Genomic DNA, 57,671 nt, shown 5'->3' with positions numbered 1-57,671 from the left:
AAAACACTACCCTACCTTCCTATACTAAAAAAATATGGCAAACTAAGTTTATGCCTATAGCAAAATCTTTTATAGAATTTGATGCAGAACGTAGGAAACATTTTAAGTATATTTATCCTGAATGTAGGGGAGAAATTGATCTCACTATTGGAGATAAAAAATTAAAGATTATGGCTGTAGCTGATAGGATAGAAGTAAACGAGCAACGACGTGCAGTGATTATCGATTATAAGACTGGCACTTTACCAAGTAAAAAAGATGTAGAATCAGGTTTATCTCCTCAATTAATTATTGAAGCCTTAATCTTGCTGGAAGGAGGGTTTGGTATATACTCACATGATCCCCAGAATTGGAACGTAAAACAAGGGGTGGGTGCGCGTAGTAGAGATATACTACATGAGCACGCGAATACCCTGAAGTTTTGCGGAGCCAATTCTGGGGAGCAAAAGAGTATACAAGTTGTGGAGGTACAGCAAATTATATATGTAAAATTCTCTAGCTCTCCGCCATATATTCAAACTGTAGAAATTGATATAAGTAACGAAGCATTAGCGGCGCATCATCATGGTATGCGGCATTTACTAGAATATTATGTAATTAATAAACACTTTTCTTTAGGGATTGATTTATTAACCTATAACGATTATACGCATCTTGCTAGAACAATAAAGAAGTTATAATGTTCTAACTTTTGTGTGCTTTAATTAACGATAGCCAATTTTCCTTAATCTTTAGTTAATAAATAGTTGATTAATTAATCATTATTAACTATAATGTTTTTTCTATAATTAATAATAAATGGAGATTTAAGAATGACAACAACAAAAGGTTTAAGAATGATAACAGAGGAGACGGTTGCTAGCAACGAATGGCTCTATGATGAGATGATATGCCTAACATCGGCACAACAAGAATATAAAGAGACACATACTACATTACTTTTCCACGAGTGGTTATTACAATCTATAGAGCAATATCCTAGTGATATTAGAGGACTTGTTTGTACAAATGATACAACTCTAACAGTGTTATCAACATTGTTACAGTCTTCTAAAATGAGGAATTTAGAAACAGTATTTTTTTCGCTAGGGAGATTAATTGACGATAACCCGGATTTTATAGACCAACTACCAATACTTTCAAGTTTTACACATCTCAAAACACTTAAAATAAATAAAACCACAAATCTAAATATTCCCCTGCTTAATAAAATGCTACCCTATTTAAATAAATTAGAAGATCTCAACTTATTTGACAATAACATAGATTCTCAAGATTTAGTTAGTATAATAGAGACAATAGGAAAAACTAATTGTCCAGACTTAAAATCCTTCACTATAATAGGTAATGAATTAGGGAAAGAAGGAGTAATAGCGTTAGTAGAAAATTTTGCTGATCGAAATCTTCTATTACGTTTACCGCCAATAGCCCTTGAGAATCTTAAGCTTCTTAACGAATGCAAAGATGGTATCACTACTTTAATAATGTATAATATTCCATCAGTAGAGGATATACAAAATGCTCTACCCAGCCATCACCAGCATCCTTGGTTTTAATATACAACACTCTAAAATACATTGCTTGCAATATGCTCCAAAGGATCTTACTAATCCACAGGCTCCTCCTAAGATTTTAGATGTATTTCATCCTGGTATCCAAATTGATAGCACGCAAATAGTAGGAGAAGTACATCACTTCAAGGCAGATGAGGAGCATGTTAGCTACGATTACTAACAAATTGCATTTATTCTTTAAGTTTTGCATTATATAATTTGTTATCCAAAAAGAAAAAACTTGTATGAAAATACTAATCGCTCAACTTAAACCTAAAATTGGAAATTTGGAATATAATATCAAGCTAATAACCAAATATTATAATATAGCGCTTAGTCAAAATTTGGATGTAGTATTGCTACCTGAATTAATTACTACGGGCTATTTATGTGAGGATTTATTTTTACATCCTGCCTTTATTGACGATCTACAAACTTATGTAACTAATCTAATTAAAATTACTGGCAAGACTGTACTTTTACTTCCTACCTTAATTTATAAAGACGCACGCTTGCACAATGGAGTATTGGCCTTGCAACATGCTACTTGTATTGGTACTACTACCAAAAAATGTTTACCCAATTATGGAGTATTTGATGAGAAAAGATATTTTGCAGAAGGAAAGCCCGAAATAATAGAAATTAACGGCATAAAAGTAGGTATAGTAATTTGTGAGGATTTTTGGTTTCCGGAGGGGGCTAAAGAGCTTAAGGCTAAGGGGGCTAAAATAATATTAGTGCCAAATGCTTCTCCTTATGAAAAAGATAAATTAAATATTAGAATTCAAAAAGCTGAGCAATGTTTTAAAGATAATAATTTACCAATTATATATTGTAATCAAATAGGGGGGTATGATGGCCTAATCTTTGATGGTAATAGTTTTATTTATCAGGATGGGGTTCAACATGTGCTAGGTTCTTTTATTGAAGATAGTTGTATTGTGAATGTAAATTTCCCTCTTGACTTAGCTCCAACCATCAAGCTAAGCTCCTTAGAAGATAGCAGTCATACTAAACCCAAGATTATTCCAAAAACCGCCTGGTCTTCTTCTTTATCTGAAGCAGAACAGGTTTATAGTGCCATAATTTTAGGATTTAGAGAATATGTGATCAATAATGGCTTTAATTCAGTATTATTAGGAATATCTGGCGGGATAGATTCAGCTTTGGTAAGTGTGATTACAGCGGATAGTTTAGGTGCAAGTCAGGTAACATTGGTAATGTTACCTTCTGAATTTACTAGTAAGGAGAGTATAGAAGATGCTGAGCAAATAGCTAAGAACTTAAAGACAGGATATCAATCTATTTCAATAATAGATATGCTAAAATCAGCTCACGATACTATTGGGGATATTTCACCTATAGCTTATGAAAATTTGCAAGCTAGAATTAGAGGGATGGTTTTGATGACTCTTGCTAATTCGACTAATAGCTTGCTGATAGCGACTAGTAATAAAAGTGAGAGTGCCACTGGATATGCCACATTATATGGTGATATGTGTGGCGGGTTTAATCCAATTAAAGACCTATACAAAACTGAACTTTATAAAATTGCAAGGTTCCGCAACAAAAATATTCCCACACTCATTGATATTAAGAATCGCATGATTGATATGATACCCTTGCGAATATTTACTAAGCCTCCATCAGCAGAATTAGCTTATAATCAAAAAGATAGTGATTCGTTACCTGGATATGAATTACTTGATCAAATTTTAAATTTACATATAGAACAAAATTTAGGGGTGAATGAGATCGTAAAATTAGGGTTTGATCGTAATATAGTGCAAAAAATAGTGTTATTAGTAAAAAATTCTGAATTTAAGAGAAGACAATCGGCAATAGGAATTAAATTATCTAGCTGTAGTTTTGAGAAGGAACGGCGCTACCCAGTGACCAATGATTATGGGAAAGCACCCTTAGGTTGTATTGACAAAATTTTTATAGCTTGATTTATGCGTATTTTATCTGCCAACTAGCGGAAATTTTATTATAACCATTATTTCGCTATAGACATGAAATTACCATCTTCTAGCCATAATATTTTACAAGTTACTTCCTTACCTGGGTATAATGCCTCAATTAGATGTCGGTAAAAATTTAACTGATCAATATAAGTTTCATTAATTAAATTAGCTGTTTTTGGAGGATGAGTATCAGTTTTATAATCTATAATAGTTATTTTATCATCATGAATAGCTAATAAGTCAATTCTGCCTATTTTAATCTCATTATTGACGGTTATTCCAATTGTTACTTCCGTTTTTAGTTCTTGAACCATAAGAGATGTAAACTCTGGATTATTAAGTAGCTTATCAATATTATGGTGGATTTTTACTTGCAGCAGCAAGGGTAAATTATTAATATAAGGATGTTTATTGGCGTAAGAAAAATGTTTCATTTTTACGGCATCTTCAAGAATTTTATGAAATATTTTACCGTATTCTAAATAATCTATAGGAAGAAGAGGAGGTTTAACTGGATAATTTTGTTTGGTAGGTTTGAATAGTTTATTTAGTAGGTGAGGTTTAAAAAAGGAGTCTGCTTGCAGCCTGCTTTCTAACAGGCATCTTTCGAGACTTGCTTCAGGTAGGAATTTTGAAGGAAACTCAGAACTACGACCCATAGCATACTTAGATGTAATACCATTTCCGGGAACTAAATTAGCACTAGGAGTACGAGTGTCAAGCACCGCTTCTTTGTCGACATTACCCTCAGCAGTAGAGTTTCGCAAGGGATCTAATGCTGGAGTGGAGAGCAACATTGTTTGATTAGTAAGACTAATATTAGGATTATACTGATCCTCTATTTCTATTGCCTGGCCGTAAACGATGATATTCTCTTCATATAATTTTCCTTGAACCTTCATTGCTCTTAATACTAATTCATACCAACAATTTTCAGGTAATTTATTGCCTGTCTGGTAGCCGCAAATAATTAAATGATCTTCAGCTCTAGTCATTGCCACGTAAAGTAGCCTGATATATTCCTGCATATCTTTAAGTTGCTGTTGTTCCTTAAGGCGTTTAAAAAATTCTGGGCTATTAGCAGTTTGAGTAGTAGCATATAATTCATCATTATCATCCCAAAGAAATTTATTATTTGTAATAGGTAATGAAGTAGTATCACACAAAATAACAATAGGGGCTTGTAATCCTTTAGAAGCATGTACAGTCATGATTCTTATTTTGTTAGAAGATTCTAAATTTCTTTTAATTTCTATTATGTTATTTTCAAACCAATATACAAAGCTCTGCAATGAGCTATTTACATTATTAGCATAATTAACACTTAAATATATTAACTCGTTAATTAAGTCATTACTGTCAAAGCCATTATTGTCTACTAAGGTTTGTCTAAAATTACAGCAATCAACAATAAAAGAAAAAAAATTTCCACAATGAGTAGCTTTGTATATTTGTAGGAAGTAGCATAATTTATCATATACATTGATATATATTGGTAGAGTAGGTATATATTCCCAAATAGAGTTAGCCCCTCTTTCTATTGTTAACTTTTGCAGCTCTTCCTCATTCATCCCAATAATAGGGGATTTTAGTACACTAGCTAAATTTAAATCATCTTGTGGAAGTAGTACGAATTTTGCTATGGCCATTAAATCGAGTACAGATAAATTGTGATTTAAAGTAACTCTATCAATGTCTTCAACCTGTATGTTACATTTCTTAAGGGCATTAATTATTTCAGAAACTAACTCATCTCTTTTACGTACTAATATCATAAAATCAGCTTCCTTAACTACATTTTTAGTAGTAGCTAAGATTCTTTTACTTAATAGTTGTCGCTTTATAAAACTAGCTATTTTCTCTGCAAGTAACGTTTTAGTAGTTACTTCTTTATTCTCGGCTGTTGGTAGTGGCCAAAATAATCTACTCTGTTGGCCGCCTGTCACTACCGGCCAAATTTCTACTGTCCCTTTATGATCCTTACGGAACGGGAACATTTTAGGATTGTCAGAAGGAAATAGATATGGGGTAGAATTTTTAATTTGGTCTAAAATTGTGTAAACTATATTGATGATTTCGGGGGTTGATCTATATGACCATTCCAAGGTAATATTTTTAAAACTTCTATTGGCTCTACAAAAATTTTGTTGCAAGCGTTTGTTAACAGACTCAAAAAAATTAAGATTTGCTCCTTGGAAACTGAAAATAGATTGTTTTTGGTCTCCTACTACAAACACGCTATTATTATGTTTAGTATTGATACAAAAGTCTGCTATAATAGTAGTGATAATATGCCATTGTTCTTTACTAGTATCTTGTGCTTCATCAACAAGCAAGTGAGAGATCCATCCATCAAGTTTGTATAATATCCAAGGCCTTATGTTTTTATTATTTAGTAATAACTGGGTATGATAAATTAAATCATCATAATCCAATAAATTATTTTGGGTTTTATAATCATCATATTTATCTAGAAAAATTTTAGCTAGGAGAGCTAAAGAGTTGGAATAATTTTCCATTTCCTGCATTTTTCTTTGTTGATCTATTTTAAAGACTTCTTCTTGAATATACTCAACCTCTCTTAATAAATCTGGGTATTTATAAGCTATAGCTTTAGGCAGAATATTTTTTCGTTTAACAAAATCTTTAGTAAGAAAAAATTGTATAATATTTTGATTAGCTGCGGTGTTTATTGAATAGTTGATAAATAATGCGTGTATTTTATCAGCAAGCTCTGGTGGAAGATCATTATTACCAGTCATGTCCCTCCCAGAACCTCCTTGGTATTCTTTGATATTGTAAGTTCTTTTAGTAAATAAATTGTTGAACTTCATTTTGTGTTGAATTATCTCTAGGACAATATCATTAATGGTTGTTTCATGAAAATTAGTGAGAAAGAAATTAATTAACGGATTATATTCGGGGTCTACATAGATTTGATTTTTTATTCTTTGTACAATGCCGGCGGCAGTAATATTGTCAAGGATCTCAAATTCTGGGTTAATATCTACTTCGAAAGAAAATAGTTTTAGCAACTTTTGACAAAAAGCATGAATAGTATAAATATTGATACCGTAATTAGAATTGAGTAGTTGTTGATATAAGCTTTTAGCAGACTGTATTTCACTCTCAACGGGCTCTTTATTAAGAAGTAGCGTAAGTTCTTTAATTAAGTCTGTCGTGACAATTGACGCAAAATGTAACAGCTTACTTCTAATTCTGCTCTGCATTTCAAAAGCAGCAGCATTAGTAAAAGTTAAGCATAATATCTGTTCAAAAGAAGCACCATTAATTAATAATCTCAAGACTCTATCTATTAAAATTTTCGTTTTACCTGTGCCTGCGGAAGCTGATACCCACACCGAATGCTCAGGATTTGCTGCTTGTTGTTGTAGATCATTCATTATGGTATAATTGATCAATTATTACTCTTAATTATCATCGCAAATTCCTTAAGTACCGCTTTATAAAGCTTACGTTTAAAGGGGATAATAATGGATAATAGCTCATCCACCCTAGTCCAGCGCCATTCTTCAAATTCTGGAACACTAGTATTAATATTGATATCTTCGTTAGTGCCAGTAAATCTAATGAGGAACCATTTTTGTTTTTGTCCACGGAAATTTCCATTCCATAATTTGGGTATTAAAATTTTAGGTAAATCGTAGCTGTACCAATATTTGCTTTCTGCAATAATATGGCCTTTATTACATCCTAATTCCTCTGCCATTTCTCGCAGTGCAGCATTGCTTGGAGTTTCTCCTAAATGAATACCACCTTGTGGCATTTGCCAAGCAGATATTTTAGTATCAATTCTTTTTCCAACAAATATTCTATTATTTTGGTCTATTATCATCATCCCAACGCTGGATCTGTAAGGTAAGTCACGATAATTTTTATAAAGGGGGTCTTTTTTCATGATTTTAGTTTTTGGTTGCAAAGTATTATCATCCGGGTTATCTTAAGTTCTTCAAGATCTTTTTAATATAATAAATGAACAAGATTTAAGATGATATGACCTTGTTTATAAATCTGATATTTATTCGTTATTATGTATAATAAAATTACAAGTTCTACTTTCAAAAACTTCTTATAGCGGCAGGAAAATATACTACCAAAGACCCTAAAAAATTTTGTCAACAGAACCTAACATATTTCTCGTACTAAATATAAGTAAATTTTTTAAAATAAAAGAGCTATCTTCACAAAACTTGCCTATATTTTAGCTCTAAATCTACCCTATCAGTCTACCTAAACAGTTTGATAATAGACGCTGTTAACGACAGAGGAAGCCAATTTGATGTAAAATAGATACAATTTTATTCAAATTAAATCATAAAATAAATATATTCAAAATTTCTAAGGAAGTCTAGGTTGCAGTGAGGCGAGTGTTTGCTATAATGTAAAGAATTAGGATTAATAGGTCTTGAGCATTTTTTTATGCTACTATTGCTTAATAATGCCTAAAATGTTAATAATTTATTTAGAGAGTCGATATTATGGATAAAGGAAAATCAGCAAACAAAAGCGAATTTCTAAGCGAAATGATCGAGGGAACTGATCGGACAAAAGCTGCCGCTGAAAAAGCCTTGAATTGGGTTTTGGATACCATGGTAAAATTAGCTAAGCAGGGTAAAGGATTTCATATAATTGGGTATTGCGCTTTAGAAATACAAGACCGATCTGCACGGGAAGGGCGTAATCCAAAAACTGGAGAAAAAATGCGCATTGCTGCTTATAAGCAAGCGGTATTTAGAGCAGGTAAAAAATTTAAAGAAGCTTGTAACGAATAATCATTATATATAGCTAATTACTTTTTTTATATATTTACTAGCTAAATAATATTAGGAAATAATTAAAGCTTATACTATAAGACATAGTTCCATAAATAATTATAAAATGATACAAGAACATCTTAAATTTAGGCTGAAACAAGGTAGATTTTATAATAGCTGGTTAATTGATACCCCAGATATAGCCGCAACTTTAGAAGATTTGCATATATTTATAGTATCTGAGTTATTCTTAAATAACATGCAATTAAACAATCATCCTGATTACCGATTAATAGCACGAGAAGAAGGTAGCAATGCTGCCAGTATTTCTATTGAACAAATTAGAGATTTACATAAATTTTTTTATAGGACTCCTTCTATTTCTAAATATAGAGTCGCTATTATTTATCAAGCAGATTTGATGACTTTAAACGCAGCTAATTCTTGTTTAAAACTTTTAGAGGATACACCTAAAAATAGTATTATTTTTCTCATAACTTCAAGAACTGCGGCTATAATCTCTACTTTAAGGTCTAGATGTTTTAAGTTTAATGTAAAATTACCAAATTATTTTGATGATAATAATACATATATTAAAGTTATTACCTCCCTCGCGGATTATCCTAGCACCTCTATAAGATTAGCGTTGGTAGAAGAAGTAACTAGTAAGAATAAAGAATTATGGGGAGATTTTGCTTATAGTATATTATATTTAGTAAATAAAATTACTAAAAAATCTCTTAACTACAATATTATTTTAAATCACTTAGAAAACAAGATTTTTACTAAGATGGCTTTTAATTCTAGTTATTGCTTAATAAAAAAATTTACTAACCTAAAAACAATAATCAATAATACTGTAGACTATGACTTAAATTTAAAAGCAAGTACTATCAATTTAATAGAAGAATTATTTTGCCTTAGCAACTAGGTTCTGTGAACATTTCTATGTAACGAATAGATTTATAGGCATTTTCGCTCGCAGAATTGTAGCGCACCAGGGTGCATATAAGGATTCGAGAATGAAAATAACGACATCGGCCAGTAAATAGAAATGTTCACAGAGCCTAGTAGGCTTTCTGAATATAGTTCAAAAAAGCACTCGGAGTTTTTAGGAAAACGAGGCTGCGCCGAGCAGCCGTAACATAGGCGATTGTTATGGAGCAGAAAGTCACGTTTTGACGACAAAATCACTAGCTAGAGATTTATAGGTAGGAAGTTTAATATAGAAGCATAGCTAAAGCCTTAATAACATGCAAAAACAATTCTTGAAAGTAACTGATATCAAGTTGCTTTCAAGACAGTAGTAGGAGTATGAGTGGTGAGGCGCGCGGAACCTAGTAGATCTAGGTGAGCACAACGAATCCCGAAATACGACGACCTAATGTGAAGAAAGCAATTTGGTATGAGTAACTACTAACTAACAAAGCAAAACTATATGTTCATTGACAAAATTAAAGGTAAAACTGACGATAATAATATCAACGTTATTATAGAAATCCCTATGAAGAGTGATCCAGTAAAATATGAAATGGATAAAGAATCAGGGGCAATATTTGTTGATAGATTTGTCCAAACTGCAATGTTTTATCCTTGTAATTACGGTTTTATCCCTCATACATTGGCAAATGATGGAGATCCGATAGATGTACTAGTCCTTTCCCATTACCCCGTAATGCCTGGCTGTATTATTCTATCAAGGCCTGTAGGAGTTTTAATGATGGAAGATGAATCGGGATTAGATGAAAAAATTATTGCAGTGCCAATTTCAAAATTGGACACTAGCTTTGATTCGGTCAAGGACTTAGATGATATTTGTCCTCTATTAAAACAACGTATCAAGCATTTTTTTGAGCATTACAAAAACTTAGAGAAAGGAAAATGGGTTAAGATTCAGGGATGGGATTATGCTCAAAAAGCTCGAGAGTTAATAGAGGAAGGGGTAGCAAGAATAAAAACAAAATGAATATAGTGCCTTGGGTTAACTAACCTGTATTTCGATCTAAGAATAGACTTTTTGCATAAATCAAACTATAAAAATTTTGTCAACACAAGCTAGCATAAGTTAATTATGCAAGAAGTCTAATAAATATTATGCTCTACCTTAAATCCACTTAAGGAGTATATTCTTGCTCTAAGTTGCTCTCTAACCACAAAGCTTTAATAGTGTTAGGCTTAATTGAGTGATACATTTTATCAGAGAAATTAGCAGTAAGCTTTATTTTATTACCAAAAACAGTTTGTTGTACTTGCCGGTTATCATCTAACCATCTGAATTCTGTTAATTCTTCACTCACAATTACTTTGTGAATGGGAGAGAAAAATTGGTATAATTTCTTTAATTTGTTGCTATATTTATTGATATCTAGCAAATCTAGGGACCAAATAGATGGTACTCCATATAATAACTCTAATAATGCTCTATTTTGTACTGCATTGGCGAACTTCATATGAGGAATCTCCCACCGGTCAGTGGTAATAATAGCTTGATGAAAGACCGCTTGAAATAAAGGTATTCGATATTTTGGGTTATATCTAGCTTTAATGTAAGGAGCAGGGGCATTGATTGATTTAAAAAAAAACTCTGGTCTAGCAGGAGGCCAGTACTTCCCGTATAGATCGCGTTTTTTAGCAAAACCCCAATGAATAGAATTATGTACAGAAAGATTACCATGAGCAAAAGCTATATACGGCACTGCCCACCATGCAGCAGTCTCAGAGCCAAGGACCAACTTTTTATTTAAAGATATGTATTGCATTCGATCACTTCGGTTTATACGATCCTGAGCTTGGGTCATTGGGTGGAGCGGGGAATAATCATTAAATAATTCTCCCGTCGCATCGCAATCAAGAAAATAAGAATTAATACCTGTATTTACAAACCTATCGATCCTCTTATATATTGTTTTATTTTTAGGGTGTTGGGCTACTAAGGCTGCTGAACTCATATGGCAACCCACCCCGCCAAAGCCAATATTTACTTGGCCATCTTTATTTATTATACAGGATTGAGGGTAATGTCCAGGAAATATACTATTAATAGATCTAGCATTTACAGGGTTTTCCACAGTATGGAACGAGTCATATGGGCCAATTAAATAACCTAAGGATATAGCTTTTTCTATAAGTTCTTTTGTGATTAAATTATCCCCTGTACGCTCGTCTTGATCATAACCTAACCATAAATTCTTTAATCCAAGGGTATATAGCTTATTAATAGCTGCTAGCGTTCTGCCACTACCCCAAAGATAGATATGTAAAGCTCCATATAATTTCTCTATATTTTTATTGACTAAGGCTTTTTCGTGTAAGGTCTTAATTTTCTCTTGTGATAACAAATATTTTTTATATTCTAGCGCTGGTGCAATAGGAGATTTATCCCCGAAAGTAATACTAAATTCAAATGCTGGAATCTTACTCTTATTTGCTTTATAAAAATTATGCTCTAGCTGTACATATATTTTGTTATCTAACGATAATTTAAAAGACAATTCACTATTTAAATCATCATGCAGAATATACACTATTGAATCTGTACCGTAATATATTGCCCAAAAAGGCATCGTCATGCTTTCATTAACTTGTAACGTAGTACCGACAAGTTGCTTCTGCCAAAATTTGTCTTGCTGCGGTATAAATAACCCCTCGCTACTTGGATAAATAATTGCCCAACTTTCCAAAGTATTACCACTTCTTGGAAATATTAACGCTTGCTCCTTGTTGCTTTCTATATGAAAAATCAATCGATTTTCTTGTTGAGATAATTTAATTGTAATACCGAGTTTAGGGTAATGCCACCTAGCATTTTTTTTATCACATACTAAGCCAGTAATATGCCCTAGATACATAGGAGTATCAGCTACTATTCTCAAATTTTTCTCTGTTATTTGCCTAGCTTTTACTAATAAAGTAGATGCGTTAACCTCTCCCTGCCACTTGTCATTTTCAAATACAATTTTATTATCACCGTTTTCACACGTAAAAGATAAAGCACTACTATAGGAAAAAATTATTGATAAAATAATTATTAACTTTTTTATGATCATCATTGGAAAATTTGCATATGTTATTCAAGTCGGGCAGTTTTTATGGCATGTACTCTTCGACTTTCAAGAGTTGTTTTTTGATTTTATCTGGGTTTTGCATGCTCACATACTTATATGTACGCTCCGCGCGTTCACCCATCAAAATCAAATCCAACTCTTGAAATCTATTGAGTATACTCGCATATTCTTCTGGAATGAGTCAATTTGTATTCCTATAATTTGATTAATTCGGTTTTTTTAGCTAAAGACTCTATCCCATTTAAGTCAGTAGCAGTAATCCATAGTTGTAATTTTACCCCTAAAAAAAGCTCAATTAAGTACCCTCTTCTTACTTCATCTAGATGCACAAACACTTCATCTAATAGCAAAATGGGTAGGGGCATTGTGGCTTTAATACAATAATTAACCTGCGCAAGTATTAGAGCTATTAACATTGCTTTCTGTTCTCCAGTAGAACAGAGTTTCGCTAAGATATTTTTTTCTTTATGCCTCACCAAAAAGTCGCTCTTATGTACCCCAAAATTTGTACGATTAGAAATTTTATCGCAGTGTCGCGATACTAACAAATGCTGTTTTATATAGTCCAATTCTAGCTTATTATTACTTAAAATTTGTTCTTCAATAATGCCATTAAGGGATAAAGTAACTTTAGGAAAATGATTATCCAAGTCATCAATAGCTTTTTGTATATCTTGCAAAATTTTTATCCGATTAAGGGTAATTTCTACAGATAATTCCGACATTTTGCCTTCAACTATGCTAAGCCAATTTTCATCGATTTGCTCTTGAGATAAAATTTTACTACGCATGTCCATGTAATACTCATATTTAGAAACTGCATAAGCATGCGTTGGAATAAAATTATATACTATTCTATCAAAAAATTTTCTCCTTTCAGTTGCACTTGAAACAAATATACCGTCCATTTGCGGAGTAAGCCAAATCATAGAGGTAAATTTACTTAATTCATTATTTTTTATTTTGCTCCCATTAAATTCAGTCACTCTTCTATACGCATCACGCCTAAAGCTAGTTACAATTTCAGCAGGGCCAAGTTTACTGTGGAATAATGTATAAACTTCGCACTGTTCTGCTGCTTGCTTACATATATTTTCTAATTTTGCTGATCGTAAGCCTTTACCTGGGAAAAATAATGATATTGCTTCCAATATATTTGTTTTACCACTGCCATTTGCTCCTATTAGAATAATAGAATTATTATCAACACTAACCTCCAAGTCTTGGAAATTGCGATAATTTGATAGTTTTAACTTATGTAGATAAATATTATGCATTTCCAAAATTTATTCTAGTCTCGAGCGGATCACATGGGCCCTAACAGCAAAAAGATTATATAAGAATCTTATAATACCATTTCCGAACACTAATCATCACGTCGGTTGTACTTCATGATCTTCTGCTCCTCACGTATATTTCTGTCACACTACTGGACAAAAATAGAAGATGGTTGAAAAAGTACAAAAATTGTTATCTGCTAAAGCTCGTTTTTAGCAATTATTATCTCAAAAATAACATTTTGTACTTAAAATAATATGTTTTTTTAACCATTTTCTATTTTTGTCCAGTAGGGTGATACGTCTATACGCGCAGGTAACGGGCACTCATACTCCTAGTGCTAATTTAGTTTTGGGAAATGGTATAATAGACTACCTGCATAAGCCCTAAAAAGCCCTTGGGATTTTGAAGAAAGAAACGAAACCGAGCTGAGCAGCCGTAACATAGACGTTTGTTACTCAGCGGAAGGCTGCGTCTTAACAACAAAATCACCAACTAGATAGAACTAGTGCAGGAAATCTAATAAATTTATCCAATGATCCTGCCGCCTTTTATAAAATTCTCACGCGCCTTGTCTAGTTTTTTAATGAATTCTACAGGATATTTTTTAAGATCACTTTTAGCACCCCCCTCATATTTTTTGGCATATTCTATTCCACCTTTTATAAAGTTATAGGCAAAATTTTCCTTTTTTGTCTCACCTGCAATCCTTTTAGGATTCATAAATTTATATATTTGATATACAGCAAAATTTTTTATTACACGTTTTGTATCTTTTAAAAGTTTGTCATTTATAGCGTATAAATTATCTTTAGGTTTTAACAAACCACGGGTAGCTTCCTTAACTAACCTAGAATGTTGCAAAATCAGGTATTGGCTCACTTCTGCAATATTATTAGCAATAAGCTTTTCATTGATTTTAGTATCTAATTTTGTAAATTTTTTCGTATCAAAATTCCCTAAATATTTCTTTATTATTAAAATAATCTGCGTTTGTAATTTAGTCAGATCCAAGGTTTGTTCACTAAGACAAGCCAAAATTTGCTCTATTTCTTGTGTAAAAGAATCATCGTTATTTAACTCCTTAAAAATTTCGAGTGCTCTTATAGATTCAAGTTCATCCCCATAATTAACTCCTACCAATGCTTCTTTAATTTTATCGGTTAATTCTTGTAAATTTTCAGATTTCTTGTCCTCTGTTTTCATCTACTAACTCTCTATTACTAATAATAAATATACGCCTACAGTCCAAGAGGTTTGATCTTAATTTCTGTTGGCCAGGAAACTTAAATTATTTTATTTTGCTTCTTTTTTACTATAAATTACAAGATTTTTTTGTAATGACGAGTTATTTGGCAAAAATCTCCCTAATTATATTTAGTTGTTTGCAAGAATTGTTTTTTCATTTTATTGCACTCCTCATGGAATGATTATTGAATAGTTCAATTTTTATACCCTCTTCTTATCAATTTTATAAAATAAATTCAGAATAAGAAACAAAAATCTTATCAATTATCTTTCTTGACAAGAAAAATGTCCTCGGTAAGTCCGATATAAAATAATCCCTCTCTGACTTTCAATTAAATTTTTGCATAATATAGCTGAATCTAATGCTTTTTGCCTTTTAGTAAATTTATACTCTTTATCTAAACATAATTCACTGATACTAATATTTTGTCAAACCAATCCATCAAAAACCTTGGCTTTAATATATCCGCTAACCTTGAGATTATCATAATCACCTTTAATCAAGCTGGTAGCATCATCATTTAACAAAAGTGTAATATCTCCAATTTCAGGATTAGTGATATCATTAATATATTTAATATAAACTTCCCCAGTTAATACTATCTGCTTAGGTATCATAAATAGTTAATCTCCTTCTATTTTGTACCATTTCCGAAAACTAATCATCTACGTTCGTCGTACTTCATGATCTTCTGCTCCTCACGTATAGCTTAAATCTTTAAGGTAGTGACAGAGTATATATCTCCAAGCAGCTATATCTATTATGCTTTCTGTATAGTGTTTTGTCTACATCTTACTAATTTATGCTATATACGTCTGTACGCGGAGGCAGCCGACACTCGTACTCCTAGTGCTAATTTAGTTTTGGGAAATGGCATTATTTGCTTATCCACCTCACCAATTTGCATAAGCTTTATGGAATAGCGACTTCACATAAACTGGCTTTTTGCTCACAGTCAGTTAAAGGCGCTATAGGTAGAATAACTGGAAAAATTGGTGAAATAATTTTTAAGCTTTTGGTATATAACTATACCCACAGAGTTGGATACGATAGAATCAACTTCAGGAAGTGCTAGGAGCCAAAGGGTCAAGGAGCGCAAGCAGTACTTATAGTACGTGAACACCCTAGACCTTCATGGTATGTATCAACTATGATTTTTTAAATTTAAATAAAAAAGTTTAAAATTAAAAAATCAAGTTGGTACATGTAAGTACACTGCGGTTTCATGCACCTCATCTCCTGCAAATTCCTAATTCAAAGTACGTTTCGAAAGAATTTTATTATTATTTATCTTCTTCATATTCTGAATCTGCAGATGTATCTATAGTACTATCAGAATTCTGCGGCACTGCTTCTTCTTTATTATATTCTTTTAGCATATATCCGCGCCCCCAAACTGTATCAATATAGTTGGTCCCTCCAGCAGCATCAGCTAATTTTTTACGTAATTTACATATAAAAACGTCTATAATTTTAATTTCAGGTTCCTCAATACTACTATAGAGATGATTTAAAAACATTTCTTTACTTAAGACTGTCCCTCTACGCATCACTAATAGCTCTAGAATAGCATATTCCTTATTAGTTAAATGCACCTTTGTCCCGGACACTTCCACAGTTCTAGTATCAAGGTGCATCGTAACCTTATCAAACTTAATCACCGACTCCGAATGTCCTTTGGAACGACGACTAATCGCATGAATCCGCGCCACTAGTTCTGCTCGGTTAAAGGGTTTTGTCAAATAATCGTCTGCTCCACTGGTAAGACCTTTAATTTTTTGATCAACTGTAGTAAGGCCTGATAAAATTAATATGGGAGTTTTTACTTTAGCCGAACGTAATCGTAATAATACCTCAAGCCCATCTATATCGGGTAACATCAGATCTAGGATAATTAAATCATAGTTATAAATTTTACCTATCTCTATCCCTTCAGCGCCGAATTCTACTACTTCACAAATAATTCCTTCTGAAGCTAACGTTAGTTCAATAGAACTCGCTACTTCACTATCATCTTCTATCAGAAGTACTCTCATTATACTTTTCTCCTTTATACATTTAATTTTTTTATTTTTGTTAGTTGGGGTATTTGCACTACCCTTCATTATTAATAAACTATAAGTTAACAATATTATACTACCAATAATAAAATATTATCTCTTATAGTCAATTTATATGATCTAATTTTGTATCTCTATTTAAATTTAATTGTTAGCATGAGTTATATTTGAGCAAACAATTATCAGTAATACATTAAATATTTAAAAACATTATGATACTTCGTAACAACACAGCACTAAAATGCAGATAATTTTTGGAATATTAGGGAGTCTAAGTCTAGCCACAGCATTAGACTCCTTTCATAATTCTACTCGAGATGGTAATTTGGACAATGAAGCTAAGCTCAAATCCTCACGTATACTGTGGTTTTGCGTCTCGGGTCTCCTTCAAATTCCCTACCCGAAGCGAGCTCTAAAAGAAGTCTAATTAAGCACTGATTAATTCCCACCTTCTTCTTGCAATTTTTTATTATATAATGTCCCAAAGTCAATGGGATCAATCATTAACGGTTGAAAACCCCCATCTTGCGTCACATCAGAAATAATTTTTCTCGCAAATGGAAAAATCATTGCAGGACAATGAATCGCTAATACCATCTTATGCTGTTCTGCAGGAATATTAATTAAGTTGAAAATACCTGCATATTTTAACTCTACTATAAACAGCTTGTAATTTTCATTTCTGGCTTTAGCTTCTATATTTAACTCTACCTCATAAAAATTCTCTTCAGGTAAACTAACAATATTAAGGTCTAGAAATAAGTCAATTTGTGGGTTACGCTCTAAAGCCCCTAATGAGCCAGGAGCATTGGGGTTTTCAAAAGAAAGATCTTTTATATATTGAGCATTTATAGAAATATGGGGCATTTCTTGGTGCTTATGTTCAGTCATAATTTTAAGTGGTCCTTATATTTATAGTTTATTGAATACTAGTCTGCAATTGCTGACTAGACATGGTAAAATGAAAGCAAAAAAGTAACATAATCTCCACTAATAGCCAGTTCGCTTCAGAGCTTGTCATAAGACCGTACCTTGTCCATTACTTCCTGTGTCAACGTAATCTTACAATCCTCCTGATTGGGAAGAGTCATTTGTTAAAAATATTCAGGAAAATCAACCGCACATAATCACTTAATTTTTCTATTTATAACAAATTATTAATCATTTCACAATCGGTAATTGAAATTATTTAAGCTATGGGTAAAGTAACCTCCTGTTGTCTCATATATTTTCCCTGTCGTTCAGCATATGATATATTACAAATTTGATCGCCTTTAAAGAATAAAAATTGGCAGGCACCTTCATTAGCGTAAATTTTTGCAGGTAACGGAGTAGTATTAGAAAATTCCAAGGTTACATGCCCTTCCCATTCTGGTTCTAAGGGCGTGACATTGACTATTATACCGCATCTGGCATAAGTAGACTTACCTACACATATTACTAACACATCTCTAGGGATGATAAAATATTCTACAGTTCTTGCTAGGGCAAAGCTATTTGGAGGGATAATACACACATCGACTTCTTTGTCTACCAGGCTATACTTATCAAAATTTTTAGGGTCAACAATAGTAGAATTAATATTAGTAAATATCTTAAACTGGGTGGATACTCGAGCATCATAGCCATAAGAAGATAGCCCATAAGAGATAATTCTATCTAGGCCATTGATCTTAACCTGTTTTTCGGAAAAAGGCATAATCATATTATGTTCGATGCTCATCCTCTTAATCCACTTATCCGACATAATAGTCATAGTAGTTATATATTATAATTTCATTAAATTCTTAATATAAATGATATAATTAAAAAATAAAAGTAATAAAATTTTTTATTAATATTAATTAATAAAAACTCTTGCTCTTTATGGGATAGCAACTTACACTGTCTCTAATCTTACGCTACCCTATATTGTACAGAGTTCTCTAACGGTAACAAATCTTAGTCATTACTAAGTTCAACTCAAAACATGCTTTATCTCGACAAGGTATCAATTTTTAACATTAATTTAATCTGGTTATCGCTTTCGCTCCTTCACCATTCATTTGTATAGTCAATTCAGGAAAATTTGGTGCTAGGCGCGATGGAGCGAAGCCTATAGATAATAGGCGAGCGACGAGTAACGACGTCACCAACTTCTCATCAATTGACTATAAATCCAATTCTGAAGAACATGCAAGTATATTGCTGTTGGTCTTTGTAAATTAGGGTTAAATAACTTTTATCTTTTTTAACCTTGTATAATATTTTTTATATTTAATAATTACATATTAAAATATCAGATGTACAAATAACACGCACAAATTATTAAATATAAGTGATAATTTTAACACTGGCTGCAAAAATACTGCCAGATAACATGATTATTTACCAATTTTAGATATATTAAATTTAGTTTAATGGTATTATGCACGGTAGTTATAAGTTCAATCCTAAGTAGCTTCTTAAGAAATAAGAAAGTTTTAGGAGTGCTATATTAAATAATGTAAATATTTTAGGTATATAATGAAAAAGTTATTAATGCTCTTAGGCATCTCTTGCCTTACCAGTACTGTTGTCGCTGATTGTAGTTTTCCTACTGATGCAGCCTCAGATACAGAAATAAAATTAGAAGGATTTTTTGGCTTTCAAGCTGGTTATAGCAACCAAAATAAACTACAAGGTCTAAGTAAGAATATTACTGATAATAAAAAAAGATTGGCTTTTTTTACGGAAGCTGCTTTCTCTGCCACTATCAGACAAGAACTTAATAATGTGGTTGCTGGTGCGAAGATAGTTTTAATGCCTACCTCTAAGGTGAAAACCGGAGTAAGTGCGAATGGATCACATCTGTTCTTGGAAACAGATTATGGAAAAGTGGAGTTAGGGTCCCCTCATGATGCTAGTGCTAAAATGCGTGTCACTGGCTATAAAGTAGTGGCTGCTACCGGTACAAACTGGAATAAATATATACAGCTTGATAGCCCACATATGATGTACAAAGGTTTAAAGCCAGATTTTGATACCTCAGATAATTTTTATATGGAATCATTTTCTAATGGCTTTAACGATATGAACATGAAAACAGAAGCTGCAAGAAAAGTATCTTATTATACTCCTAAAATGGAAGGTTTTCAATTTGGTATTTCGTATACTCCTGATTCTGCCAATACTGGGGGAAACTCAGACCTAAAAAACTTAGATATTAAAGATAAAAATTTTAGCAGTAAGTCAAAAACGGGTATAAAAACTATTGAGTTAGGTGTGTTAGAAAATAACAATGTGATAGTACTAAACCAAAATGTTAAAGATGCTGTTTCCGCTGGTATTTCATATCAACGCGAACTATTAGACGATGTCGCAATGCAGGTAGCAGTCACTGGAGAATTTGCTAAACCAGCTCGTAAGCTCTTGAGATTAGATAATGACAAAGATAAAAATATTTTATCCCAAAGTAAACTGTCGAACTTAAAGGCTTATAATATAGGGGCAGTGTTATCTTATGGTAATTTTTCTTGCGGTGCTTCATATGGCAGCCTAGGAAAAAGCTTAACTAGTGCAGAATATCATAAAGTTGGTCGGGTTACTGAATATTATAATGGTGCAGTCGCCTATACTCAAGGCCCTATTAAGACAAGTCTTTCATATTTTAGATCACTAAGGTATAAAAATACTACAGATGCAGTAAGTCTAGGTACTGAATATTTAATTACTCCAGGGATGTTACCTTATGCTGAGATATCATATTTCCAAGCTAAAGGTAAACCTGTTTATTTAGTAGATGCTCCTAAAGCAAAAACTAGAGGTACTGTCGCTTTAATAGGTGCAAAGCTTAAATTTTAAATTATTATTTATAGTTTAACTTTTTGCTGGCAGTGATTAAGAATTTAAGGTATAGTCTTGCGTTCTTTAGTTGGTGACACTTGAATTTAAAGGTGAGGTTGTGAAAGCAGTATAAAAAGAATATGTGAGCGCAACAAAAATCTTGCAAAATTAAGTGTCAGCAGGCTAAATCCCACAGGCATATAGACACTTAGGGCTAGGTTCTGTGAACATTTCTATCTAATGAGTAGATTTTTTTTGCTCACAGAACCACAGCGCACTAGGGTGTATGCGAGGATTCGAAAATGAAAAACAAGGTAATAGACTTGTATAGGTAATATGCACAGAACCTACTATTAACTATTTATCCCTCTTGCCCATAACAGTTAACAAGCAATGAGTGATTCAAGATGGTATTATCAATTCCGCATAGAGGGTTTGCTATTATTCTATCCTCACCATCGGCTGCAGGCAAATCCAGTTTAGCCAAGGCTTTATTACAAATAGACCAGAATCTACAATTATCTATCTCAGCCACTACTAGGGAGCCAAGGCCTAATGAAATTAATGGAGTTAATTATTATTTCAAAACCCCTAATGAATTTGATAAATCAATTAAAAGTGGAGAGTTGCTTGAATATGCCCATATTTATGGTAATTATTATGGAACACCCAAGACTCCTATAATAACCCTTCTGAATCAAGATAAAGATATTTTATTTGATATAGATTATCAAGGTATGTTAGCTATCAAGCAAGTACTAAAAAATATTGTTACTATCTTCATATTACCTCCTAGCATTCATACTTTAAAACAACGAATTCAAGATAGAGGACAAGATAACAGCGAAGTAATGGCATCTCGCTTGAAATTAGCTGATGCTGAAATAGAGTATGCCAGACATTACGATTATATAGTGATTAATGACCAGTTTGAGATTGCGTTGAATACAATTCACTCTATTATTATAGCCCAGCGAGCAAGTAGAATAAGACTTAATTTAGACACTTTGTTAGCACAACTAAAAAATCCTATTAATTAATTTCGATAATATACTCGATGAAAATCCAGAATTGCATTGTCATCTTCAGGGTGCAAGGTAGCAACGTACTAATATGTACTGCTTGCGCTCCTTGACCATGTGTCTCCTGCTACTATCTTGATTTTTATTCTATCGTCTATCAACTCTTCAGGTGCGAGCAGTATATATATCTACAATTGATCAGGCTTTAGTGAATTAATACGCTTTAATTTAATCAGTTCATTATGCTTAGCTTTGAGATTATTTAAAGAGTAATCCCCTTCATAATATCCTTGCATATTAATGATTCTTTCTAAATAAAAATTTAATTGTTCGGGGGAATTTTCTAACATACTATTATCCATTCCAATATCTTGCGTAATATAAGATCTTATTTTATTTTGAATACCAGAGAAATATAATTTCAACTGTTGAATTTTTGTGATAATAATGGGGATATCCCCAGGTCTGGTAACTATTATTGCTACTAATATTACTACTAATAACTCTCCTAATGACATATATTGCTACTCTATATAGAGATTAACTTAATATCTCAGCTTAAATGCGAAATAACCAAGAATACTGTTACTATAGAAGTCTTATAAGATCTAATACCATTTCCCCAAAACTAAATTAGCACTAGGAGTACGAGTGCCCGCTACCTGCGCGTACAGACGTATATGTGAGGAGCAGAAGATCATGAAGTACGACGAACGTAGATAATTAGTTTTCGGAAATGGTATATAAATCCGATTAACTAGCAATTATATTATGAGAATCGACCCATTTATAGCAGCATTTCTTTGCTAAATTACGTACCCTTAATATGTAGGCTGCTCGTTCAGTAACACTAATTACTCCTCTAGAATTCAATAAATTAAACAGGTGGCTAGCATGAATACAATAATCATAAGCAGGAAAAGGTAAATCTGCTTCTAATAAATCATTACACTGCTTCTCACTATCTATAAAATGTTGAAATAGTATAGACACATCTGCCAATTCTAAATTAAACTTTGAAAATTGTTTTTCAGCTACAAAATCCACCTCACCATATGTTAGAGCTTTTTCTCCCACTTGTCCATTCCAATCTAAGTTTTTTACCTCTTCTATTGCCTGAATATATAGAGCTAAACGTTCTAAGCCATAAGTAATCTCGCCAGCTACTGGACGACACCCAATACCGCCAATTTGCTGCATATAAGTAAATTGTGATATTTCCATCCCATCACACCATATTTCCCAGCCAAGACCCGCAGCACCAAGAGTAGGAGATTCCCAATCGTCCTCTACAAATCTTATATCATGTTTAGTTAGATCTATTCCTAGGCATTCTAAACTCTTAAGGTAGAGTTCTTGAATATTATCAGGGGACGGCTTTAATATAACTTGAAATTGATAATAATGTTGCATTCTATTAGGATGCAATGCATATCTACTATCACTAGGCCTGCGCGATGGTTGTACGTAGGCTACAAACCAAGGCTTACTACCTAAACATCGCAATATAGTAGCAGGATGAAAGGTTCCGGCACCAACATGCGCATCATAGGGTTGCAAAATAGCACATCCATAATCTTGCCAATAATTTTGTAATGCCAATATAATTTGCTGAAACGATAATTTTTTCATGAGTAAATGTATTATTAATGCTATTCTTGTTTAGTCCAAGCACCCATAGGATGTTGTTTATAACACTCAACAGTTGAGGTAGTAGAGAGGTGAGATATTGCCTTCATTATTTTATCTACATTCACTATCAACTCATATATTATAATGATCCTTTGAAAATGCGCAATATAAGCAGAGTTGCTTAAAATTTCTTCTATATTAAATGGTGCTAAGATAATTAATATATTAGCATTATTAGGATTTTCTAATTCAGATGTTAAGTATATAGGTTGTTTTTCTGGCAAGGGATCTAGCTTGCTGCCATGAGGAATAAATTGTTTTCTAGAATAAGTCCATATTAATTTGTTTAGTGTTTCTTGTACTTCCATATCTGGAGTTAACACTATTATTTTAAACTGATTATGATAAGATTTCTCAACTAGTTGGCAAGCAGTTTTGTAAAGTAAGCCTTCGCTAGTATGATATAAGCTAAATTGCTGCATAACAAATTCTAAAACCCTTATGTAGGAAGTTTATTAAAAATTTTTAGTATAAATACTATATCATCTGCTGCTTCTCTTAAACAATCAAAACGATCGGAAGCGCCTTGATGTCCTGTGTCCATATTAGTCTTTAATAATAAAATATTAGTATCTGTTTTCATAGCACGCAGCCTTGCCACCCATTTTGCTGGTTCCCAGTATCCGACTCTCGGGTCCGACAAGCCAGCCGTAATAAATAAATTAGGGTAATTTTGTGCTTTAATATTATCATAAGGAGAATAGGACTTAATATAATTAAAATATTCTAATTCTTTAGGATTGCCCCATTCTTTAAACTCACCAGGGGTTAAGGGCAAGCTTTCATCGAGCATAGTATTTAATACATCTACGAAAGGTACATGGGCTATAACAGCTTTAAATAGTTCGGGACGTAGATTCATGACTACTCCCATTAGTAAACCCCCGGCACTTCCCCCGCCAATTGCTATATTGCCTTTACTCGTATATTTTTGATTAATAAGAGCTTCAGCAGCAGCGATAAAATCATTAAAACTATGCTTTTTATTCAGGAATTTAGCCGCTTCATACCAATCATGTCCTAGATCATCTCCCCCTCTAATATGTGCAATAGCATATACAAAACCACGATTTACTAGAGATATTGGTGAGTTACTAAAGGCTGCAGGTATACCTACCCCGTAAGAACCATAACCATATAAATATAAGGGGTTCGAACCATCTTTTTTAAATAATGACTTTTTATACCATAGGCTAATAGGTATTTTTACACCTTCATTATCAGCAAATATCCTCTCTACTATATATTCGTCAGAATTAAAACCACTAGGTATTTCTTGGATTTTTAATATTGATAGTTTGTCATTATTAAAATCATAGCTATAGGTAGTATTTGGGCGGGCTGGAGAAGAGTAAATTACCCTGATATCATCTTCTGCAAAATTAGTAGAAGTAGCCATAGCTGAAAAAGCTGCATCTGGAAAATGAATCACTTTTTCAGTCCCATCTTTAAGATGCTTTATTTTACTCAAGGCTAATCCGAGATCCCTATAATTAAGTATTAAGTAATTTTGCGTGATATTACAGCTGGTTAAATATCTGGCAGGATCTTCCGGAATATAATCATTATCCCACCTATTATTTTGAAAATTATTTATATCTACTAGTACTACCCGAAAATTTTTAGCTCCTTCATTAGTTCTAATATAAAAATTGTTACCATTATGGTTAATATCGTAAAATATTCCCTCTTTAAGAGGCCGGATAAGTTGGGTATGAAAATGCTCATCTTTCATCTTAATCACATGCATTTCATTAGTACTATGGCCACTAACATTAATAAAGACATATTGTTTGCTAGATGATTTATGAGCATGCAGCTGATATAATGGATCGTGTATGGCAAATATTAACTGATCATTTTCTACTCTATCTCCTAATATATGAAACATTAGCTTATCTTGACGCAAATGCTCATTAAGAGGCATATAAAAAAATCCTGTGAGCTTTTCATGCCAAATTATATTACCCCCAACATTCTTTATTTCATCTGCTAAATATTCTTTAGTTTGTAAATTATAAACTTTGATGGTAAACTTTTCATCACCAGTAAAATCTACGCTATACGCCATTAATGTATGATCAGGTGAGATAGATACAGTACGTACTGTAGTAAATTTATTATCTTGAGCAATAAGGTTAACATTAAGGATAATTTCTTCCTCAGCTGACATTGAATATTTTTTTCTACAATGTATAGGATATCCTTTATCCTCCTCAGTTCTAGTATAGTAGTAATAATCATCTCTTTTGACAGGTACGGATTGGTCAAGTAATTTAATTCTACCTTTAAGTTCTTCAAAAATTTTATCCTTTTCAGTTTGAAGAGGAGTAAAGAATTGTGCTGCATAACTATTTTCGGCCTGCAAATATTCAATAATTTGTTTTTCCTGAACATTTGGCCAATTAGAGTCGCGGAGCCAGGCATATTCATCTGTAATTTGTTGGTTATGCAATGTGAAGCTATAATCAATTTTAGGCGCTATAGGTGGCATTATTTTATTCTCCTTATTCTGATCGTTTAGCAATATCTCTAGGATGCCCAATGTAATAATACCGACAATTATATATATTGCTATCTCTAGAGACGTCATCTTAGGGTTGTTTTTGTCAAAAAGATTTGAGTCATTTAAATATAACATGGTTATTGCCTACATGGAATTTGCATTATAACGAATTCATTCTAGAACTTAAATATATAGTAAGCATAATTAATAAAGTCATGATTATAAATAAACTTGTGGATTGATTATGTAAAGATTTTATTTTACGTAAAGTTGTTTTATCTATGCTATTAAAAATATTATATTCCTCTCTTACATCCCAGTGTTCTGACTGAGTAATTTTATGATGATATTTAAAGTAGATCATGTGAAAAACCTTCTCAGTGCCGCGAAACAAGTCTAGATTTATGCTAGAAGTCGAATGTCTAGAAATTATTCTATTAACCAGCTTCGTCAATAAAATCGCTATTAGGATAATTAGTAGCTGGTCTATTATCTCTTGCCAATTTACCTTATAAATTGATAAAGGATAGGATAAATTGAGTAACTTAAAACCTTGTTCTAACCAGACGCTAATAATCAAGGTAAATAATAACATCGTAAATAAGCTCAACTTAGTTAATACGCTCAAACTAGGAGAAAAGCCCCTACTAATATTTTTATATTTAATCGTAGAAAATACGGCTATAGGGGTTATAATTTTTAAAAATAAAATACCATAATAGCTGATATCTTTACTTAAGATTGATGTTATAAACAGTTTAATGGTAAAACTAGAAATTATAGGAAAGGAAATTATTAATAAAATGCTTAACAGCAAGCTTCCTAATAATAAAGGATTTTTAATTGACCAAGCTATTTTTATATCCGAAAAGTTTTCTATTAGCTCTTTATCTGTTAATATTGCTACATATAAACTAAATAAAGCTTTATAACATATATGAAGAAATAAAAAAACAGGGATAGAGCAAGCAATTTGGTCTGACTTTGTCCCAATAGCAATTAACATAAAACCAAGCTGGGAAATAGTAAGGTAGCATATTACTCTTTTAATATTATCTTCAATACACGCATATATCCCCCCATAAATAATCATCAATAATCCAAAGAATTTAAGTATTTCTAAACCACTAAACAATTTCAAAATAATAATAATAGCTACTTTGCTAGTAAAACTAGTTAAATATATGATTCCAGAGCTTGAAGCGTAAGGATAGCAATTGACCATCCAACCCGAAAAAGGAGGAACAGCAATATTAATTAGATAGCCACTAAGGATTAAAAAATAAAATATACTAGACTTGGTTTCTATTAATGTAGTTAACGGAATAATTTGTATACTAGAATTTTGATTGATGATATAGCTAATGCCGATTAAAATTAGGGTACTAGCTAGTAAATGTGTCAAAAAATACTGCCTTGCTGCCATAGTACTATTTTTATGTTGACCACAAAAAATTAATATACTGGCCAATAACATCATAATTTCTAGAGCAGCAAATAACGAAATAAAATCACCAGCAAATAGACCAATTAAGGCGCAAAAAGAATATACACTACCAACGAAGACTTCAAATTTTCTTTTTTGACTAATTGCATATAAATTAGTAGCTAAGGTTACTATAATAAAGGCAAGGCCTATTAATTTATTTTCATCATTAATATTAACTGACAAATTATCATAAAATTTCACTATCTTATTTTCTGTAGGAAGTAATAATAGATAAGCGCTCGTTAGTGGATAAATGACAGAAAGAACATAAAATGCCATATTATATCTGGAATATAATATATAAGTAAATGCGGGAAGAAGAATAATTAACAAAAGCAAGTAATGCATGACATTTATATATTTAATAGTCTAAGCAATATATATTAAAAACTTTTTAATATATATTTGTATAAAGTAAAATAATATTACGCTACTTGTACAAATAATTAAACTAATAAATATTGGAGTAGGTAAACTATGTTCTAGAATAACAGACTTAAAATTATGATCTCCAGCTTTATAAAGAAATAATATCAATTTTGTTAGGTACAGAGCTGAAAATAAAGTACTTAAAGCTAGTACTGTTACAACTAATAGTTGGTCTTGCTGCACTGCTGCTAGTATAATATAAAATTTACTGACGAAACCGCCAAAAGGAGGAATCCCTATTAATGATAGACTTGCTAAAACAATAATAAAACTGGTCTTAGGCATTTCTGCAGCAACCCCTAGCAGGTCAACAGCCTGGGCAGACTTTTTTAAACTATAGATACATCCCATTGCATAAAACAAACAAATTTTAGTAAAAGAATGAGAACATAAATGTAAAATGGCCGCTCCCATAGATTTGGAGGTAAACATAAAAGCGCTAAGTAAAGCTATACCTAATTGGTTAATTGTAGAATATGCTAAAATCTTTTTGATGTTATCGCTTTGTAGTGCTTTAAATGAACTATATAATATGGTAAAAGCTGGGACCCAAATAGCAATATTTAATTCAGTAAAAACAGAGTGTAAATATTTAAGACCAAAAACATATAGCAGAATTTTATAAATACAAAAAAGTCCCGATTTTACTACTATAACCGCATGTAATAAGGCGCTTACTGGATAGTGTGCTACCATTGCGGCAGGCAACCATTGATGCACTGGTAGCAAAGCTGCTTTAGCAATCCCAAAAATAAACATAAAAAATAAAATTATTGTTTGATTGGGTGAAAAGTAATTTCCCACGAAACCATGAGTTATAAAATTTCCATGGCCTACTTTGGTATAAATAATCATTAAAGCAGGCAGAAATAATATAGCTCCTGCTATTATCAGTGTTTTTAAATATTTATACATGCCAGATATAATTTTATCGCCTCCCGAGTGTCCAATTAAAGGAGCAGTGGCTAAAGTTAATATTTCGTAAAAAGTAAACATAGTCAACAGATTAGAGGATAATGCTATCATTACCCCTGCTAAAACACTAAAATTTAAAAAAAATAGAAAATTCGAGGAATTGTGAATAATATTAATCTTTAAATATTGGATAGTATAAATAAGAGCACAAATCCACAAAAAGCTTATTAAGGTTACAAAAATTAGACCTAGTGCTTCTAAGTGCAGTCCCAGCGAGAAATTTCCTATTAAGTTTATTGATTGTTGGGCTCTGATTCCTTTTAAAAATAACCAATTAATAATTAGGATATTGATAAAGAAGAAGCAACTGATAATAATTAACAAAGAATTACGTATTCTATTATCATTGCGACTAATAAAAGGAGTGATTAAATTTAATGAGGCTAGAAATAAGGTAGAAAAGAACAAAAAATTAGGAGAAAACATAGGATTCACTGACTACCCACCTAACATCGTATTATTCACCAGCGTACTATAGAGAATTTGTACGCGGCTTAAATATATCACTAATATTGCTTGACCTATACTAATACAAATTAGTCCATAATGATTAATAGGCGATGGTAGTGGTATCAGGTTATATTTACTAATATTTTCTTCAAAAAATAGCTTTTTAGCAATTTTATAATGGTAAAGACAAGTTATGCAGGAACTGCTAATTATAATGAGAAACTCAATCCACAGATTTTGTAGCAACAATAATTCAAAAATAGTAAGCTTAATAATAAACATACTACTTATTGGTAAGCCACAACTACAAATTAAATTAAAGGCCACTAAAAAACGCCATAATATTCCAGCATTTTTTAAAGTAGCAGAACTATATAATTCATTACTAGCAACTATTAAAAATAGGGCTATTTTATTAATACTATCAGCCAATAAAAATGGGAAAATAATATTGTTGCCTTGCGGAGTACCTAGCAGTAAAAATATATATCCCATTTGAGAAACTGACGAGTAGATAAGAATATTTTTAATTCGGTGTGCTCTTACCGCAAAGTAAGTACATATTATGATAGTAGATATAGCTAACGGCTTAATAAAATATGGGAAAATATTAAGGATAACATTATAGTCAATAATGTTATAGATAAATCTGAGCACTATATAGATACTTACTATACTAGATATCCCGGCAATATAAATTAAGATTACCGGAGCTACCGAATAATAAGCTCTAAGCATCCAAAAATGCATCGGAAAAAGAGCGGTTTTCAGGAGAGCGCCTGTCAAAAAGAAGCTAATAGAAATTATTACTGTTTTTGAGTGGTAATTAGATTTTAAAAGCCTAGAAATATCGGTCATGTTAAGACTGCCAGTATAGCTGAGCAAAAATCCAATAGCGATTAATATTAAAGTAGCACCAATAGTTCCGAGCATTAGGTAGTCGAAGGCCCCGACTGCTGCTTTTGGGTTATTGCCTTGTGCTATTAATACATAGGTACTAAGAGATGATATTTCAATAAATACGTATAAGTTAAATAGGTCATTAGTACTTAATACTCCTAGATAACCTGCGTGCGCAAATAATAAAATAGCATAAAATAATGATCGCCTTTTTTTATCAATAAATTCTAGGACAGTTTCCTTAATTAATTTATTACAACAAATTAAATAAAATAATATTACACTATTAATATATATAATGAGCGGCTGGTTTAGATAATCTAATTTATATTCAATGCCAATTGGTGCTTGCCAATTACCAAAATCATAGGTAATAGAAGGGTCGATTGCCAATAAACCATAAATACTGAAGACTAAGCTTAATAAAATTGATAGGATTACTATTATTCGTGTAACTAAGATATAACGAAAAGTTAATATTGAGAATAATGCTCCTAAGAGTGGAGATATGACTTGTAATATTGGAAAATGTTTAATTAATATCATTCTCCCTCTATTTCAGTGAAATGAATTTTAGATTCAGATATAGTAGAAAATTGTTTGGAAATAAGATAAATCAAAGATAGCCCTACTGAGAATGTAGCAAATCCTACAACGATAGCAGTTAACATTAATACTTGCGGCACTGGGCTTGAGTATTGATAATGGTGCAAGATGTGATCAATATTTTTGGTATTGGTTGAGCGTAACGTATAGCGTAAGCTGTGATTATTTTGCGCATTAGCATTAAGACTTGCCATCTTTTCATCTAGGCTTTTAGTCTTTAATTGAACATCATGTTCAGTTGATGAAGTATGATCTATATAGTGATTAACATTACGTTCAATGGGCACAGTTCCGCCATTCACTTTACCTAAAATAAGATAAAAAATTAGCACTGAACTTTGCATTATATTAAGGCCGACAATTTTACGCACATAATTATCGCTACTAAGCATTATAAATAAGCCCGCTGTTAATACTAATAAGGCCAAAAAATACAAACCTTTTGAAAAATATAGAGTATCTAGAAACATGATCATTAAATCAAAGATATTAAAGGCTACTTCCAAGTTGCAGCCAAAACATTAGATTGTCGCTAGTTGGGAGCATGTGTTCCCTAGATCTGCTAAATCTAGCGCATCCAACCTTTCGAGAATTCTTCTTACTGTTTTAGAACGCCACTTGGGATATTAGGTGGTGTGGACACAAATTAAATCTTCATGGTATAAAGTGCAGAGCTAAATGTATTTACATCGATAGCCAGTTTTAATTCAGTTTGGATTAATCTTCGTAGTTAATAGGGTTTGAATGCTTCATTATAGACACAAACTATTTTTTTCCCTAAACGTATTGATAATTTGTGAAATACTTGCTCGACAATTACCATATTAGCATTATCTTGTGCCAGGCGATAATTTACCATAGATTCTCTTAGAGCATCATCAACTGCAAAAATAGCTGGTATTTCAGCATTTTTATCTCTAAATTGCAAATAAGTATATATCCCATCATCAAAAATTTTAATTGGAGCGATTGATTCATTCCCACTAATGGAATAATTAAAATTATATTTTTCTGGGTGTGCTAAATCAGGACCAGAGGCAGAAGATGCCGTATAATTTTGCAAATAATCCCCAGCTTTATCATCATCAGGATAAATAAACCGTAAGTTAAATACCATTTCAGGATCTCTCATATCCAATGTTTCGGCTGCATATAATTCAAAAAAATAGGTTCTTTTATTAGTAATAATAGTCATATTAGTCGTAGCATCTTGCTCTATAGGCTTAATGAAAATCCTATTACCTGCTGGTACTATTTGCCAAGAAGTAGTATCTCCCATAGAGATACTTACCACTTCTTCATCTTTTGCTAGTTCTATACTCGCTTGATAACCATAATAACCAGTAAATTTGAATACATCATCAGGATTATATATCATCACCCTAATTCTACTATCAACAGGCATTGGTCTAGACTCCCTAACTGCTAATACCGTATTTACAAAAAATATTAAGGTGAAAAATGCTATTAGTTTTTTCATTTATCTATTACTTTTATCTTCTATTAATTTTAGCTTATAACTAGTTACAACAAAATTAAATTTTGAGTTGGGTGGTAAATGTATATTAATGGGATCTATTTCAAAATGGATTATAGCCTTCCATTCCATATTTTCTAAAATTTCATTAGAAATATTTTTTACTGTTGAAGTAAATTCTACTTCCGCCCTATTATTTTTATGATAAGTAATTAACCCTATCTTAATAGAACGCCTAAAATTTCTTTGATAACGCATTACAGGTGATAGCTGATTGTCAATATTCATAAAATTAACAAATTGCAGAAAAACTATGCGTGTAGAGTTATTCTGGATAAAATTAAATTGTGGATGTAATAAATCATAATCATATGACTCCCGGTGGAGTAAATAATTTCTGATCATAATATCTGCAATAGAACTGAGAGAATCATTCTTTATATCTTGGGCACTAGTTATTGTGGCATTATTAAAGGTTGCAGAATTAACAGCATACCTCACCTGTCGCGTTATTGGCAATAAATTGTTCACACTAACCGCTACCACTATAAATAATATTAATGTGATGCTAAAAAATAAGAATAATACTGACCTTTGTACAAGAGGATAAATATAATTAGTATTATACCACTCTCTGGAATCAAGGAAATACTGGCCAGATTTAATGTAATCTTGTAAAGAACTTAATAGCTTATCCATTAACCTACACTTTTCTCCCTTATACTTAATAGAATGCCTGCATATAGTTCGCTCTAGTTAGCAATTTTGTAGTCAAAAAGTGGCCACACCCCTTCATGTACACCCCCACCCCCGTACTCAGCTCTTCGACCCGCGGCTTCCCTTAAAACCCCGACAGCTTCTTAGGGCTTATGCAGGAAGTCTAATCTATTGGTTTTATTGTATTTATCTCGCTTGTGTTCTCTTCGACTTCTTCCTGATTATTATTATCTTTATTCTCGTCTAGCTTCAATTCTAACAGGTTCATTGTCCCTATATAAATCCCTGTGTTAGAAAAATTAATATCTAGTTTTATTTTTTCTTGTGGATTTAATTTAGGTGCTGCTCCTTTAACTATTGCTGGCTGCCTTATATTAACTGATTGCTCAATAATTATTTTCAAGATTTTTTTAGGTAATAACAAATTTATAGGAATTAATTTCTCAATTACATTATTATAATTAGTTAATTCAAAAGTTAACTTACCTTTTGGTAATTGACTATCCGCAAATTGTAAACCTCCTGCTAAATATATTTGGGCATTCTCATCACAGGTAAGCTGGAAATGATCAATATTCAAATTTTTGACAGTGGCTAGCTTCGTATTTTCATCATCAGAAACTTTCGTCAATATAGAAAAGTCTATAGCAGCCTTTTTAAAATTAAAAATATCATTTAAAGAAGAATATAATAAACCTACTTGTAATAAGATATCATGATCTCTTCCAGACTTAACTTGGCTAATGAGAAAAGATAAATCCGCAATATTAGCGCTTTCTTTATCTGCATACATAATAGATAAGAATTTATTATTTACTTGCAAGAATTTTATCATAGATTTCAAACTATCTGTACTTAAGTATTTATATACCGGCTTACTAAATTTAATTAACGTTACAATATCATCATTCGATTGTACAGTATATTCAAGCTTTTTCTTCTCAACATTCTCTAACTGGATGATATTTTTAGCTAAAATTAGATTAGCTTTTTTAAAGCTCAAATCAAGAACAAAAGTAATTTTATCGGTAGTTATTTCTTTTGAGTTAATATGATCGATAAACTGTATTTTTGGTTCAGTTAAGTGAACCTGAACACGGCCAGGGAAACCTGATATCTTGATTTGTTTATAAGATAGCTTGACATTATCTGTTTCTGAATTATGTATTGCAGTTACAATGTTGCCTTTAATAATATGGGCGGTAGCAAACCATACTAAACTATATAATAGAAATATAGAAATTAAAATTTTACGAATCACTATGATACTCAATTATAAATTAATATTACGGGTAGCAGAGGGTAAGTAAACCTTTAACCCATCCAGCTCTTCATTAATGATAATCTGACATCCCAATCTGGAAGTATGGGTAAGACCAAAGGCTAAGTCAAGCATATCTTCCTCTGCTTCTGAAGGATTGTTTAATTTAGGATAAAATACCTCATCTATAATCACATGACAAGTTGCACAAGCGAGTGAGCCTTCACATGCCCCTTCAAGATCTATATCATTATGGTGAGCAATTTCTAAAACAGATAGCCCCAAAGGAGCATCTACCGTTTTTTCTGTACCTTCTTTATCTAGAACAAAAGTCATTTTTGGCATTAATTATTTCCCCCAATTATCTTCCATAGATCATTTGACTATTACTTGCAACAACTATCAAAATTGCGAAAACAATTTTCCAGTTTTTTGTAAGGGTTAAGGAATAAAATTGAACAAGACCCTCCAATTTTATCATACAATATAATATTGCCTCTTCTCGGCTAATTTTATAGCTATTCAATGTGCCTACCTTTTAGTAATTCTGCAACAACATTATTTAATCTAGTTGAAATTATTGATTGGGTAGTACTCTCAAAATTTCGACTGCATTTTATAATGTAATCACGATCAGTTGACTTTAGTGATTCTTTGAAAATAAGAATAGCCTGATGCATTTTTGCTATTTTATCCTCTTTAAGAAGAGTTCCTATTTCTTTAATCGCACTCTCTACATTATATATTAACGACTGCGCATCCATTATTGTTTCTTGTAATAATCTTTTATGATGATCTTCAGCCGCATTTTGATAAGCATTTTCTAAAATTTTAGTAATTTCATCTTCACTTAAACCATAACTTGGTTTTACAGAAATAGCATGAGAAACACTACTATTTTTTTCTAAAGCTGTTATGGATAATATACCATCTGCATCAATAGAAAACGTTATTTCGGTCCTCACTCCCCCTGCTTTCATTAAAGGTAATTCTAGCTCGTACCTTGCCAAAGACCTACAATCTGCTGCCATCTCCCTTTCGCCCTGTACTATATGCAATTTCATAAAGCGTTGGTTATCTACAGAGGTGGTGAATTCCTTAGTAATAGATATAGGTATAGGAGTATTACGCAGAATAAGCTTGTCGGTAATACCACCATTTAATTCAATACCTAATGACAAAGGTACTACATCTATTAATAGGGAATGAGCATTGACATTGGTTAAATTTTCTGCCTGCAAAGCTGCCCCCCACACTACTGCTTTATCAGGGTTTATATCAGAAAAAATTACCGTATTAAATTTCTGCTTTAAAGTTTGACTAATTAAAGGTATCCGAGTTGAGCCTCCCACAAGAATAATACCAGAAATGTTAGGTCTGCCAGCCTGTGTTAAAGTATCTTGAGTAATATCTAAGGTCCGCTTCACTAATGGCAATATTAGATTCTCAAAATCTTCTCGCTTTAATTCTACTACGTTATCCCTAAAAACTCCGGTAAATTTATTCTGAAAACTGAGTGTCTCCTTAGCGCTTTTTGCTAGAATTATTAATTCTTTACATTTGCCCAATTGATATTTATCACAAAAATAATGCATTACTAAATGGTCAATATCATCCCCCCCTAAAATATTGTCTCCACCTGTGGCAATTACTTGTAGTATGCCTGTTTGCATATTTAAAATTGATACATCAAAAGTACCCCCTCCTAAGTCATACACTAAATAACACCCTTGCGCTTTCGTATTTAAACCGTAAGCATAGGCCGCAGCTGTAGGCTCAGCAATTAACCTTAACACCTCAAAACCGGCAATTTTTGCCGCTAACATTACTTCTCCTCGAGCAGCATCATTAAAATGAGCTGGGACAGTAATGACTGCTTTGGTTATTTCAGAATTTAATGTGCTAATAGCTTGTTTTTTTAAATAAAGAAATATTTGAGCAGCTAATTCAGGTACAGTCATTGCTTGATCAGCAAATCTGATACGTAAAATTTCACTCTCTACATCAATATACTCCTGAACTAAAGCCAAGAGTGCTGGATTAGCCTGCAAATCAGATAATTTTTTACCAAATAATCTTTTTATAGAATGAAGTAGGCCTACTTCTTTATCTGTAGTCTCCCCAATAATAAACTCTCCTTTCTGAAATCCTATAGTTGAGGGGATAAGCTCTCTAGATTTATTATCTAGCACCACCATCGGTACTTGTCTTTTAGAAAATGCAATCAAAGAATTTGTCGTACCAAAATCAATACCTACCGCTAGGTGTTTTGTATGTTCACCTACTCCTGCCGTTCCTACTTCACTAATTTCTATTATTTGCATGAATTAATTTTCAATTGTATGCTGTTAATTACATTCTTAAGATATTTAAGTTTTATAGTGAAATCAAGGGCCGACTGCATATTTTGTTTTTTAAAAGCATCGGTTAAAGAGTGAAGCAATTGTTCTTGCTCAACTACTTTTTTTTCTAAAATATGTTCCAGCTCTAATAATTCTTGAGTATTTTCTACCAATTCTAAATCACACCAAATATCATTTAGCTGTTCCGCCTTCAGCCCTTGTCTAACATATGGTTCGTTTAGGTGAATATTATTTAAAAGTAACAGATGTTCAGCGCGTAGCAGATCATCTTTTAGCATTTGATAAGCTTTATTTAAATCAATAGAAATTGCTAAATTGTTTTGCTTTTCTTGTATGTTTTGAGCCTTATCTGGATGATATTTTAACTGCATAGCAAAATATTGAATATTTAATGTATTTAAATCAATATCATATTTTTGTTCTATATCCAATAGGGCAAAATAGCTGATCATATCACAATATTCTTATATAGAATTGCAGTTATTATATACAAATAAATAATTAAATGTTAGAAAAACATTCGTAAGATCAAAAGGGTATCTATGCAAATTAGTAAAAGAGATGTCAACCTGGCAGTTTTGGTATAGTGCTTGCACCTAAAGAGTTGATAGACGATAGAATAAAAATCAAGATAGTAGCAGGAGACAAATGGTCAAGAAGCGCAAGCAGTACATATTAAGTACGTTGCTACCTTGACCCCTGAAGACAACAACGCAATTCTTGATTTTCATCGAGTATATGTACAATATTGGGGATTGTTGCCAGTGCAAGATCTACGTAAATATTGTTATAGATCGACTAGCCCTATAAGCACTCATCTTATAGTTGAGGGCTGTTTTGTAAATTAAATAAAGTGAATCCTATTAAAACTTTACTTTGTTTTTTAGCATTTACATAATCTACCAATGATATTTCTTCTACTGATTTAGATCCCACAGAAGTAGCATGCCTTAAATATAATTGACCTGCCTTGGTAAATACAAAACCAACATGGGCTATATTATGTTCAGAGCCTGTTAATTCTAGTAACTTAGGATTATCCATGATTATGGTTATTATATATATTTTCCCTTGTAAATCTTGAGTTAACTCTTTTTGATGTAATAAAAAATCTGAAAAGCTTATATATTTAATGCTTGATTCATAAGGGGTAGAGTCGTTAATTAAATTGTTATATTTATCAATAAATTGCTGACTTTGACTTTCATTTAATGTTTTATCTGCATAATTTTTAATTTGGTTTTTTAATAAACCTGCTTTATTAATTTTAGCGCTCTTTAACTTGGAATAATTAAGTTTTGTAAAAACATTTTCTTCAATAATATTTTTGTTATTCCTAAGCCATTCATCCATAAAGTGATTCCGACTAGCATAATCAATATTATCTGAAGAAAACATTATTGTTGCTAAATTATCAGCTAACTGGTTAGTAAATTCTTCTAAATTAGGATTAGGGGTTTGTATTTTTGACAAAGCTAACACCATTTCGAGATAGCTAAAACAATCAAAACTATCTAGATTAATTAGGTTAATTTTATTTCTTGTTTGATCCCAAATAATTAAGTTATTCCCTATTTCTGTATCGTAAGGTTTTGAAAGAAAATACTTAGAAAATGATAATATCTTATTATCAAAATTTTCATTACCAATTGACAAAGCATATTGGTGCAAATTTTTAAGGCTAGAGGAAGAACTAGGAGCTGCATTGCTTACTAAAGAGTAACACAAACAAGTAATAACTAAAATTAAAATTTTCATAATGATTTATTTTATATTGATAATAGTTGATTTCAAGAATAGTGATAATTGACTTGTTGGGCCCTATCGCATCTAAAAAATCATAAATTTGATTATGACTTATAAAGTATAATAAGTTAAATTACAACAGTAAAAATTGTAATTTATCTACAGGTTATTCTATGCTCATAGAAAAATTTCATCAACAAATATATCGCTATTTCACAACAATGTTTTAAAATTATCAGTCCATACTCTCATTTACAGGCAGTATGCTCCAGTTGCTGGCGTGTAAAATCACTGAGCACTAATCCGGGTTACCAGATTGATCAGTGTCTCAGGATTGAGAAGTAAATACAAAGAAAAAAGCTTTCATAGTGTTATTATCTGTTTTTAGAAATATAGCTCCATCTTGGTAAATACCATTGCTTTTACTTTGTGGCATGGTTAAGGGCACCCCTTGATTCATATGTGTGTCATGGATACCTTGCGGCGGAAGATAGTCAGGATAGCTTTGTTGTAACATTAAACCATGAGGCACATGTTCTCTTATTTGTTGATTATTATAATAGTCTCCTAAACAATAAATTTGACGGCCCACCTTAATATGCTGATCTAATATATTGGATATTTCTTGCCATGATTTTGGTTGAATATTTTCTAGATCTTCACAGGGGAAAATATTACTCCTTAAATAATCAAGTCGATAATCTGGAGTAAAGTCATTTAATGAAAATAATCCTTCTTCTCCTAGCTTATTTAAGGAAATTAATATCTTATTGCTAAATTCTTCAATAAAAAGCATTTTGACATTAGGAGTAATAGTAGATTGTACGTCAATATTAACTTGATATTCTAAATTATCAGCATTTACTATCAGATTATAATGTGTTCTGCTATTTTTAATGTGATCTTCTAAGTCTTTAGCAATAGTCCCTTTCAATAGTGAATAATTATATAACATTACAAACCCCTCACAAGAAATATATTAAAATAATTAAATGGCAGTTAATAGGCATCAATCCCATATTATTAGCTACTACTAAATTAGTCTAGGATGTTATTAATAATAATATCAAAAATTTTATTAATGTTTATGATCATGATTGTGAACATAAAGACCAATAGAAGATAAAGTAGTCAAGAACTCAGGGTTTTGGGTTACTTCATTTGGTCTGCCGCTACAACATATATGTCCATTAAGACATATAACTTGATCAGAATTCTTTACTACTGTAAATAGATCATGTAAAATCATAAATATAGTGATATGTAATCGCTGTTTTATTTGAGTAATTAGTTGATAAAATTCTTGTTGACTAGTGGCGTCTAGAGATTGAGTGGGCTCATCTAAAATAATTAAGTCTGGTTTATTTAGTAAAGTAGAAGCTAAAACCAATTTTTGAAATTGCCCTCCCGAGAGCTCCGAAATATCTTGTTGCTTGTAATCAGCTAATTTAACGAAATCCAGAAGTTCTTGCCAATTTCCTTGTAAATTATTATTAGTTAATAAATATAAAAATTTTTCTGCAGTAATTGGTAAGTTTGAAGCAAAATCTAGTTTTTGGGGAACGTACCCAACCTTTAAATTCGCCTGAGTCGTTATAGTACCTGAAGAAGGGCGATCTAATCCTAAAATTAGCCTAGCTATTGTGGTTTTACCTGCCCCATTGGGACCAATTAGAGTAGTTACTTCCCCTTTTTTGACCGTAAAACTTACATTAGAAATAGGAGTTTTGCTTCCAAAACGCTTGGATACATTGCTAAATTTTATCAATATAGTACCTGGCGATAATATTATAGACATTATTCTTAAATTTATTCCACCATATTAATTTGATTGGCAATAACAAACTATTGTATATTGCCGCCTTTTTCTAATTGAAATAAAATTAAAATTTATCTTGCGCGCTCCGCATACACGAACCCTTACTAGTCTTCCAGAAATATTTAAGCGCTAATTAACAACTTCCCATTGACCATCTGGCTTACGACAAGCTTTACCATAAGCTTTTTGTTGTTTACCTCCTATCGTCACTACTTGTATATATTCACGGCAATATTCTCCAGAATTATTTTTATAAGTACGCATTGGAGCAGTATAGCCATAATGACCAGAGTCGGGGTTACGCCATGGGGTTTCTTGACCGACAGCACTAGTTTCTAATGCTCTCTGAGCACTTTGTTGAGCTAATCGACGGTCTTGCTCATCCATACTTTTGCCGATTTGTCCTCCAATAAATGCCCCTGCTAGAGCTCCAACACCCGTTGCTACTAGAGCCCCAGTTCCTTTTCCAAATTGAGCTCCTATCAGAGCACCTGTGGCTCCGCCAAGCAACATACCACCCCCTTGTTTATTCATATCTCCTGAACAAGATTGTAATGATGTTGCTGCTAAAATAATTGCAATAATTTTAGTGGGTAAATTCATACGAACCATATATTTTAAAGTTAAAAAATTAAGTTTATTATTTACTAACTAGCGTCTTATATTGTGGGGTTTGAATACAACCCACAACTTAATTGTCTAACTCTATTGGAATGTTATCAAGAATAATTGTTTAAGAAATTAAAAAGTCGATAACTATTAAGGTTTGACACACTCTAAGGTTAGAGTTATTTTAAGTATATTAATGTATTTCCTATTATAACACAATTGAAATATTTATTTATATGGTTACTTCAGAGCATCAATTGCTAATCAAATCTGCATCTTACGCCTCATGTATTGTAGCTGTTTTAATTTTACTAATTAAGCTACATGCTTGGTTTCTTACCAATTCTCAGTCAGTTTTAGCCTCATTAATTGACTCAATGCTTGATCTTACCTCTTCATTTATTAACCTGATTGCTATTCGTTTTGCTCTAAAACCCCCTGACCATGATCATCGATTTGGGCATGAAAAAATCCAAGATTTAACAATTTTTTCGCAGGCAATATTCTTTTTTATTTCAGGAATATTAACCTGTATTTCATCCGTTAAGTCTTTTCTCGATAAGTCTATTCCGACTAACTTGGATTATGGAATTAACGTAATGTATGTGTGTATTATTCTCACTATTATTTTGATTATATATCAATCTTATGTAATCAAAAGAACTAGTTCTGAAATTACTAAAGTAGATAAATTACACTATTTTATAGATTTAATAACCAACATTACGATAATTATCTCCATAAATTTAAGCGCTAGATTTTGGTTTATGGATTCTTTATTTGGTGCTTGTATTTCTTTATATATAATCTATACCGCATATGCTTTATTTCGCAAAGCCTTTAAAAACCTTGTAGATGAAGAATTTCCTGACCAAGATAGGGAAAAAATTATCCATATAATTAGTAAATTTAGTGAAGTAAAAGGTGTGCATGAAATGAAAACTAGATATGCTGCTAATAAACCATTTATTCAATGCCACATTGAAATGGATGGGGAGATGACTTTGTATAATTCTCATGGTATTAGTGATCAAATTTGTAATGCTTTATTGTCACAGTTTCCAGGAGCAGAAATAATTATCCATTTAGATCCTTACGGTTACGAAAAAACAGTTAATTATCGTGAAAATATTGGCCTTCTCTAATTAGACTTCTTGTATAATTCTACTTTGGGATGGTAATTTGTGTGTCAAGTCTAGTCTCTAATCAGTACACACATTTAAGTACGCTGTTGGTTGAGCTACGTATCTCCTACAAATTCTTGAGCTAGAGCAAATTATGCAAGAAGTCTATTTTAATAATTTTTTTATGGAAGAGGCCTTAAAACAAGCTCAAATTGCTTTTAATAAAAATGAGGTGCCAGTCGGGGCTATATTAGTTAATAGAATAAGCCATGAAGTGATTGTAAGAGCACATAATATGGTAGAGCAGAAAAACAATTCTTTATTGCATGCTGAAATCATAGCTATAAACCAAGCATGCCAAATATTATCAAGTAAAAATTTATCACAATATGATATGTATGTGACCTTAGAGCCATGTATAATGTGTGCAGCTGCTATAGCTTTTTCCAGAATAGGCAGACTATTTTATGCAGCAACTGATCCAAAACAAGGAGGAATCGAGAGTAGGGAACGCTTTTTCAAAAGTAAGTCCTGTTTTCATCAGGTCGAGATATATAGTGGTTTTTCAGCTGATGTTTCTGAAAAATTAATAAAAAAATTTTTTCAAAAAATAAGATTAAAACAGATTTAAATGCATCAAACTATGGATACGAATTTAACGTATTAATATTAAAATAGTAGAATATTCATTTATAGTAGAATATTCATTTATAGTAGAATAGGATAAATAGTAAGTACTATTACATAAATATTATGAGAGACTCTCTAGCCCTTGGTTCATTACTAGCGATACTTGCAGCAATTGCTCTTACTACTATGAATGTATTTGTTAAGTTAATTGGGACTGCGATACCCATATATGAAATAATTTGGCTACGATTTTTGATTGGATTAGTGCTGATGCTATTCATTATCTTGTCTAGAGGACGATTCAACTTCACGCTACATAATCCAATTAAATTTTTATTGCGTACTATTACCGCTTTATTAGGCATGTCTCTATTGTTCATGGCTGTACAAAAAACCTCTCTGCCGGAAGCCTTATTATTAGCAAATACTACTCCTTTAATAGTGCCTATATTTGCCTTCATATTAACTAAAGCAAAAATGACTAAATTAGGTATTATAGGGAATATCATTGGTTTTATTGGGGTAGGAATAGCTTTAGACCTCCATAGCAGCGTTATTAATGTTGGAGCACTACTTGCCTTCGCTTCCGCTTTTTTTGTGGCTATATCAATTATTCAAATTCGTTTACTTGGCAAAACCATGGATACCATGTCAATGTTATTTTATTACTTTTTAATGAGCAGCATTATTACTTCCCCTTTCTGTTTAATAAAAATTGTGATTCCTCAGTCTACTAATATCATAATATTGCTAGTACTAATAGGTATAGTAGGTTCTATCTATCAGTTATGTTCAACATTAAGCTATAAATTCGCTCCTGTGCGCCTTACTACTCCCATTTCTTATCTTAACGTGTTGTTAGGAGGAGTATTTGAATGGCTAATTTGGAAACAAACTCCGTCTAGCTCATTTTTAATTGGTTGCAGTATTATTCTTGTAGGAATATGGATTACTATATATTTTGGCAAATCTAGCTCTTCTCAAGATCGAGAAAGCTACCCTAGTAGTGGGATAACTTTTCATTAGGTTCTGTGGAAATTTCTATCTAATGATTGATTTTTGTTGTTATTTTCGTTCTCGAACCCTCCCTGTACACCTAGTGCTCTGTGGTGCTGCAAGCGACAATGCCTATAAATACTACTCATTACATAGAAATGTTCACACAACCTAGAGTAACTTACCGCTTATTCAAAATAATCAATTCTACAATACCTATTATTATTTTCAACTATTTGAAGATGAATTTTAGTAATTGGACGAGGTAAAATTTTTTCTATTATTTGAGGCCACTCAATTAAACAAACATTGCCATGGAATGCTTCTTCTATCCCTAGCTCATAAATTTCTTCTATATGATTTATGCGGTAAAGATCAAAATGATAGATAATAAATTCCGGGGCTTTGTATATTTGTAATAAATTAAACGTAGGGCTAGTAACATTAAGGGTCACTTGGCAAAGCTGTTGTATTATTTCGCGGCACATAAATGTTTTACCACTGCCTAAATCGCCCGAAAATGTTATAATATCATTAGATTTGATCTTTTGCGCAATAGTTCTAGTAAAAGATCTGGTCTCTTCTTCGTTGCTCAAAATAATAGATTTGTTACATGATGCCATCGTATTAGAGAGAATACAATAATTTAACTTAAATATATCCATAGTACCCCACACTTATTGTTGAAGTTGAAAGGCATGCATAATGTGTTTTCGTAGTAATGAAAACAACATAGCAGGGGTATCACTTAACGAGTTATAAAAATAATCTTTTATCCAATCAAATCCGTAAGTAAATAATGAGTATAATTTACGACCATGTTTTTTGATCTTTATAGGATAAATTTTGTTCTTAATGTCACCAGCAAGCACGCAAATAGCTAAGGATAAAGATACTATTGCAAATAGTTTTTCCAGCTTTTTTTGATCTGTAATGTGGGTATCTTCAATATTAAATCCAGATGACTTGAGAGACAGAAAAGGTCGCTCAATGCTCCACCTCTGCTTATATGCTAGCAAAGCACATTCACCAATAAGCACATTACTAGCAATAAATAGTTGCTCTCTTTCTAATTGCAAACAAGTTATTTTAATTGCCATACCATTGTAAATTTTGCTTTCTATAGTTTTAGTGTCACCCATTTGCATATCGGCAAAACATTTATTCAACTTCATCTTGCCACCGTTGAAATGCTTGACCTTCTCACTTTTTCTTAGCCTGATAGCAAAAGGTAATTTTTGGATTCCACCCATATATTGCAACCATTCCTCACCAACAAATTCCCGATCGGCAAGGATAAGCTCTATCATTTCCTTAGGTATAATTGTTAAAATTTGCTCAATCAATTTCTTTCTTTCATTAGTAGAAGAGTTGCCTTTTTTATCAAGTAACAACCATGCTATAGGAATTGAAATATTACCATAAACGATAGTTGCAACAAAAAAATTCAAATTTTTAATACCAAATTGCCAGCTGGTTCTATCTATGGCAAGGCTAATTTTACCTGTTAGACAGAGCAATTTAACAATAATTTTCCCTAAACTTATAAAGCACATATTTTGTTCTAAAAGCAAACGCTCAACTTTAACAATCTTGGCATGCAAATTGCCTTTAGAAGCGACATACAGTGCTAATTCTTTGATTCTCACAGTTTTAGCTTTTACTACTGCACAAATTAATTCTGCAAATGTTTTAATTCGTGCTGGGTGCCAATCTAAAAATATGTATAATATTTGGTATAGTGATTGAGAGTCCATTAATACCTCCTGTTGCTTGTTTCTCAGCGGAGATTAGTGACTCTCAGTCACTTATTCAATTTATTATTTTAACCCTCCTGTAAAATCTGTGGGGTACTATGCTGAATTATATATAAAGAAGATTACAGATTGTGATAATCAAGAGCAAAAGCTTTTGGAGGTACTGACAATGGGTAGTTTGAAGAGAGTTGTTATTGAAGATATGGCAGGAATAAAAAATGATAAATTATATAAAGATTGGTTAGATCATTTAAGAACAAATACCTCTATGGAAGAGGCAGGTATTTTCTATAAAGACCAAAAGGATGTCAGCACTATTGATTACTATAATAATAAGAATTATCCCGAAGTAATAAACAGTGCTAAAGCAATGGTAGAAGACAATAATCATTTAGTATGGGTTTAGCCTTGCACCTACGATAAAGCGGGTAGAGAAGTTTAGTGATGCCTCAGGCGCAATGGTAATGAAGGATGCATACTATTGGGATGATATTGTAGATGTGTTTCAAGGGAGTAGATCCTTGTGTTTTGTCGCCAGGGAAAGTGGTGAAATGTCATGGAAAAGTGTAAACTTAATGCGTACAACTTCCCATAATTCTACCCTAGCTGCCAATGTAGCCACAATAATATATAAATACTTTACTGATAACAATTTAGAGGATATTAACCTCAAACTTATTGATAGCAATTCAATGAGTGCTATCAAGTGTTTACCGAAAGTAAACCAGATAATTCTCGAAAAAGAGTTATCAAAAGCGGCAAAAGATTCTCAGAGAGCAGATAAAATCATTAAACAGGTAATTGGTTATCATGAGGCAAAGAAGGCGGAGGAGGATTTTAAGATTAACTTCCTATTGGCAAAAGATGTAGGTAAGACAATACTACCAGAATTATCACATGCAGCTGTTACATCATATCCAATTGGAATAAAAGATAGTGAATTCTTAGAAAATGAAAGTAATAATCCTGAAAATCCAGGAGTAATATGGCTAGAGAATGACCAGAGCGATCCATGTCCATTGTCTTGGTTAAACCGTGACTGCTCGTTACATATTAGTAAGTATCTTAGCGAGCTGCCTACAACTGAGGAAGATTTCGAAACAGTATTATCATTTACCGAAGCTTCATATTCTTATGACGATAGGGGTTTGTGGGAAGGAGATGTTCAACCGGCATTGGTAGTTACCGAAGATTCTTACGACTTGGAGGATTGGAGTTTTGATAGCGACTCGGATTGCGCTCCACCATTAAATGCTCAGCCATCACATGTTCAATCAGTATTAGTTTCTGGAGATTCGAGCTCCTATAGCGATCTGGATTTGAGCGACTTCGAGTGAGGGGAGGAAGCTATCTTAACACAATAAATAAATTGTCAAAGTAAAGACATGATCTTAATCCTATTGAGCATTATTGGTTTAAGATTAAGCATCAGATAAGAAAAATCGCTAGCGACTTTAAAGATTTTTTTGTCGCGGTAGAACATGGAGTACTAATGTCTACAGCTTAGTGACTTAAGCTATACCTTCCTCAACTTTATCGCTTATTAAAGCTTATAATTTATTTTGTTAACAGTGCCATATATTAGATTTATTATTAATATCTATAATATTGTCTGCCTGAAATTTTTTTCGGGTTGACACGAAAATTTTTTCAGGTAAGGCTGAAAATTTTTTGCCAATTTGATGCATGGGGTGTTTCGACATTTGATGTGCTGTTTGATAACGGTGGCATTATATAGATGAATAAAACCTCCTTCTTGCAATTCAAGCATGCATTGCCTAATACGTCTTTGACAAACCCCTAATGATTGTTCAAAGAAATGGTATGATTCTTGCAATTCATCTTCTTGCAGATTGGGGCCACTATTATGACAAATCTGCAGGCGAAAAACTACTAGCGACAATAATTGTTTAGCAGTCTTACTTAAAGTCTTACCAGTATTATTTTTCAGATCACGCCATTCTGGTGGTACAAAATTACCAACGAAATTATAGAAGATAGTATTATTATCAGAAATAGCAAAAGGGGCATCGGAAGGTGAGCTGCATAATCCTGCCTGCTGAACATCAGATTCAGAAAGGGTTTTAGAGCAATTATAGTACCTATAACTTAATTGCAAAGCAGCATATATGCAGCATATGGAATTTTTGCTAAAATTAGGAAACTCTAAAAAGCTGATAAGTATATGGTCGGGGCAGAGAGATTTGAACTCCCGACCCTCTGGTCCCAAACCAGAGCGCCTCGTTTTTTAATCAAACTTCCCACTTTTTCATGAAGAGTAAAATTAGTACTATTACCTTGTTTTTAGGCGCTGAAACCTTAGTATCCATAATATTTTCCTATTATTGGAGATCAAAGATTTTACTGTAGTCAAATTTACATTATCTGTCAATATTTATTAAAATGTTGGCTATACCTAAAATAATAGGAGCATATGAGGAGCATAAAAATATTGAAAAAAGCATTAATAATTTAATTAAGAGAAGATATATGATAATGCTGGGTATCATAAACCAAAGAAAGTAAAGGAGTACCTAGTAAATAGCAAAATAGAGTTAATATTTTTACCTCCATACAGTCCTAATCTTAATCCGGTTGAACGATTATGGAAGTTTATGCATAGAGTTGTAACAAATAATAAATTTTACCATAATTTTGCTCAATTTTCAGAAGCTATAGATAGATTTTTTGGTAACATTGATAAGTACAAACATAAATTGCGTACTCTCATTACTGACCGATTCCAAACCATAATTTTTAACCATCTTGCCAACTCTTTAGGTTAATTGAGTATACGGCTAGATTATAACCCAAAAGATGCAATTAGAGGTATACTTATTGTAATTTACATTTTGAATTTATCATTGCTGCTTTTTAATTACCTGTCTATAGTTTCTGTATGCTTTTTACCAGGATTCACTCTAATATAATTTGTGTCTGGAGTAATTGGTTTATTAAGGATTTCACTGACACCTGACTCCTTGACTAACGTCGGTAATACATCTTTCTTAATTTGTTCTTTTTTTTGTTTAAGATCTTGAAGAATACTTAGAATAACATTACTTGCAGGTAAGTTAAGTTGAGCTTGTAATTCTAGTATTTCCTCCTCTTTATTGCTGCAGCTTATGAGTTTTTCTTGATATGTAGTAGCTTTGTCTATGCTCCTGATTATATTGTTTTGTACAATATGGCCAAAGTTATTGCTTATTAAGTGTATTCCCGAACTATTGTTAGGTTGCTTTTTGTCAATTAAACTAGCATTATCTGCAATCAATTCTGCAACAATTTCAGATTGTTCTGCTATTTCCTTATCATTTTTTTTATCTTTTGCTAGTAATAATGCCTCTGTTGCTTGTTGTAATGCAATATTGCGTTCATGTTCAGTATCTAATCTAGATTTCTTTGCACTAGGGCCCGGTAGATTATCTGCAGGAGATGGAACAGCTTGTCTCTTACGGGTTGCCTTTACTGTTGGTAGATTTAATTGTTTTGCATATTCTTCTTGAAAATTTTCAAGAATATCTCTCACTTTCTGGTATAATTCTGGGTCTTTACCATATTGTGCTGGCTGCAATTCATTGATTTTTTTATTCAATCTGTCAATTTTTTCACCCTCAGTAGGAGCATTATTTATATACTGAATTAAGGTTGTTACTAATCTATTGGCAGGATACCCCTTCCTTATTATTATCTCTAAGGGGGTTTCTCCGTCATCGTTTTGAGGCGTTAGAGGAGAATCATGCGCAATTAATAAATCAATTATATTATATCCATCCTCTCGAGCCAAGTGCAAAGGAGTATTCCCCTTATTATTTTTTAAAAGTAAGTTCGACTTATTCTCAATAAGGATTTGGGCAACGGCAGTATTCCCTGTTTTAATGGCGAGGTGCAGCGGAGTAAAACCTAGCTTATCTTGCCAATTTAAGTTTCCATTATTCTCAATAAGAATTTTAGCCATCGCCGCACTTCCGTTTTTAATAGCGCAGTGATGCAAAGGGGTACAACCATATATATCTTCTGGATCTAAATCTATGCCATTTGATAATAATTTTTTTACAAAACTATCTAACAATACTATATTGACATTCCTTTTTATTCTGCACATATGCCTTAGAATGCCAGTTGCTATTTTACTTACATCTTGACCACCTAACGTACTTACTGTCTTAATTTCTTCTGTAACATCTTCTTCTGGAAACATTGCTTGAAATCTTTTTCCTTCTTCATCAAAAAATTCATTAAAGAAATCTGTTAGATTCTTTGTTGTTTCCATTTTATTAATTATATTGATCATTTCTTTTTCTTTAGGTATACGGACAGTTTTAAATTGTGTGATCTTGCCAAGTGACTCTACCTTATTAAAAGTCATTCCTTCAAAATTTTCTTGAAAAGCAAGAATAAATTGCTGGTAAGGAGTCAGATAAGTCCGCTGTAATAATGCTTTTATTTTAGAATGCTCTGAGTTAGTATTTGATGATTCTTTAGCTTCTATATAGGTTATTACAATAGAACCATCCCTTAAAACTTTTGCAGCCTTATTAGCAGAACCGCCATGACATGATAATAAATGGACACATATTGGATCATCAGTTAGTGTCTCTAACTTCTTTAAAAAATCCTGTGTGTTACGTGCAGATTTGGGATCTTGGTTATCAAGTCGCATTCTATGGTCTACTCCTTCTTTATGACGACTTCCATGAGCATGTATACAGAACACAGGATTTTTATCTAATAGTACATTATCTATTCTCTCTCTAATATCTTCAAAAGTTATTGGTTTATTAGCATCACCATCGCCAATTATTAGCCAATCTTTATTTGTTTCATTTAATTTGCTGATTTCTGGATCAACTTTCACGCCTGGCCCAATAATCAAAATATTATGTATTGTTTTTTGATGTTCTTGCTTCGCCATATTATAAACTCCACTATATATTAAAAATTAATCATTTGATCGGAAGCTTTCTTGGATATATATAGTTTCTTAATATACCAATATTATCCTCAGGTTGGAATGATGAATATAATAAACCACAACTATATAGTTTTTGCGGCCACAGAAGTGCAAGTGACTACTGAAAGTAGATTAATTTTATTTTTGGTTTGAAAATGGAGGTACGGTAATAACCGAGTCACCAATTATAGACGACCGAGCAAATCTATATCTTCATCATTGAGTAGAAATTGCTCTGATTCCAAATTCTCTTCAAGTCGTTTATAAGTCTTGGTTTTCGGTATAACGGCAATTCCTTGTTGGGTCAACCAGCGAAGCGCAATCTGTGCTTCAGTCTTATCATATTTCTTGGCCAATTCGCGTAAGTCTTGCTGTGTGGTAATTGCCCCTTTATCAAGAGGAGAGTATGCGGTAATAGCAATAGAGTGTTCAGTCGCATAATGTATTATATCTTTCGGAACTAAGCCCAAATGGCACTCAACTTGATTACCCGAAACTACTGTACTAACGAGGTGGCGCGCCTCTTTCATCTGCGTAACTGAGAAGTTGCTAACACCGCCGTTTCTTACTTTACCGTCTGCAATGAGTTTCTCCAATGCACCAAGCGGCTGGCCAAGTGGGACCTCGTCGTTCGGCCAATGAAGCAGAAGTAGGTCAATATAGCCAGTTTTAAGTCGACGTAGGGAATTTTCTTCTGACGTCAAAAAATCTTTCCGCTGGAAGTGGTTTGGCCATACCTTGGTGGTAATGAATATTTCTTTTCGTGCAACACTTGAAGTGGACAGTGCTTGTCCAACTTCAGCCTCATTTTCATAGAATTCAGCGGTATCGATATGACGGTAACCAACATCCAATGCCTTACGAATGACGTTAATTCCTTCTTGCCCACGTAACCCATATGTTCCTAAACCGATAGAAGGCATCTTTAATTTATTGGACAATATGTTCATTACAAAATATCCTCAATACATTTTATTGCGACAAATAGTATAGTAAAGTGCCTCCAAAAATCAAACTCAAAAAATTATTCCCTATCAAATTACCGGGTATTTATACAGAAATCTATATAACATTTTGTTTTTGGGAGAACATAAAAAATAGTGATTTTTGATAAGATGATTTGCTATTTCATTAAAAACATATTAAAAAATAAGAACTAATAATAAATATTATCACTTGATAACATAATTAATAGTTAAGGTAGGACCGTGTTAGAAATAGTCTATTGAGCAAAATAGCAATAAAGTATAAAAATGTCTGAAAAATCATTATTTTTTACCAAAGATGCTTTATATAAAATTGAACCACCAAAAGCAAAAAGAAATGTTTATAGAGATACCAAAGACACAGGTTTAATTCTGATAGTATCATATGGCGGCAGTAAAACATTTTATTTAGGTAAAAAAACTAAAAAGATATATAAAAGAATTAAAATAGGTCGTTTTCCTGATTTAACTGTTGTTAAAGCCAGAGTAAAAGCTGCTGCACTCAAAAGTCAAATTGCTAAAGGTATCAATATTATACTGCTATAATGGGGAGGCAAGCTAAACATTTTTACCCTCAAGTGATTTCTACAATTCAAAAAACTGATATTCATTCAGGAGACATTTAATGACCTGAGGCATATTGGTAAATATAGTGCTAACAAATTTTTAGATATGTTAAAAGCCATCTTTAATAAGGCTATTGAATGGGGATTGTTAGAGAAGAATCCTGTTACTGGCATTAAGCAGCATAAAGAACAATCAAGAGATAGATATATTACTAAAGAGGAAGCGCCCAGATTTTTTCAAGCGTTAGAAGAGGAAACAAATCAGTTAATGAAAGATTTTGTTTTAATTTCTTTATATACAGGAGCACGTAAAAGTAATGTATTATCTATGCGTTGGGAGAGTATAAGTTTTGCTAATAAAACATGGTACATATCAGATACTAAGAATGGAGAACCTCAAACTGTAGTATTAATAGATGATGAACCAATTTGCCAAAGGTGACTGTGAAATGACCAAATCCCTATTTGCTTCAGTGCTGCCAAAAGATTCCGCCATGCACGAATTAGTCTGCAGGGATTTACAATCAGGATCAGGGATGGATTATTTTTCAGCGGGTAAGAAATGCCGGAATGACTTAGAACAAAAGCAAGCCCTCCAGCAAGCTCAGAATAAGGATCACGAGCTTATGCTGGGAGATTATAATATCTTCCACTAAAGCGGCAGAAAAAGCTGGCATTCCTATAGAGATGCGGCAGTCTATAATGTCAATGACTCTTAGACCGAGTTCAGATTTTTGCTACTGAAAAATGGCCTACTATGCTAACTAATGCTGATCAGATCGATAGAAGAGCCAGGTTAATAGAGCAGCATATTATGGCTAAAGAGAGAAGTTAAGCATTGTCCACTTACGCATACGTGTCATGCTTTAAGGACAGAACTAAAACGTCATTGCGAGCCGGCTGTAAGCCAGCGTGGCAATCCAGAAAACTAAAGGTAGGTAAAATATGAAACAACTGTCTATATTATGACAAACAAAAAGAATGGTACTCTAACGTTAATTTAGAAAAAATCATGGACTACGTTCTAAAGGTATTTTGCTTGGCGGTATAGTGGTCTCAACCTCTATGGGTAGTAGTAGTGAGCCAATATCAGTAGTGATTCGTATAGTGGGCAGGGGCAATTTACCCAAGAACTTTAACATTGATTTAACCCATTGTCACATTATGGGTAGTAGTTAAGGAGATTTATCGTCGGAAAGAGCAACTATTAGAGCTGCGGTGTTGTCCTGCAGTGATCCTGCAGTGATCCTGCGAGCGAGCTAATTTACACTACTAAAATTGCTGGTATTATTTTTGGTGATGACGGCATGAACGGCATTAAAGGTAAGGTAGTGCAAACAAGTAGTCAGCATCTCAAGAATGCGGTGATTGATAGTATGTTTAGTGGTTTTAGCGGTAGCGTCAAGGGGCAAGAACAATATGCCATAACTGGGCTTGGGGCTATTGCTACTAAACATAAAGGAGCAGGAGATTTAGCCAAAGAAGGAGCTTTAGCTGGCGCTGGTAATGCTGGCGAGAAGATAGCTGATTATTATATTAAGCTTGCTGAAAACATAGCAAGTAAATGCGGTTTTAGAGCAGCAGTAGAAGCAAGTGATTTGAAGGCAAAAGTGGAAGAATTAGCTTATGGGGTGAGTCAGTTAGAGCAGTATTTAAGCTGTATGATTCATGGAGATTGTTTCAAAATAAAGATATGCTAGAATGTCCAAATGGACAAACTACAAAAAACACGTTTAGGCTGGATAAAATCTTACCAAGAATTAAAGGATGCGGGCATAACATGCCGTAGATGCGGTATTTCTAGACCTACTTTAAGGAAGTGGCTAAGGAGATATAAAAAAGATGGTATAGATAGTTTAAAAGAGCATAGCCGTGCACCTCATAAAATAGAAAGAAAGGTAACAATAGACCATGAGAAACTTATCTTGTCGTTACGAAGCGAACGAAAATTAGGGGTAAGGAGAGTTCAAAGTGAGATAAAAAGATTGTATGAGATGCCTTTATTCTTAGCTACTATACATAAGATTTTTAAGAATAGTGACGTTCCATATTTACAGAAGAAGCGCCATTACCGTAAACAAGCAAAAAGGTATAACTGCAAGCTACCAGGAGAAAGAGTACAAATGGATGTTTGCAAAATAGCTAACAATTTATATCAGTACACTGCTATAGATGATTGTACTAGATATAAGGTTTTAGCTTTATATAAAAGACGTACTGCAGAAAATACTTTAGATTTTTTAGATCAGGTAATGGAACGTATGCCATTCCCAATACAGCGTATTCACACTGATAGGAGGCAAGAGTTTTTTGCTTATGAAGTTCAAGAGAGATTAAAAGAATATGCGATTAAGTTTCGTCCTATTAAACCAGCTTCTCCTCACTTAAGCGGAATTAATGTTCCAGACTCCTTTACACGAGGAGGTTAGTGAGCAGTATAATCCTTCCAAAGAACCAATTTTAGTTCATGAATATAATAAGGATTTAGCTATAAGGATATTAAAAAATTCAATTATAGAACATACAAAATATAGGTAATTTTAGCAAGCTTGCCAGCATAAATAAGGAGCGCTCGCTTGCTAAAATTACCTATATTCAATACCAAATATCAACAGAAAATGTTGAAATGATGTCTGTGAATCTCACATATTAACCTTCAAGATAAAAGAGGTTATACAGTGCTTTATTATGTAAGATATGATTCTTTACAATCCAATGAAGGTAATATCGAAATAATGGAAACAGCAATTAAAAGCAATAATAAAGTAGATAATTTTAACAATGTTGCAGCATATAATAACAAATCTGTTATCTTATTTAAGTTAAGCTTTGCTACTATTAAAGAAGCTATCAAAAATTATAATATATCGATAGCACTCAAACCTGATTTGATTTGCACATCTAAGGATAAAAGCACTATTAGTTTATTTGACTTAGATAAATACGAAAATGGGATACAAGAAGTAGTGACTGCAGGCGAACATCGGGTTTAATACACCTATTGAATTTTAATAACTGGAGTTTATCTTGAGGTATGAGAACGCGAATCCTTGATAAAATGAAAAAACAATTACGTGTTTGTTAAAGTACTAATTTGGGGTAAGTAGCAATTTAAGTAAAATTTGGTTTATTCAACAAAGCCATGAAGTGTAACTATAATATCTAGGTTTTTAACTTTCTTATCCTCATTACAAGCAACTATATACAAAAAATTATTGATTTTTTATTCTGTAATATGCTATCATTCATTTGCTAAGAAATTTGTACCAAAATGAGATTTTGGAGCGCTTGATGCTATTTGACAAATAAAAGTTAATGAAAATACATAATATTGAAAAAAATAATTTTTCAATATTTTTGCATTTCACATAATGAGGAGACATAGATGGTAATAAAAAATATTGTGTTTGACATAGGAAATGTATTATTAAAGTGGCAACCTATTGATATTACCACGAAAACTTTTCCTAATGAGTTGAATCCACATTCATTAGCACGGAAGATTTTTGAATCTTCTATTTGGCTTGATCTTAATCGGGGCAAAATCACCGAAAAAGAGGCTATCATATTATATTATGAAGATCTAAATATTTCTATAGAACAATTAAATGATCTACTCATGGAAGTTAAACGTTCCTTAACTCCAATAGATGGATCTATTGAGCTGTTAAATAACGTATATGATTTAGGGATGCCTCTTTACTCTATTACTGATAATGTAAGAGAAATTGTATCATTTTTGAAGCAAAAATATAATTTCTTTGAAAAATTTATTGACATTATTGTGTCTGCAGAGCTTGGACTCTTAAAACCTTCTAAGGATATTTATTTGTACTTAATTAACAAATATAAATTAATCCCAGAAGAAACAGTATTTATTGACGATCTTTACCAAAATATTGAAGGGGCCAAAGCAGTAGGAATGCATGGTATTCATTTTACTACGGCTAATAAGTGCAGAGAAGCATTAAAGAGCTTAAGCATCAAAGTATAACACATCTAAAGGTATGAAATGCAAAATTTAAATATAGAGGCGAATACATACTTAAATCAGTCTCAAAAAGAAGCTGTAGGGCTACTTTCGATAGGAACATTTTTAGAGTATTTCGATCTCATGCTATATGTCCATATGGCTGTATTGTTAAATGAATTATTTTTTCCTAAAGCAGATCCTCATACTGCAGCTCTCTTTTCAGCTGCAGCATTTTGTTCTACATATCTTTTAAGGCCATTTGGTGCGCTAATTTTTGGGTGGATAGGTGATAGTATAGGGCGTAAGGCTACAGTGGTTATCACAACTTTTATGATGGCTATTTCCTGTATTGTTATGGCTAATCTACCGACTTATGCTCAAATTGGTTCTACCGCTACTTGGGTCCTTACAATTTGTCGTATGATTCAAGGGATGACGTCTATGGGGGAGGTGGTAGGAGCAGAACTTTATTTAACTGAGATTACAAAGCCTCCAATACAATACCCCACTGTAACATTGGTAGCAGTTTGTTGTATTTTAGGCGGCACTGTTGCTTTAGGTATCGCATCTTTAGTAACATCTTATGGACTAAGTTGGCGTATCGCCTTCTGGATTGGTACTGGAGTAGCGATGATTGGAGCAATTGCCAGGACTGCATTGCGGGAAACACCAGAATTTGTTAATGCTAAGCGTCAGATACATAAAGTATTTCAAGACGCTAACATAGATAAAAGTAGTCTCCAATCCAATACAATTTATAATATGAGAACGAGTAAGAAGACATTTCTTGCTGTATTTTTAATACATTGTGCTTATCCAGTATGTTTTTATTTTACATACATTCATTGTGGAAATATCTTGAAAAATTCCTTTGGCTATACTACCCAACAAATTATTCATCAAAACTTTATTGTCTCAATTATAGCTTTAGTGGGTTGTATTATAATAGCTTATATAAGCTACTACATTCATCCTATCAAAATACTTAAGGCTAAATTATTGGTATTCTTGAGTGTTATTCTCATAACTCCCTACTTATTTAATAATATTACTGACCCACTATATTTTACTCTACTGCAATCGTTATTTGGGTTACTTTTACTATATGCAGCTCCTGCCACCTCCTTACTTTATAAATATATTCCTATTTTTAAAAGATTTACCTATGGTGGTCTTACATATGCTTTGTCCCGTACCTTAATGCATGTAATTACTTCTTTTGGGCTTGTTTACTTAACAGAACAGCTAGGCCACTATGGATTGCTAGTAATTATAGTTCCGGTAACTTTAGGATTCGCTTTTGGAGTATACCATATTGGGGAATTGGAGCAAGCAGATGACGATCTTCAAAAGGACCTTGAATATAAGGTTTCCATAACTCACTGAGAACTAATGGCTGAAAGTACAATTCAATAAAATTATATTTTATCTTGGGTAATTCTAGATATGAAGCTAAAATTATAAATTCCTTTAACGTTTCCTCTGTAATTTGTTTAATTTTTTCAGGAGATTTAGCATCTAAAGTTTGCATATTATGCAACCGGTCAAATAATTTAATAAACAATACATTGTATTTTTTTTGCTTATATAATAAGTCTAACATCTCCGCTGAACTAATTTTTTTATCTCCTTTCACTTTAGTCAAGTCGTCTACTTGAGTAGCAACTAACTCACCAAATGCTTTATTAATCATTTCTTTTGTGAGTTCTGTATCTTCGATTGTATCATGAAGTATTGACGATACTAAAATGTCAGTCCTAAAAAGATAATCGGAAATCATATACGCTACTTCTAGTGGATGAGAGTAATATGGTTCGCCTGATTGTCTCTTTTGATCCCCATGGTATCTCTTAGCGTAATAAATAGCTTTCTCG

Annotated in this window: 56 protein-coding genes and 2 pseudogenes (2 of these 58 only partly in view); 24 read left to right on the top strand and 34 right to left on the bottom strand. The window is 32.5% G+C overall.

Annotated features, from left to right (window positions below; genetic code table 11):
- The 4 genes from ACFELV_RS06390 to ACFELV_RS06375 all read left to right on the top strand — a co-directional run.
- Window positions 1-680, top strand: the final stretch of a protein-coding gene (locus tag ACFELV_RS06390) for a PD-(D/E)XK nuclease family protein (RefSeq protein ID WP_375327237.1). 2,245 nt of this gene lie to the left of the window's left edge; 680 of the gene's 2,925 nt are visible here — the last part of the coding sequence; its start codon lies off the left edge, out of view; the stop codon is at window positions 678-680.
- 132 nt (window positions 681-812) lie between these two features.
- Window positions 813-1,556, top strand: a complete 744-nt coding sequence (locus ACFELV_RS06385; protein WP_375327236.1) for a hypothetical protein — start codon at window positions 813-815, stop codon at window positions 1,554-1,556.
- Entirely contained in the window at window positions 1,519-1,734 is a 216-nt protein-coding gene (locus ACFELV_RS06380; RefSeq protein WP_375327235.1) for a hypothetical protein, read from the top strand. The genes ACFELV_RS06385 and ACFELV_RS06380 overlap by 38 nt, the downstream gene beginning before the upstream one ends.
- A 64-nt stretch (window positions 1,735-1,798) precedes the next feature.
- Window positions 1,799-3,505 carry an NAD+ synthase gene (locus ACFELV_RS06375; RefSeq protein ID WP_375327234.1) on the top strand — a complete coding sequence of 569 codons (1,707 nt, stop codon included), beginning with the start codon at window positions 1,799-1,801 and terminating at the stop codon, window positions 3,503-3,505.
- Between the two features lie 47 nt (window positions 3,506-3,552).
- Here ACFELV_RS06375 and ACFELV_RS06370 read toward each other — a convergent pair whose 3' ends face one another.
- From ACFELV_RS06370 to ACFELV_RS06360, 3 genes and pseudogenes are all read right to left on the bottom strand, one after another.
- Window positions 3,553-3,834, bottom strand: coding sequence for a PD-(D/E)XK nuclease family protein (locus ACFELV_RS06370; protein ID WP_375327549.1), 282 nt, complete (start codon window positions 3,832-3,834; stop codon window positions 3,553-3,555).
- Window positions 3,835-4,434: 600 nt separating this feature from the next.
- Window positions 4,435-6,924: pseudogene (locus ACFELV_RS06365) on the bottom strand (UvrD-helicase domain-containing protein); the annotation flags it as partial.
- A 14-nt stretch (window positions 6,925-6,938) separates the two neighbouring features.
- Window positions 6,939-7,439 carry an RNA pyrophosphohydrolase gene (locus tag ACFELV_RS06360; RefSeq protein ID WP_375327233.1) on the bottom strand — a complete coding sequence of 167 codons (501 nt, stop codon included), beginning with the start codon at window positions 7,437-7,439 and terminating at the stop codon, window positions 6,939-6,941.
- 580 nt (window positions 7,440-8,019) lie between these two features.
- Between ACFELV_RS06360 and ACFELV_RS06355 the strand changes: the two genes are divergently transcribed.
- The 3 genes from ACFELV_RS06355 to ppa all read left to right on the top strand — a co-directional run bounded on the left by ACFELV_RS06355 (window position 8,020) and on the right by ppa (window position 10,261).
- Window positions 8,020-8,313, top strand: a complete 294-nt coding sequence (locus tag ACFELV_RS06355) for an HU family DNA-binding protein (RefSeq protein ID WP_375327232.1) — start codon at window positions 8,020-8,022, stop codon at window positions 8,311-8,313.
- A 106-nt stretch (window positions 8,314-8,419) separates the two neighbouring features.
- Complete coding sequence (locus tag ACFELV_RS06350) at window positions 8,420-9,226, top strand: DNA polymerase III subunit delta' (RefSeq protein WP_375327231.1); 807 nt, start codon at window positions 8,420-8,422, stop codon at window positions 9,224-9,226.
- 507 nt (window positions 9,227-9,733) lie between these two features.
- Window positions 9,734-10,261, top strand: a complete 528-nt coding sequence (ppa, locus tag ACFELV_RS06345) for an inorganic diphosphatase (protein ID WP_375327230.1) — start codon at window positions 9,734-9,736, stop codon at window positions 10,259-10,261.
- 148 nt (window positions 10,262-10,409) lie between these two features.
- Here the strand turns inward: ppa and ACFELV_RS06340 are convergent, their stop codons facing one another.
- From ACFELV_RS06340 to dcd, 7 genes are all read right to left on the bottom strand, one after another.
- A complete protein-coding gene (locus tag ACFELV_RS06340; protein WP_375327229.1) occupies window positions 10,410-12,344 on the bottom strand; it encodes a glycoside hydrolase in 1,935 nt (644 codons plus the stop codon).
- Between the two features lie 209 nt (window positions 12,345-12,553).
- Window positions 12,554-13,636 carry a DNA replication/repair protein RecF gene (gene recF, locus ACFELV_RS06335; protein ID WP_375327228.1) on the bottom strand — a complete coding sequence of 361 codons (1,083 nt, stop codon included), beginning with the start codon at window positions 13,634-13,636 and terminating at the stop codon, window positions 12,554-12,556.
- Between the two features lie 529 nt (window positions 13,637-14,165).
- Window positions 14,166-14,843, bottom strand: coding sequence for a DUF5394 family protein (locus ACFELV_RS06330; RefSeq protein WP_375327227.1), 678 nt, complete (start codon window positions 14,841-14,843; stop codon window positions 14,166-14,168).
- A gap of 471 nt (window positions 14,844-15,314) precedes the next feature.
- Window positions 15,315-15,503 (bottom strand): hypothetical protein, encoded by a 189-nt coding sequence (locus ACFELV_RS06325; RefSeq protein ID WP_375327226.1) that lies wholly within the window; start codon window positions 15,501-15,503, stop codon window positions 15,315-15,317.
- Between the two features lie 666 nt (window positions 15,504-16,169).
- On the bottom strand, window positions 16,170-16,922 hold the full coding sequence (gene ctrA / locus ACFELV_RS06320; protein ID WP_375327548.1) for a response regulator transcription factor CtrA: 753 nt from the start codon (window positions 16,920-16,922) through the stop codon (window positions 16,170-16,172).
- 462 nt (window positions 16,923-17,384) lie between these two features.
- Window positions 17,385-17,837 (bottom strand): protein-export chaperone SecB, encoded by a 453-nt coding sequence (gene secB, locus ACFELV_RS06315; RefSeq protein WP_375327225.1) that lies wholly within the window; start codon window positions 17,835-17,837, stop codon window positions 17,385-17,387.
- 298 nt (window positions 17,838-18,135) lie between these two features.
- The gene (dcd, locus tag ACFELV_RS06310) at window positions 18,136-18,702 is read right to left on the bottom strand and encodes a dCTP deaminase (protein WP_375327224.1); all 567 of its coding nucleotides are present in this window, start codon (window positions 18,700-18,702) and stop codon (window positions 18,136-18,138) included.
- 749 nt (window positions 18,703-19,451) lie between these two features.
- Here dcd and ACFELV_RS06300 point away from each other — a divergent pair.
- Together ACFELV_RS06300 and gmk are read left to right on the top strand one after the other, a co-directional pair.
- Window positions 19,452-20,768 carry a porin gene (locus ACFELV_RS06300; protein ID WP_375327223.1) on the top strand — a complete coding sequence of 439 codons (1,317 nt, stop codon included), beginning with the start codon at window positions 19,452-19,454 and terminating at the stop codon, window positions 20,766-20,768.
- Window positions 20,769-21,157: 389 nt separating this feature from the next.
- Window positions 21,158-21,790 (top strand): guanylate kinase, encoded by a 633-nt coding sequence (gene gmk, locus ACFELV_RS06295; protein ID WP_375327222.1) that lies wholly within the window; start codon window positions 21,158-21,160, stop codon window positions 21,788-21,790.
- Between the two features lie 170 nt (window positions 21,791-21,960).
- Here the strand turns inward: gmk and ACFELV_RS06290 are convergent, their stop codons facing one another.
- The 18 genes from ACFELV_RS06290 to ACFELV_RS06205 form a co-directional block, all read right to left on the bottom strand.
- Window positions 21,961-22,290 carry a DUF2672 domain-containing protein gene (locus tag ACFELV_RS06290; RefSeq protein ID WP_375327221.1) on the bottom strand — a complete coding sequence of 110 codons (330 nt, stop codon included), beginning with the start codon at window positions 22,288-22,290 and terminating at the stop codon, window positions 21,961-21,963.
- Between the two features lie 235 nt (window positions 22,291-22,525).
- The gene (locus ACFELV_RS06285) at window positions 22,526-23,404 is read right to left on the bottom strand and encodes a glycine--tRNA ligase subunit alpha (RefSeq protein WP_375327220.1); all 879 of its coding nucleotides are present in this window, start codon (window positions 23,402-23,404) and stop codon (window positions 22,526-22,528) included.
- A 20-nt stretch (window positions 23,405-23,424) separates the two neighbouring features.
- Entirely contained in the window at window positions 23,425-23,886 is a 462-nt protein-coding gene (locus ACFELV_RS06280) for a DNA polymerase III subunit chi (protein ID WP_375327219.1), read from the bottom strand.
- Window positions 23,887-23,903: 17 nt separating this feature from the next.
- Entirely contained in the window at window positions 23,904-25,961 is a 2,058-nt protein-coding gene (locus ACFELV_RS06275; RefSeq protein WP_375327546.1) for a S9 family peptidase, read from the bottom strand.
- A 169-nt stretch (window positions 25,962-26,130) separates the two neighbouring features.
- Window positions 26,131-27,738 carry a proton-conducting transporter membrane subunit gene (locus ACFELV_RS06270; protein WP_375327218.1) on the bottom strand — a complete coding sequence of 536 codons (1,608 nt, stop codon included), beginning with the start codon at window positions 27,736-27,738 and terminating at the stop codon, window positions 26,131-26,133.
- A 90-nt stretch (window positions 27,739-27,828) separates the two neighbouring features.
- A complete protein-coding gene (locus tag ACFELV_RS06265) occupies window positions 27,829-29,289 on the bottom strand; it encodes a proton-conducting transporter membrane subunit (protein WP_375327545.1) in 1,461 nt (486 codons plus the stop codon).
- A gap of 12 nt (window positions 29,290-29,301) precedes the next feature.
- Window positions 29,302-30,759 carry a proton-conducting transporter membrane subunit gene (locus tag ACFELV_RS06260; RefSeq protein ID WP_375327217.1) on the bottom strand — a complete coding sequence of 486 codons (1,458 nt, stop codon included), beginning with the start codon at window positions 30,757-30,759 and terminating at the stop codon, window positions 29,302-29,304.
- Complete coding sequence (locus ACFELV_RS06255; RefSeq protein WP_375327216.1) at window positions 30,756-31,289, bottom strand: cation:proton antiporter subunit C; 534 nt, start codon at window positions 31,287-31,289, stop codon at window positions 30,756-30,758. The genes ACFELV_RS06260 and ACFELV_RS06255 overlap by 4 nt, the downstream gene beginning before the upstream one ends.
- Before the next feature lie 260 nt (window positions 31,290-31,549).
- A complete protein-coding gene (gene virB9 / locus ACFELV_RS06250; protein WP_375327215.1) occupies window positions 31,550-32,299 on the bottom strand; it encodes a P-type conjugative transfer protein VirB9 in 750 nt (249 codons plus the stop codon).
- Window positions 32,300-32,995 carry a VirB8/TrbF family protein gene (locus ACFELV_RS06245; RefSeq protein WP_375327214.1) on the bottom strand — a complete coding sequence of 232 codons (696 nt, stop codon included), beginning with the start codon at window positions 32,993-32,995 and terminating at the stop codon, window positions 32,300-32,302. It lies immediately after the preceding gene.
- Window positions 32,996-33,176: 181 nt separating this feature from the next.
- Window positions 33,177-34,274 carry a hypothetical protein gene (locus ACFELV_RS06240; RefSeq protein ID WP_375327213.1) on the bottom strand — a complete coding sequence of 366 codons (1,098 nt, stop codon included), beginning with the start codon at window positions 34,272-34,274 and terminating at the stop codon, window positions 33,177-33,179.
- Between the two features lie 12 nt (window positions 34,275-34,286).
- Window positions 34,287-34,619, bottom strand: a complete 333-nt coding sequence (locus ACFELV_RS06235) for a ferredoxin family 2Fe-2S iron-sulfur cluster binding protein (RefSeq protein ID WP_375327212.1) — start codon at window positions 34,617-34,619, stop codon at window positions 34,287-34,289.
- 173 nt (window positions 34,620-34,792) lie between these two features.
- A complete protein-coding gene (hscA, locus tag ACFELV_RS06230; protein ID WP_375327211.1) occupies window positions 34,793-36,598 on the bottom strand; it encodes a Fe-S protein assembly chaperone HscA in 1,806 nt (601 codons plus the stop codon).
- On the bottom strand, window positions 36,589-37,089 hold the full coding sequence (hscB, locus tag ACFELV_RS06225) for a Fe-S protein assembly co-chaperone HscB (protein ID WP_375327210.1): 501 nt from the start codon (window positions 37,087-37,089) through the stop codon (window positions 36,589-36,591). Before hscB ends, hscA begins: the two co-directional genes overlap by 10 nt.
- A 367-nt stretch (window positions 37,090-37,456) precedes the next feature.
- Window positions 37,457-38,395 (bottom strand): N-acetylmuramoyl-L-alanine amidase-like domain-containing protein, encoded by a 939-nt coding sequence (locus ACFELV_RS06220; RefSeq protein WP_375327209.1) that lies wholly within the window; start codon window positions 38,393-38,395, stop codon window positions 37,457-37,459.
- Window positions 38,396-38,711: 316 nt separating this feature from the next.
- On the bottom strand, window positions 38,712-39,338 hold the full coding sequence (locus ACFELV_RS06215) for a DUF2278 family protein (protein ID WP_375327208.1): 627 nt from the start codon (window positions 39,336-39,338) through the stop codon (window positions 38,712-38,714).
- A 123-nt stretch (window positions 39,339-39,461) separates the two neighbouring features.
- Window positions 39,462-40,181 carry a metal ABC transporter ATP-binding protein gene (locus tag ACFELV_RS06210; protein ID WP_375327207.1) on the bottom strand — a complete coding sequence of 240 codons (720 nt, stop codon included), beginning with the start codon at window positions 40,179-40,181 and terminating at the stop codon, window positions 39,462-39,464.
- 150 nt (window positions 40,182-40,331) lie between these two features.
- Complete coding sequence (locus tag ACFELV_RS06205) at window positions 40,332-40,805, bottom strand: RT0821/Lpp0805 family surface protein (protein WP_375327206.1); 474 nt, start codon at window positions 40,803-40,805, stop codon at window positions 40,332-40,334.
- Window positions 40,806-41,047: 242 nt separating this feature from the next.
- Here ACFELV_RS06205 and ACFELV_RS06200 point away from each other — a divergent pair, with 242 nt between their 5' ends.
- The 3 genes from ACFELV_RS06200 (at window position 41,048) to ACFELV_RS06190 (ending at window position 43,591) form a co-directional block, all read left to right on the top strand.
- Window positions 41,048-41,956 (top strand): cation diffusion facilitator family transporter, encoded by a 909-nt coding sequence (locus tag ACFELV_RS06200; protein ID WP_375327205.1) that lies wholly within the window; start codon window positions 41,048-41,050, stop codon window positions 41,954-41,956.
- Window positions 41,957-42,089: 133 nt separating this feature from the next.
- Window positions 42,090-42,566, top strand: coding sequence for a nucleoside deaminase (locus ACFELV_RS06195; RefSeq protein ID WP_375327204.1), 477 nt, complete (start codon window positions 42,090-42,092; stop codon window positions 42,564-42,566).
- Between the two features lie 122 nt (window positions 42,567-42,688).
- Entirely contained in the window at window positions 42,689-43,591 is a 903-nt protein-coding gene (locus ACFELV_RS06190; RefSeq protein ID WP_375327203.1) for a DMT family transporter, read from the top strand.
- 158 nt (window positions 43,592-43,749) lie between these two features.
- Here the strand turns inward: ACFELV_RS06190 and tsaE are convergent, their stop codons facing one another.
- Both tsaE and ACFELV_RS06180 read right to left on the bottom strand, forming a co-directional pair.
- Window positions 43,750-44,184 carry a tRNA (adenosine(37)-N6)-threonylcarbamoyltransferase complex ATPase subunit type 1 TsaE gene (gene tsaE / locus ACFELV_RS06185; RefSeq protein ID WP_375327544.1) on the bottom strand — a complete coding sequence of 145 codons (435 nt, stop codon included), beginning with the start codon at window positions 44,182-44,184 and terminating at the stop codon, window positions 43,750-43,752.
- Between the two features lie 54 nt (window positions 44,185-44,238).
- Window positions 44,239-45,318: an IS4 family transposase gene (locus ACFELV_RS06180; RefSeq protein WP_375326208.1), complete on the bottom strand. Its 1,080-nt coding sequence runs from the start codon at window positions 45,316-45,318 to the stop codon at window positions 44,239-44,241.
- A gap of 88 nt (window positions 45,319-45,406) precedes the next feature.
- Between ACFELV_RS06180 and ACFELV_RS06175 the strand changes: the two genes are divergently transcribed.
- A complete protein-coding gene (locus ACFELV_RS06175; RefSeq protein ID WP_375327202.1) occupies window positions 45,407-45,724 on the top strand; it encodes a hypothetical protein in 318 nt (105 codons plus the stop codon).
- A 58-nt stretch (window positions 45,725-45,782) separates the two neighbouring features.
- Complete coding sequence (locus tag ACFELV_RS06170) at window positions 45,783-46,655, top strand: hypothetical protein (RefSeq protein ID WP_375327201.1); 873 nt, start codon at window positions 45,783-45,785, stop codon at window positions 46,653-46,655.
- Window positions 46,656-46,918: 263 nt separating this feature from the next.
- Here ACFELV_RS06170 and ACFELV_RS06165 read toward each other — a convergent pair whose 3' ends face one another.
- Entirely contained in the window at window positions 46,919-47,548 is a 630-nt protein-coding gene (locus ACFELV_RS06165; RefSeq protein WP_375327200.1) for a hypothetical protein, read from the bottom strand.
- 256 nt (window positions 47,549-47,804) lie between these two features.
- Between ACFELV_RS06165 and ACFELV_RS06160 the strand changes: the two genes are divergently transcribed.
- Window positions 47,805-48,104, top strand: coding sequence for a transposase (locus ACFELV_RS06160; protein ID WP_375327543.1), 300 nt, complete (start codon window positions 47,805-47,807; stop codon window positions 48,102-48,104).
- 92 nt (window positions 48,105-48,196) lie between these two features.
- Here ACFELV_RS06160 and ACFELV_RS06155 read toward each other — a convergent pair whose 3' ends face one another.
- Entirely contained in the window at window positions 48,197-50,233 is a 2,037-nt protein-coding gene (locus ACFELV_RS06155; protein ID WP_375327199.1) for an ankyrin repeat domain-containing protein, read from the bottom strand.
- A 224-nt stretch (window positions 50,234-50,457) separates the two neighbouring features.
- Window positions 50,458-51,195, bottom strand: a complete 738-nt coding sequence (locus tag ACFELV_RS06150; protein ID WP_375327198.1) for an aldo/keto reductase — start codon at window positions 51,193-51,195, stop codon at window positions 50,458-50,460.
- Between the two features lie 330 nt (window positions 51,196-51,525).
- On the opposite strand from ACFELV_RS06150, the gene ACFELV_RS06145 reads away from it, so the two are divergent.
- From ACFELV_RS06145 to ACFELV_RS06105, 9 genes and pseudogenes are all read left to right on the top strand, one after another.
- A complete protein-coding gene (locus tag ACFELV_RS06145) occupies window positions 51,526-51,804 on the top strand; it encodes an Arm DNA-binding domain-containing protein (RefSeq protein ID WP_375327197.1) in 279 nt (92 codons plus the stop codon).
- A gap of 126 nt (window positions 51,805-51,930) precedes the next feature.
- Entirely contained in the window at window positions 51,931-52,266 is a 336-nt protein-coding gene (locus ACFELV_RS06140; RefSeq protein WP_375327196.1) for a tyrosine-type recombinase/integrase, read from the top strand.
- Window positions 52,244-52,538, top strand: a pseudogene (locus ACFELV_RS06135) (conjugal transfer protein TraH); the annotation flags it as partial. The gene ACFELV_RS06140 and the pseudogene ACFELV_RS06135, both read left to right, overlap by 23 nt.
- Window positions 52,539-52,859: 321 nt before the next feature.
- Window positions 52,860-53,003, top strand: a complete 144-nt coding sequence (locus tag ACFELV_RS06130) for a hypothetical protein (RefSeq protein WP_375327195.1) — start codon at window positions 52,860-52,862, stop codon at window positions 53,001-53,003.
- A 128-nt stretch (window positions 53,004-53,131) separates the two neighbouring features.
- Window positions 53,132-53,524, top strand: a complete 393-nt coding sequence (locus ACFELV_RS06125; RefSeq protein ID WP_375327194.1) for a hypothetical protein — start codon at window positions 53,132-53,134, stop codon at window positions 53,522-53,524.
- Between the two features lie 9 nt (window positions 53,525-53,533).
- Window positions 53,534-54,253, top strand: coding sequence for a DDE-type integrase/transposase/recombinase (locus ACFELV_RS06120; RefSeq protein WP_375327193.1), 720 nt, complete (start codon window positions 53,534-53,536; stop codon window positions 54,251-54,253).
- Window positions 54,254-54,502: 249 nt separating this feature from the next.
- A complete protein-coding gene (locus tag ACFELV_RS06115) occupies window positions 54,503-54,817 on the top strand; it encodes a hypothetical protein (protein WP_375327192.1) in 315 nt (104 codons plus the stop codon).
- A 392-nt stretch (window positions 54,818-55,209) separates the two neighbouring features.
- Entirely contained in the window at window positions 55,210-55,818 is a 609-nt protein-coding gene (locus ACFELV_RS06110; protein ID WP_375327191.1) for an HAD family hydrolase, read from the top strand.
- 18 nt (window positions 55,819-55,836) lie between these two features.
- Complete coding sequence (locus ACFELV_RS06105) at window positions 55,837-57,183, top strand: MFS transporter (protein WP_375327190.1); 1,347 nt, start codon at window positions 55,837-55,839, stop codon at window positions 57,181-57,183.
- Here ACFELV_RS06105 and ACFELV_RS06100 read toward each other — a convergent pair.
- A protein-coding gene (locus ACFELV_RS06100; RefSeq protein ID WP_375327189.1) for an HD domain-containing protein crosses the window boundary here: on the bottom strand, window positions 57,068-57,671 show its 3' portion. The gene runs 92 nt beyond the window's last position; the window shows 604 of its 696 coding nt (coding positions 93-696); its start codon lies beyond the right edge, outside the window; its stop codon occupies window positions 57,068-57,070. The two genes, ACFELV_RS06105 and ACFELV_RS06100, sit on opposite strands and share 116 nt — an antisense overlap.

Origin of the sequence: Candidatus Tisiphia endosymbiont of Nemotelus uliginosus (assembly GCF_964264835.1) — a bacterium.
In the GTDB taxonomy this organism is placed as follows: domain Bacteria; phylum Pseudomonadota; class Alphaproteobacteria; order Rickettsiales; family Rickettsiaceae; genus Tisiphia.
The sequence above is the reverse complement of the archived record's forward strand: the minus strand, read 5'-3'. Positions and strand labels throughout refer to the sequence as shown.

Excerpts from the sequence above, each read along its gene's own strand:
- ACFELV_RS06385 (WP_375327236.1), top strand. The coding sequence starts at position 813 with ATGACAACAACAAAAGGTTTAAGAATGATAACAGAGGAGACGGTTGCT.
- ACFELV_RS06380 (WP_375327235.1), top strand. The coding sequence starts at position 1,519 with ATGCTCTACCCAGCCATCACCAGCATCCTTGGTTTTAATATACAACAC.
- ACFELV_RS06375 (WP_375327234.1), top strand. The coding sequence starts at position 1,799 with ATGAAAATACTAATCGCTCAACTTAAACCTAAAATTGGAAATTTGGAA.
- ACFELV_RS06370 (WP_375327549.1), bottom strand. The coding sequence starts at position 3,834 with ATGGTTCAAGAACTAAAAACGGAAGTAACAATTGGAATAACCGTCAAT.
- ACFELV_RS06360 (WP_375327233.1), bottom strand. The coding sequence starts at position 7,439 with ATGAAAAAAGACCCCCTTTATAAAAATTATCGTGACTTACCTTACAGA.
- ACFELV_RS06355 (WP_375327232.1), top strand. The coding sequence starts at position 8,020 with ATGGATAAAGGAAAATCAGCAAACAAAAGCGAATTTCTAAGCGAAATG.
- ACFELV_RS06350 (WP_375327231.1), top strand. The coding sequence starts at position 8,420 with ATGATACAAGAACATCTTAAATTTAGGCTGAAACAAGGTAGATTTTAT.
- ppa (WP_375327230.1), top strand. The coding sequence starts at position 9,734 with ATGTTCATTGACAAAATTAAAGGTAAAACTGACGATAATAATATCAAC.
- ACFELV_RS06340 (WP_375327229.1), bottom strand. The coding sequence starts at position 12,344 with ATGATGATCATAAAAAAGTTAATAATTATTTTATCAATAATTTTTTCC.
- recF (WP_375327228.1), bottom strand. The coding sequence starts at position 13,636 with ATGCATAATATTTATCTACATAAGTTAAAACTATCAAATTATCGCAAT.
- ACFELV_RS06330 (WP_375327227.1), bottom strand. The coding sequence starts at position 14,843 with ATGAAAACAGAGGACAAGAAATCTGAAAATTTACAAGAATTAACCGAT.
- ACFELV_RS06325 (WP_375327226.1), bottom strand. The coding sequence starts at position 15,503 with ATGATACCTAAGCAGATAGTATTAACTGGGGAAGTTTATATTAAATAT.
- ctrA (WP_375327548.1), bottom strand. The coding sequence starts at position 16,922 with ATGAGAGTACTTCTGATAGAAGATGATAGTGAAGTAGCGAGTTCTATT.
- secB (WP_375327225.1), bottom strand. The coding sequence starts at position 17,837 with ATGACTGAACATAAGCACCAAGAAATGCCCCATATTTCTATAAATGCT.
- dcd (WP_375327224.1), bottom strand. The coding sequence starts at position 18,702 with ATGACTATTATGTCGGATAAGTGGATTAAGAGGATGAGCATCGAACAT.
- ACFELV_RS06300 (WP_375327223.1), top strand. The coding sequence starts at position 19,452 with ATGAAAAAGTTATTAATGCTCTTAGGCATCTCTTGCCTTACCAGTACT.
- gmk (WP_375327222.1), top strand. The coding sequence starts at position 21,158 with ATGGTATTATCAATTCCGCATAGAGGGTTTGCTATTATTCTATCCTCA.
- ACFELV_RS06290 (WP_375327221.1), bottom strand. The coding sequence starts at position 22,290 with ATGTCATTAGGAGAGTTATTAGTAGTAATATTAGTAGCAATAATAGTT.
- ACFELV_RS06285 (WP_375327220.1), bottom strand. The coding sequence starts at position 23,404 with ATGAAAAAATTATCGTTTCAGCAAATTATATTGGCATTACAAAATTAT.
- ACFELV_RS06280 (WP_375327219.1), bottom strand. The coding sequence starts at position 23,886 with ATGCAGCAATTTAGCTTATATCATACTAGCGAAGGCTTACTTTACAAA.
- ACFELV_RS06270 (WP_375327218.1), bottom strand. The coding sequence starts at position 27,738 with ATGGCATTTTATGTTCTTTCTGTCATTTATCCACTAACGAGCGCTTAT.
- ACFELV_RS06265 (WP_375327545.1), bottom strand. The coding sequence starts at position 29,289 with ATGTTTTCTCCTAATTTTTTGTTCTTTTCTACCTTATTTCTAGCCTCA.
- ACFELV_RS06260 (WP_375327217.1), bottom strand. The coding sequence starts at position 30,759 with ATGATATTAATTAAACATTTTCCAATATTACAAGTCATATCTCCACTC.
- ACFELV_RS06255 (WP_375327216.1), bottom strand. The coding sequence starts at position 31,289 with ATGTTTCTAGATACTCTATATTTTTCAAAAGGTTTGTATTTTTTGGCC.
- virB9 (WP_375327215.1), bottom strand. The coding sequence starts at position 32,299 with ATGAAAAAACTAATAGCATTTTTCACCTTAATATTTTTTGTAAATACG.
- ACFELV_RS06245 (WP_375327214.1), bottom strand. The coding sequence starts at position 32,995 with ATGGATAAGCTATTAAGTTCTTTACAAGATTACATTAAATCTGGCCAG.
- ACFELV_RS06235 (WP_375327212.1), bottom strand. The coding sequence starts at position 34,619 with ATGCCAAAAATGACTTTTGTTCTAGATAAAGAAGGTACAGAAAAAACG.
- hscA (WP_375327211.1), bottom strand. The coding sequence starts at position 36,598 with ATGCAAATAATAGAAATTAGTGAAGTAGGAACGGCAGGAGTAGGTGAA.
- hscB (WP_375327210.1), bottom strand. The coding sequence starts at position 37,089 with ATGATCAGCTATTTTGCCCTATTGGATATAGAACAAAAATATGATATT.
- ACFELV_RS06220 (WP_375327209.1), bottom strand. The coding sequence starts at position 38,395 with ATGAAAATTTTAATTTTAGTTATTACTTGTTTGTGTTACTCTTTAGTA.
- ACFELV_RS06215 (WP_375327208.1), bottom strand. The coding sequence starts at position 39,338 with ATGTTATATAATTATTCACTATTGAAAGGGACTATTGCTAAAGACTTA.
- ACFELV_RS06210 (WP_375327207.1), bottom strand. The coding sequence starts at position 40,181 with ATGTCTATAATATTATCGCCAGGTACTATATTGATAAAATTTAGCAAT.
- ACFELV_RS06205 (WP_375327206.1), bottom strand. The coding sequence starts at position 40,805 with ATGAATTTACCCACTAAAATTATTGCAATTATTTTAGCAGCAACATCA.
- ACFELV_RS06200 (WP_375327205.1), top strand. The coding sequence starts at position 41,048 with ATGGTTACTTCAGAGCATCAATTGCTAATCAAATCTGCATCTTACGCC.
- ACFELV_RS06195 (WP_375327204.1), top strand. The coding sequence starts at position 42,090 with ATGCAAGAAGTCTATTTTAATAATTTTTTTATGGAAGAGGCCTTAAAA.
- ACFELV_RS06190 (WP_375327203.1), top strand. The coding sequence starts at position 42,689 with ATGAGAGACTCTCTAGCCCTTGGTTCATTACTAGCGATACTTGCAGCA.
- tsaE (WP_375327544.1), bottom strand. The coding sequence starts at position 44,184 with ATGGCATCATGTAACAAATCTATTATTTTGAGCAACGAAGAAGAGACC.
- ACFELV_RS06180 (WP_375326208.1), bottom strand. The coding sequence starts at position 45,318 with ATGGACTCTCAATCACTATACCAAATATTATACATATTTTTAGATTGG.
- ACFELV_RS06170 (WP_375327201.1), top strand. The coding sequence starts at position 45,783 with ATGAAGGATGCATACTATTGGGATGATATTGTAGATGTGTTTCAAGGG.
- ACFELV_RS06155 (WP_375327199.1), bottom strand. The coding sequence starts at position 50,233 with ATGGCGAAGCAAGAACATCAAAAAACAATACATAATATTTTGATTATT.
- ACFELV_RS06150 (WP_375327198.1), bottom strand. The coding sequence starts at position 51,195 with ATGCCTTCTATCGGTTTAGGAACATATGGGTTACGTGGGCAAGAAGGA.
- ACFELV_RS06145 (WP_375327197.1), top strand. The coding sequence starts at position 51,526 with ATGTCTGAAAAATCATTATTTTTTACCAAAGATGCTTTATATAAAATT.
- ACFELV_RS06140 (WP_375327196.1), top strand. The coding sequence starts at position 51,931 with ATGTTAAAAGCCATCTTTAATAAGGCTATTGAATGGGGATTGTTAGAG.
- ACFELV_RS06125 (WP_375327194.1), top strand. The coding sequence starts at position 53,132 with ATGAACGGCATTAAAGGTAAGGTAGTGCAAACAAGTAGTCAGCATCTC.
- ACFELV_RS06120 (WP_375327193.1), top strand. The coding sequence starts at position 53,534 with ATGGACAAACTACAAAAAACACGTTTAGGCTGGATAAAATCTTACCAA.
- ACFELV_RS06110 (WP_375327191.1), top strand. The coding sequence starts at position 55,210 with ATGGTAATAAAAAATATTGTGTTTGACATAGGAAATGTATTATTAAAG.
- ACFELV_RS06105 (WP_375327190.1), top strand. The coding sequence starts at position 55,837 with ATGCAAAATTTAAATATAGAGGCGAATACATACTTAAATCAGTCTCAA.